This is a genomic window from Rhizobium sp. CAU 1783, from assembly GCF_054551725.1.
This window is the reverse complement of sequence record NZ_JBTOLM010000003.1, coordinates 394,833-450,346: the sequence shown is the minus strand read 5'-3', so window position 1 is coordinate 450,346 and position 55,514 is coordinate 394,833. Positions and strand designations below refer to the sequence as shown.

59 protein-coding genes and 4 tRNA genes (2 of these 63 cut by a window edge) are annotated in these 55,514 nt (G+C 62.7%); 24 read left to right on the top strand and 39 right to left on the bottom strand.

The window, feature by feature from the left end; translation table 11 throughout:
- The 9 genes from bamA to ACX93L_RS15945 form a co-directional block, all read right to left on the bottom strand.
- A protein-coding gene (bamA, locus tag ACX93L_RS15985) for an outer membrane protein assembly factor BamA (protein ID WP_459405734.1) crosses the window boundary here: on the bottom strand, positions 1-1,124 show its start. The gene continues 1,231 nt to the left of window position 1, outside the view; the window shows 1,124 of its 2,355 coding nt (coding positions 1-1,124); the start codon lies at positions 1,122-1,124; its stop codon lies beyond the left edge, outside the window.
- A 192-nt stretch (positions 1,125-1,316) separates the two neighbouring features.
- A complete protein-coding gene (gene rseP / locus ACX93L_RS15980) occupies positions 1,317-2,450 on the bottom strand; it encodes an RIP metalloprotease RseP (protein WP_459405733.1) in 1,134 nt (377 codons plus the stop codon).
- A gap of 32 nt (positions 2,451-2,482) precedes the next feature.
- Complete coding sequence (locus ACX93L_RS15975; RefSeq protein ID WP_459405732.1) at positions 2,483-3,316, bottom strand: phosphatidate cytidylyltransferase; 834 nt, start codon at positions 3,314-3,316, stop codon at positions 2,483-2,485.
- A 9-nt stretch (positions 3,317-3,325) separates the two neighbouring features.
- Positions 3,326-4,072: an isoprenyl transferase gene (locus tag ACX93L_RS15970; RefSeq protein WP_459405731.1), complete on the bottom strand. Its 747-nt coding sequence runs from the start codon at positions 4,070-4,072 to the stop codon at positions 3,326-3,328.
- A 49-nt stretch (positions 4,073-4,121) separates the two neighbouring features.
- Positions 4,122-4,682: a ribosome recycling factor gene (gene frr, locus ACX93L_RS15965; RefSeq protein WP_459405730.1), complete on the bottom strand. Its 561-nt coding sequence runs from the start codon at positions 4,680-4,682 to the stop codon at positions 4,122-4,124.
- A 52-nt stretch (positions 4,683-4,734) separates the two neighbouring features.
- Positions 4,735-5,457, bottom strand: coding sequence for a UMP kinase (gene pyrH, locus ACX93L_RS15960; protein WP_169588349.1), 723 nt, complete (start codon positions 5,455-5,457; stop codon positions 4,735-4,737).
- Between the two features lie 103 nt (positions 5,458-5,560).
- Positions 5,561-6,487, bottom strand: a complete 927-nt coding sequence (tsf, locus tag ACX93L_RS15955; RefSeq protein ID WP_459405729.1) for a translation elongation factor Ts — start codon at positions 6,485-6,487, stop codon at positions 5,561-5,563.
- A gap of 272 nt (positions 6,488-6,759) precedes the next feature.
- The gene (rpsB, locus tag ACX93L_RS15950; RefSeq protein WP_169588353.1) at positions 6,760-7,527 is read right to left on the bottom strand and encodes a 30S ribosomal protein S2; all 768 of its coding nucleotides are present in this window, start codon (positions 7,525-7,527) and stop codon (positions 6,760-6,762) included.
- A 202-nt stretch (positions 7,528-7,729) separates the two neighbouring features.
- Complete coding sequence (locus ACX93L_RS15945) at positions 7,730-8,554, bottom strand: cell envelope integrity EipB family protein (RefSeq protein WP_459405728.1); 825 nt, start codon at positions 8,552-8,554, stop codon at positions 7,730-7,732.
- Between the two features lie 119 nt (positions 8,555-8,673).
- Between ACX93L_RS15945 and ACX93L_RS15940 the strand changes: the two genes are divergently transcribed.
- From ACX93L_RS15940 to ACX93L_RS15920, 5 genes are all read left to right on the top strand, one after another.
- Entirely contained in the window at positions 8,674-9,144 is a 471-nt protein-coding gene (locus tag ACX93L_RS15940; protein WP_459405727.1) for a RidA family protein, read from the top strand.
- Positions 9,141-9,869 carry a glycerophosphodiester phosphodiesterase gene (locus tag ACX93L_RS15935; protein WP_459405726.1) on the top strand — a complete coding sequence of 243 codons (729 nt, stop codon included), beginning with the start codon at positions 9,141-9,143 and terminating at the stop codon, positions 9,867-9,869. Before ACX93L_RS15940 ends, ACX93L_RS15935 begins: the two co-directional genes overlap by 4 nt.
- 10 nt (positions 9,870-9,879) lie before the next feature.
- Complete coding sequence (locus ACX93L_RS15930) at positions 9,880-11,076, top strand: GNAT family N-acetyltransferase (protein WP_459405725.1); 1,197 nt, start codon at positions 9,880-9,882, stop codon at positions 11,074-11,076.
- 59 nt (positions 11,077-11,135) lie between these two features.
- Positions 11,136-11,561: an HIT family protein gene (locus tag ACX93L_RS15925; protein ID WP_459405724.1), complete on the top strand. Its 426-nt coding sequence runs from the start codon at positions 11,136-11,138 to the stop codon at positions 11,559-11,561.
- Between the two features lie 103 nt (positions 11,562-11,664).
- A complete protein-coding gene (locus ACX93L_RS15920; RefSeq protein ID WP_459405723.1) occupies positions 11,665-12,894 on the top strand; it encodes an MFS transporter in 1,230 nt (409 codons plus the stop codon).
- A 7-nt stretch (positions 12,895-12,901) separates the two neighbouring features.
- Here the strand turns inward: ACX93L_RS15920 and ACX93L_RS15915 are convergent, their stop codons facing one another.
- The 9 genes from ACX93L_RS15915 to cysE all read right to left on the bottom strand — a co-directional run bounded on the left by ACX93L_RS15915 (position 12,902) and on the right by cysE (position 20,501).
- On the bottom strand, positions 12,902-13,756 hold the full coding sequence (locus ACX93L_RS15915; RefSeq protein ID WP_459405722.1) for an urea carboxylase-associated family protein: 855 nt from the start codon (positions 13,754-13,756) through the stop codon (positions 12,902-12,904).
- Positions 13,757-13,865: 109 nt separating this feature from the next.
- Entirely contained in the window at positions 13,866-14,195 is a 330-nt protein-coding gene (locus ACX93L_RS15910; protein WP_459405834.1) for an AzlD domain-containing protein, read from the bottom strand.
- A gap of 2 nt (positions 14,196-14,197) precedes the next feature.
- On the bottom strand, positions 14,198-14,956 hold the full coding sequence (locus tag ACX93L_RS15905; protein WP_459405721.1) for an AzlC family ABC transporter permease: 759 nt from the start codon (positions 14,954-14,956) through the stop codon (positions 14,198-14,200).
- A gap of 125 nt (positions 14,957-15,081) precedes the next feature.
- Positions 15,082-15,504: a nuclear transport factor 2 family protein gene (locus ACX93L_RS15900; protein WP_459405720.1), complete on the bottom strand. Its 423-nt coding sequence runs from the start codon at positions 15,502-15,504 to the stop codon at positions 15,082-15,084.
- Between the two features lie 186 nt (positions 15,505-15,690).
- Positions 15,691-18,174 (bottom strand): ATP-dependent Clp protease ATP-binding subunit ClpA, encoded by a 2,484-nt coding sequence (gene clpA / locus ACX93L_RS15895; protein WP_459405719.1) that lies wholly within the window; start codon positions 18,172-18,174, stop codon positions 15,691-15,693.
- Positions 18,175-18,183: 9 nt separating this feature from the next.
- A complete protein-coding gene (clpS, locus tag ACX93L_RS15890) occupies positions 18,184-18,531 on the bottom strand; it encodes an ATP-dependent Clp protease adapter ClpS (RefSeq protein ID WP_169588375.1) in 348 nt (115 codons plus the stop codon).
- Positions 18,532-18,784: 253 nt separating this feature from the next.
- Complete coding sequence (locus ACX93L_RS15885) at positions 18,785-19,129, bottom strand: phasin family protein (RefSeq protein ID WP_459405718.1); 345 nt, start codon at positions 19,127-19,129, stop codon at positions 18,785-18,787.
- A 195-nt stretch (positions 19,130-19,324) separates the two neighbouring features.
- Positions 19,325-19,528 (bottom strand): DUF3126 family protein, encoded by a 204-nt coding sequence (locus tag ACX93L_RS15880; RefSeq protein ID WP_459405717.1) that lies wholly within the window; start codon positions 19,526-19,528, stop codon positions 19,325-19,327.
- Positions 19,529-19,679: 151 nt separating this feature from the next.
- Complete coding sequence (gene cysE / locus ACX93L_RS15875) at positions 19,680-20,501, bottom strand: serine O-acetyltransferase (protein ID WP_459405716.1); 822 nt, start codon at positions 20,499-20,501, stop codon at positions 19,680-19,682.
- Between the two features lie 74 nt (positions 20,502-20,575).
- On the opposite strand from cysE, the gene ACX93L_RS15870 reads away from it, so the two are divergent.
- Positions 20,576-21,379: an enoyl-CoA hydratase-related protein gene (locus ACX93L_RS15870; RefSeq protein ID WP_459405715.1), complete on the top strand. Its 804-nt coding sequence runs from the start codon at positions 20,576-20,578 to the stop codon at positions 21,377-21,379.
- Between the two features lie 18 nt (positions 21,380-21,397).
- Here the strand turns inward: ACX93L_RS15870 and ACX93L_RS15865 are convergent, their stop codons facing one another.
- On the bottom strand, positions 21,398-22,183 hold the full coding sequence (locus ACX93L_RS15865) for an alpha/beta fold hydrolase (RefSeq protein ID WP_459405714.1): 786 nt from the start codon (positions 22,181-22,183) through the stop codon (positions 21,398-21,400).
- Between the two features lie 165 nt (positions 22,184-22,348).
- On the opposite strand from ACX93L_RS15865, the gene ACX93L_RS15860 reads away from it, so the two are divergent.
- Complete coding sequence (locus ACX93L_RS15860) at positions 22,349-22,594, top strand: zinc-finger domain-containing protein (protein ID WP_459405713.1); 246 nt, start codon at positions 22,349-22,351, stop codon at positions 22,592-22,594.
- Positions 22,595-22,616: 22 nt separating this feature from the next.
- Complete coding sequence (locus ACX93L_RS15855) at positions 22,617-23,783, top strand: FAD-dependent monooxygenase (protein WP_459405712.1); 1,167 nt, start codon at positions 22,617-22,619, stop codon at positions 23,781-23,783.
- Between the two features lie 20 nt (positions 23,784-23,803).
- On the opposite strand, the gene ACX93L_RS15850 is transcribed toward ACX93L_RS15855, so the two are convergent.
- Positions 23,804-24,994, bottom strand: a complete 1,191-nt coding sequence (locus ACX93L_RS15850; protein WP_459405711.1) for a cystathionine beta-lyase — start codon at positions 24,992-24,994, stop codon at positions 23,804-23,806.
- Between the two features lie 357 nt (positions 24,995-25,351).
- On the opposite strand from ACX93L_RS15850, the gene ACX93L_RS15845 reads away from it, so the two are divergent.
- The 4 genes from ACX93L_RS15845 (at position 25,352) to ACX93L_RS15830 (ending at position 29,618) form a co-directional block, all read left to right on the top strand.
- Complete coding sequence (locus ACX93L_RS15845; protein WP_459405710.1) at positions 25,352-26,380, top strand: amino acid ABC transporter substrate-binding protein; 1,029 nt, start codon at positions 25,352-25,354, stop codon at positions 26,378-26,380.
- Positions 26,381-26,480: 100 nt separating this feature from the next.
- Positions 26,481-27,674 (top strand): amino acid ABC transporter permease, encoded by a 1,194-nt coding sequence (locus ACX93L_RS15840; RefSeq protein WP_459405709.1) that lies wholly within the window; start codon positions 26,481-26,483, stop codon positions 27,672-27,674.
- A 1-nt stretch (position 27,675) separates the two neighbouring features.
- A complete protein-coding gene (locus ACX93L_RS15835) occupies positions 27,676-28,830 on the top strand; it encodes an amino acid ABC transporter permease (protein WP_459405708.1) in 1,155 nt (384 codons plus the stop codon).
- A gap of 14 nt (positions 28,831-28,844) precedes the next feature.
- On the top strand, positions 28,845-29,618 hold the full coding sequence (locus tag ACX93L_RS15830; RefSeq protein ID WP_169588397.1) for an amino acid ABC transporter ATP-binding protein: 774 nt from the start codon (positions 28,845-28,847) through the stop codon (positions 29,616-29,618).
- A gap of 104 nt (positions 29,619-29,722) precedes the next feature.
- On the opposite strand, the gene ACX93L_RS15825 is transcribed toward ACX93L_RS15830, so the two are convergent.
- From ACX93L_RS15825 to ACX93L_RS15785, 9 genes are all read right to left on the bottom strand, one after another.
- Positions 29,723-30,037 (bottom strand): hypothetical protein, encoded by a 315-nt coding sequence (locus ACX93L_RS15825; protein WP_459405707.1) that lies wholly within the window; start codon positions 30,035-30,037, stop codon positions 29,723-29,725.
- A gap of 223 nt (positions 30,038-30,260) precedes the next feature.
- Positions 30,261-31,004 (bottom strand): hypothetical protein, encoded by a 744-nt coding sequence (locus tag ACX93L_RS15820; RefSeq protein WP_459405706.1) that lies wholly within the window; start codon positions 31,002-31,004, stop codon positions 30,261-30,263.
- Between the two features lie 366 nt (positions 31,005-31,370).
- Positions 31,371-32,126 carry a thermonuclease family protein gene (locus tag ACX93L_RS15815; protein ID WP_459405705.1) on the bottom strand — a complete coding sequence of 252 codons (756 nt, stop codon included), beginning with the start codon at positions 32,124-32,126 and terminating at the stop codon, positions 31,371-31,373.
- Positions 32,127-32,292: 166 nt separating this feature from the next.
- Positions 32,293-32,369: transfer RNA gene (locus tag ACX93L_RS15810), tRNA-Arg, on the bottom strand.
- Between the two features lie 63 nt (positions 32,370-32,432).
- Complete coding sequence (locus ACX93L_RS15805; protein ID WP_459405704.1) at positions 32,433-32,738, bottom strand: ETC complex I subunit; 306 nt, start codon at positions 32,736-32,738, stop codon at positions 32,433-32,435.
- A 241-nt stretch (positions 32,739-32,979) separates the two neighbouring features.
- A complete protein-coding gene (locus ACX93L_RS15800; protein WP_459405703.1) occupies positions 32,980-33,339 on the bottom strand; it encodes a hypothetical protein in 360 nt (119 codons plus the stop codon).
- 129 nt (positions 33,340-33,468) lie between these two features.
- Positions 33,469-33,545 (bottom strand) — tRNA-Pro (locus ACX93L_RS15795).
- Positions 33,546-33,634: 89 nt separating this feature from the next.
- The gene (locus tag ACX93L_RS15790; RefSeq protein ID WP_459405702.1) at positions 33,635-34,081 is read right to left on the bottom strand and encodes a DUF192 domain-containing protein; all 447 of its coding nucleotides are present in this window, start codon (positions 34,079-34,081) and stop codon (positions 33,635-33,637) included.
- A 40-nt stretch (positions 34,082-34,121) separates the two neighbouring features.
- Entirely contained in the window at positions 34,122-34,700 is a 579-nt protein-coding gene (locus ACX93L_RS15785; protein ID WP_459405701.1) for a cold-shock protein, read from the bottom strand.
- Positions 34,701-34,884: 184 nt separating this feature from the next.
- Here ACX93L_RS15785 and gloA point away from each other — a divergent pair, with 184 nt between their 5' ends.
- From gloA to ACX93L_RS15765, 4 genes are all read left to right on the top strand, one after another.
- On the top strand, positions 34,885-35,325 hold the full coding sequence (gloA, locus tag ACX93L_RS15780; protein WP_459405700.1) for a lactoylglutathione lyase: 441 nt from the start codon (positions 34,885-34,887) through the stop codon (positions 35,323-35,325).
- 162 nt (positions 35,326-35,487) lie between these two features.
- Positions 35,488-36,297, top strand: a complete 810-nt coding sequence (locus ACX93L_RS15775; protein WP_459405699.1) for a hypothetical protein — start codon at positions 35,488-35,490, stop codon at positions 36,295-36,297.
- A 246-nt stretch (positions 36,298-36,543) separates the two neighbouring features.
- Positions 36,544-36,618 (top strand) — tRNA-Glu (locus tag ACX93L_RS15770).
- A 215-nt stretch (positions 36,619-36,833) separates the two neighbouring features.
- Positions 36,834-36,908, top strand: a tRNA-Glu gene (locus ACX93L_RS15765).
- A gap of 39 nt (positions 36,909-36,947) precedes the next feature.
- On the opposite strand, the gene recJ is transcribed toward ACX93L_RS15765, so the two are convergent.
- From recJ to ACX93L_RS15745, 4 genes are all read right to left on the bottom strand, one after another.
- A complete protein-coding gene (recJ, locus tag ACX93L_RS15760; RefSeq protein WP_459405698.1) occupies positions 36,948-38,750 on the bottom strand; it encodes a single-stranded-DNA-specific exonuclease RecJ in 1,803 nt (600 codons plus the stop codon).
- A gap of 128 nt (positions 38,751-38,878) precedes the next feature.
- A complete protein-coding gene (locus ACX93L_RS15755; RefSeq protein ID WP_459405697.1) occupies positions 38,879-40,198 on the bottom strand; it encodes a homoserine dehydrogenase in 1,320 nt (439 codons plus the stop codon).
- A 61-nt stretch (positions 40,199-40,259) separates the two neighbouring features.
- Positions 40,260-41,477 carry an LL-diaminopimelate aminotransferase gene (locus ACX93L_RS15750; protein ID WP_169588423.1) on the bottom strand — a complete coding sequence of 406 codons (1,218 nt, stop codon included), beginning with the start codon at positions 41,475-41,477 and terminating at the stop codon, positions 40,260-40,262.
- Between the two features lie 228 nt (positions 41,478-41,705).
- Positions 41,706-42,116, bottom strand: coding sequence for an SHOCT domain-containing protein (locus tag ACX93L_RS15745; protein WP_459405696.1), 411 nt, complete (start codon positions 42,114-42,116; stop codon positions 41,706-41,708).
- 117 nt (positions 42,117-42,233) lie between these two features.
- On the opposite strand from ACX93L_RS15745, the gene ACX93L_RS15740 reads away from it, so the two are divergent.
- Positions 42,234-44,129: a PHA/PHB synthase family protein gene (locus tag ACX93L_RS15740; protein ID WP_459405695.1), complete on the top strand. Its 1,896-nt coding sequence runs from the start codon at positions 42,234-42,236 to the stop codon at positions 44,127-44,129.
- Between the two features lie 38 nt (positions 44,130-44,167).
- Here ACX93L_RS15740 and ACX93L_RS15735 read toward each other — a convergent pair whose 3' ends face one another.
- On the bottom strand, positions 44,168-44,971 hold the full coding sequence (locus ACX93L_RS15735) for an SDR family oxidoreductase (protein ID WP_459405694.1): 804 nt from the start codon (positions 44,969-44,971) through the stop codon (positions 44,168-44,170).
- A complete protein-coding gene (locus ACX93L_RS15730; protein WP_459405693.1) occupies positions 44,968-45,297 on the bottom strand; it encodes a nuclear transport factor 2 family protein in 330 nt (109 codons plus the stop codon). The genes ACX93L_RS15735 and ACX93L_RS15730 overlap by 4 nt, the downstream gene beginning before the upstream one ends.
- A 75-nt stretch (positions 45,298-45,372) precedes the next feature.
- Here ACX93L_RS15730 and ACX93L_RS15725 point away from each other — a divergent pair, with 75 nt between their 5' ends.
- The 5 genes from ACX93L_RS15725 (at position 45,373) to sthA (ending at position 49,771) form a co-directional block, all read left to right on the top strand.
- On the top strand, positions 45,373-45,789 hold the full coding sequence (locus ACX93L_RS15725) for a winged helix-turn-helix transcriptional regulator (RefSeq protein WP_459405692.1): 417 nt from the start codon (positions 45,373-45,375) through the stop codon (positions 45,787-45,789).
- Positions 45,786-46,505: a DNA/RNA nuclease SfsA gene (gene sfsA, locus ACX93L_RS15720; protein ID WP_459405691.1), complete on the top strand. Its 720-nt coding sequence runs from the start codon at positions 45,786-45,788 to the stop codon at positions 46,503-46,505. Before ACX93L_RS15725 ends, sfsA begins: the two co-directional genes overlap by 4 nt.
- Before the next feature lie 40 nt (positions 46,506-46,545).
- The gene (map, locus tag ACX93L_RS15715; protein ID WP_169588429.1) at positions 46,546-47,382 is read left to right on the top strand and encodes a type I methionyl aminopeptidase; all 837 of its coding nucleotides are present in this window, start codon (positions 46,546-46,548) and stop codon (positions 47,380-47,382) included.
- Between the two features lie 3 nt (positions 47,383-47,385).
- Positions 47,386-48,240 carry a RadC family protein gene (radC, locus tag ACX93L_RS15710; protein WP_459405690.1) on the top strand — a complete coding sequence of 285 codons (855 nt, stop codon included), beginning with the start codon at positions 47,386-47,388 and terminating at the stop codon, positions 48,238-48,240.
- A gap of 127 nt (positions 48,241-48,367) precedes the next feature.
- A complete protein-coding gene (gene sthA / locus ACX93L_RS15705; RefSeq protein WP_459405689.1) occupies positions 48,368-49,771 on the top strand; it encodes a Si-specific NAD(P)(+) transhydrogenase in 1,404 nt (467 codons plus the stop codon).
- A 4-nt stretch (positions 49,772-49,775) separates the two neighbouring features.
- Here sthA and ACX93L_RS15700 read toward each other — a convergent pair whose 3' ends face one another.
- The 3 genes from ACX93L_RS15700 to ACX93L_RS15690 are packed head-to-tail and all read right to left on the bottom strand — an operon-like array spanning position 49,776 to position 52,853.
- The gene (locus ACX93L_RS15700; RefSeq protein WP_459405688.1) at positions 49,776-50,939 is read right to left on the bottom strand and encodes a Gfo/Idh/MocA family protein; all 1,164 of its coding nucleotides are present in this window, start codon (positions 50,937-50,939) and stop codon (positions 49,776-49,778) included.
- Between the two features lie 16 nt (positions 50,940-50,955).
- Entirely contained in the window at positions 50,956-51,879 is a 924-nt protein-coding gene (locus ACX93L_RS15695; RefSeq protein WP_459405687.1) for a TIM barrel protein, read from the bottom strand.
- A gap of 59 nt (positions 51,880-51,938) precedes the next feature.
- Positions 51,939-52,853, bottom strand: coding sequence for a sugar phosphate isomerase/epimerase family protein (locus ACX93L_RS15690; protein WP_459405686.1), 915 nt, complete (start codon positions 52,851-52,853; stop codon positions 51,939-51,941).
- A 202-nt stretch (positions 52,854-53,055) separates the two neighbouring features.
- Here ACX93L_RS15690 and ACX93L_RS15685 point away from each other — a divergent pair, with 202 nt between their 5' ends.
- Positions 53,056-54,060, top strand: a complete 1,005-nt coding sequence (locus ACX93L_RS15685; protein WP_459405685.1) for a LacI family DNA-binding transcriptional regulator — start codon at positions 53,056-53,058, stop codon at positions 54,058-54,060.
- Between the two features lie 42 nt (positions 54,061-54,102).
- Here the strand turns inward: ACX93L_RS15685 and ACX93L_RS15680 are convergent, their stop codons facing one another.
- Positions 54,103-55,023 (bottom strand): LysR substrate-binding domain-containing protein, encoded by a 921-nt coding sequence (locus tag ACX93L_RS15680; RefSeq protein ID WP_459405684.1) that lies wholly within the window; start codon positions 55,021-55,023, stop codon positions 54,103-54,105.
- 134 nt (positions 55,024-55,157) lie between these two features.
- On the opposite strand from ACX93L_RS15680, the gene ACX93L_RS15675 reads away from it, so the two are divergent.
- A protein-coding gene (locus ACX93L_RS15675) for a TauD/TfdA family dioxygenase (RefSeq protein ID WP_459405683.1) crosses the window boundary here: on the top strand, positions 55,158-55,514 show its beginning. The gene runs 780 nt beyond the window's last position; 357 of the gene's 1,137 nt are visible here — the first part of the coding sequence; the start codon lies at positions 55,158-55,160; its stop codon lies beyond the right edge, outside the window.

Sequence of the window (55,514 nt, the reverse complement as noted above, 5' to 3'; positions counted from 1 at the left end):
TCGCGGGTACGGGTGTTGCCACGGATCTCGATGCGCTCGACATAGGCGCGCTCGCCCTGGTCGACCAGGTAGGTCACGCCGATCGTGTTGTTTTCGAAGTTGCGGTCGCCGCGCGGAACGACGCGGGCGAAGGGATAGCCACCCGACGAAACGCGGCGGGAAATCGCTTCCATCGACTTCTGCACGTCACGAGCGCTGTAGGTATTTCCGGTACGGGATTCGAGCAGGCGCTCAAGCTCCTTGCCATCGATACCTTCGACGGTCGATTCAACGGAAACCGCGCCGAACTTGTAGCGCTCGCCTTCGTCAACCGTGATGTTGATCGTGTATTCATTGCCGGCGTCGTTCATCGCCACATCCGAAGAGACGATGCGGAAGTCGGCGTAGCCGTGATTGTAGTAGAACTGGCGCAGCGCTTCTTCGTCAGCGCGCAGCTTGTCCTCGTTGTAGACGTCCTTGCGAGTCAGGAACGACAGCATGTTCGAACGCTTCGTCTGGATGACGGCGGCCAGACGGCTGTCGCTGTAGGCATTGTTGCCGACGAAATTGATCTGGTCGATCTTCGTGCGCTCGCCTTCGTTGATGACGAAAGCGAGGTTGACGCGACCCTCGGCGACCGGAACGACCTGCGTCGTGACCTCGATGTCACTGCGACCGATGGCAGCATAGGCTTCCTTGATGCGCTCGATATCGGCTGCAACAAGGCTTTCGCTATACGGACCCATGGCCTGGGTCTGGACGGCGCCGACGAGCTTGTCGTCCTTTATCTTGCGGTTGCCGTTGAAGACAACCTGGTTCACGAGCTGGTTTTCCGAAACGCTGACGACCAGCGTGCCGCCCGAAACGGAGATACGGACATCCGAGAAGAAGCCGGTCGCGTAGAGACGCTTGACCGATTCATCGATGTCGGCATTGGAGAAGCTCTGGCCGGGCTTGATGGTGATGTTGGAGCGAACCGCCTCAACACCCACACGCTGGGCACCGCGAACGTCGATGCGTTGGATCACAGCAGCTTCGGCGACTGCGGCCGATGCGAGAACAGCAACGCCTGCGCCCGAAGAAACAACACCAGCAGACAGCGCGACCGCCGACACCGCGTTCAAAAATCTTGAACCAGCCTTCATGTGTATTCTCAACCTTCTTCCATTGCCCCGCAGTCGTCCCCGACTCCGACCCGTGTGTGGTTTTAACGGGTTTTACCCTACAAGCAAGGGCGGACGTTAATTTCTATTTACTTCATTTGCAGGAGTGGCCCAATCGCCACTATGAGTTTGAAACATCGTAAACAAATCCTTCCCGGGTTATCAACCCGGGGCTCAACCTATTAACCGGCTGATGTCGTTCCAAGTCGCGAACACCATCAGCGAAAGGATCATGGCGAGCCCGATCCGAAAAGCGATCTCCTGCGCGGTCTGCCCGACCGGCTTCCCACGCACTGCCTCAAGCGCGTAGAGGACCAGATGGCCGCCGTCAAGGACCGGAACTGGCATCAAATTGAGAAGCCCCAGGGAAACGGAGAGAACGGCCGCAAGATTGAGGAGCGCCACAACGCCGAGCGTCGCCATTTGGCCTGAGGCCTGCACCACGCGGACGGGTCCGCCCAGCTGGTCGGCATTCATCCGGCCGGCCACCATGTTCGACAGATAGTCAAAGGTCCCGGTGACGATATGCCAGGTCTGGCGTGCTCCCTCGCCCACGGCCTGGAGCGGCGTCAGCTCGACGATGCGGAAATTGCCGCTCTGCTGGTTGGTCACGATGCCGATCTGGCCAACTTCCATCTCGTTGCCAAAACGGTCGGTGGTCACGACACGGCGCGGCACCATGTCGAGGCCGACCTCGCTGCCGTCGCGACGCACGGTGACAACGACCGGTATTTCCGGCCGCATGCTGATGTAACGCACCACGTCATCGAAGGTCTCGACCCGCGAGCCATCGAGCGCGACGAGCACGTCACCCGCCCGAACGCCGGCGATTTCCGCGGCACTTCCGGCTTTGACCTCTGCGACGACCGGATCGGCAACCGGCTTGCCCTGCGTGCCGAACAGCACGGCGAAGATGACGATGGCGAGCAGGAAGTTGGCGATCGGTCCGGCTGCCACGGTGACGGCGCGCTTCCACAGCTTGGCGCCGGCGAGCGTCTGCGCCCGTTCAGCCAGCGACAGCTCGGCAAGCTCATTGCCGTCGGCCAGGCTCGAGGCATCAGCATCGCCGAAGAAGCGAACATAGCCACCGAGCGGGATCGCCGAAATCTTCCAGCGCGTGCCATGGGCATCGGTGAAGCCGATCAACTCGGGGCCGAATCCGACGGAAAAGGCAAGCACGCGGATCCCCGAAAGCCGGCCGGCGAGATAGTGGCCGAGCTCATGCACGAAAACGAGCAGCGAAAGCACCACCACGTAGGGCAGGATATAGCCGGCCAGAAATCCGAAGAAGGCGGTCACGTTATCCATCGTCCGATCCTATAGAGGGGCGCCAAGCGGTCCTAGAAACCGAAAAGGAAGGCGCCGAGAGAGTCGACAGCCCCCATGCCGACAGCGGAGAAACCTACCGCAAGAAAGAATGCGGCGAAACAGGCAAATACCAGGGCATCGACACGGTCCATCACCCCGCCGTGGCCGGGGATCAGATGGCTGGAATCCTTGACGCCGAAACGGCGCTTGATGAAGGATTCGAACAGGTCACCGATCTGGCCCGCGACCGAAAGGAAGAAGGCGACGAACGGCACCCAGAGATCGACCGTCTGAAAATAGCACAGCGACACGCCGACACCGCCCAGCACACCGGCGATCGTCCCGCCGATCGCTCCGGACCAGGTCTTGCCGGGCGAGATGCGCGGTGCGAGCTTCGGCCCGCCGATCGCGCGGCCGACGAAATAAGCGAGGATGTCCGTCGCCCAAACGACTGCGAAGACGAACAGCATGGCGGCAAAGCCAAGCTGATCCTCGCCCCGGATGGCAGCGAGAGAAATGGCGCTGAGGCCCGAATAGAAGATGCCGCTCGGCTGCCACCAGCTCCAGCGCCCGGCAAGCGCCGGGAGTACCGCCGTCAGCACCAGACCGGCGAAGAGCGGAACCGTCATGTCCGGCGAACCGAACAGCAGGTTGGCGACGATCGCCACCATCGAGACCCACCCGAAGGCATGACCGCGGATGCTCTTTTCGGCCAGCCGCGTCATCGTCGACCACTCGTAATAGACGAGCAGGCCGATGCCGCCGGCAAGGATGCGGAAGGCCATGCCACCGAGCCAGGTCGCCGCCAGGACGACGGCGACCATGACGATGGCGGAATAAATACGAAGCGTGAGTTCCCGGCTCATAATCCCGCCTTAAGCGCCGTTCGCCGCGGCCTTGGCGGACGACAGTCCGCCAAATCGCCGGTCTCGCGCACGGAAGCGCGCGAGGGCCGCAAAGAAGACGTCACGACTGAAATCCGGCCACAGGTCCGGCACGAACATCAGTTCGGAATAGGCTGCCTGCCAGAGCAGGAAATTGGACAACCGCTCCTCCCCGCTGGTGCGGATGATCAGGTCCGGGTCCGGCATGCCAGCCGTGTCGAGGCGGTCGTTCAGTCTCTGGGCATCGATGTCGGACGGCTGCAGACGGCCGGCCGCGACATCGGCGGCGAGGCTCGCCGCCGCGCGGGCGATTTCGTCCCGCGCACCGTAGTTGAAGGCGATGACAACCGTCAGCGACGTATTGTTGCGGGTGGTCTCCTCCGCTTCCTCCAGAAGGCAGCGGATGTCGTCGCGCAGGCTCGCGCGATCGCCGATGATGCGGATGCGCACATTCTCGCGGTGCAATTCCGCGAGGTCCCGGCGGATGAAGGACTTGAGCAGACCGAAGAGATCGTTGATCTCGGCTTCCGGACGCCGCCAGTTTTCCGAGGAAAAGGCGAACAGCGTCAGATAGCCGATGCCGGCCTCCGCGGCAGCACGCACCGTTTCGCGCACCGCCTCGACGCCCTTGCGGTGACCGAAGGTTCGCGGCAGGCCTCGCGCATTCGCCCAGCGACCATTGCCATCCATGATGATCGCAACATGCTCGGGTACGGCGCGGTTTTCAGCTGTCGACATATTCGGTCCGGTTCAAAGCGTCATCGGCGGGCAAAACGAAACGCGCGTCCTATACCTGCATGATTTCCTTTTCCTTCTCGACGAGCAAGCGGTCGACATCGGAAATCGTGTCATCGGTCATCTTTTGCACCTTGTCGGACGTCGCGCGACTGATGTCCTGACCGATTACGCCGTCCTTCTCGGCCTTTTTAAGGCCGTCCATGCCGTCGCGGCGAACGTGGCGAATCGCGACCTTTGCCTTCTCCGCATATTCGTGGGCAATCTTGACCAGCGACTTGCGGCGTTCTTCGTTCAACTCGGGAAGCGGGATGCGCAGGTTCTGCCCGTCGATGATCGGGTTGAGGCCGAGATTGGCCTCGCGAATGGCGCGGTCGACGGCATTGACCATCGACTTGTCCCAGACGGAAATACCGAGCATGCGGGGCTCGGGCACCGTGACGTTGGCGACCTGGTTCAGCGGCATGCGCGAACCATAGGCCTCGACCGTCACCGGGTCGAGAATGTTGGCCGATGCACGACCGGTGCGCAGCGACGCGATGTCGTGCTTGAACGCGTTGATCGCGCCGTCCATGCGGCGCTTGAGATCGTTGAGGTCGATACCTTCGCTCATGATGAACTCCCTTTGATCCGGACTGGCGGCGGAATGTCTAGGCCGCTTGTCCTCAATTGTCACTGACGATGGTCATGCGGCCACCGCCTGAAAGAATTTCGCAGAACCCGCCCTTCTCGTGGATCGAGAAGACGATGATCGGAATGGAATTTTCGCGCGCCAGTGCGACCGCGGCGACGTCCATGACGGCCAGGCCCTTTTCCAGAACCTCGCCATGGGTCAGGCGGTCGAAGCGGGTCGCGGTCGGATCCTTTTTCGGATCGGCCGAATAGATACCGTCGACCTGCGTACCCTTGAAGATTGCCTCGGCGCCGATTTCGGCTGCGCGGAGTGCGGCGGCGGAATCGGTGGTGAAGAACGGATTTCCGGTGCCGCCCGCGAAGATCACGACGCGGCCCTGCCCGAGATGATGCAGGGTGGCGCGCTGCGAGAAGCTCTCGCAGATTTCCGGCATGGCGATCGCCGACAGGACGACCGTGTCGATATCGAGCTTGCGCAGCGAAGTGGCGAGCGCCAGAGCGTTGATGACGGTGGCCAGCATGCCCATGTGGTCGCCGGTGACGCGGTCGCCGCCCTTCGAGGCGACAGCCACGCCGCGAAAGATGTTGCCACCGCCGACAACCACGCCGACTTCGACGCCCATCGCCCGCGCTTCGGCGATGTCGGAGGCAATCCGGTCGGCGACGGCGACGTCGATGCCGAAGCCCTGGCTGCCCATCAGGGCTTCGCCGGAGGCTTTGAGAAGGACGCGCTTGTAGATGGGCTTGGAAGTCATGCTTTTTCCTCGGGATATGTCTGAAGCCGGATACACGAAGGGCATCGCGTTGTCACGCGATGCCCCGATTTTTCCCTAACAAGTCCGTGGACTGGAAAGGCGATCAGCCCTTGGCGGCAGCAGCGACTTCGGCAGCGAAATCGCTCTCTTCCTTCTCGATGCCTTCGCCGAGCAGGAGGCGTGCCATGCCGGTGACTTCGATCGGTGCGCCGGCTTCCTTTTCGGCAGCCTTGACGGCGTCGCCGACGGTCTGGTCCGGGTTGATGACGAAGGCCTGGCTCAGCAGGGCGACTTCTTCGAAGAACTTGCGCATGCGGCCTTCGACCATCTTTTCGATGATGGCGTCCGGCTTGCCGGAAGCGCGCGACTGCTCGATGAAGACGTTGCGTTCGCGCTCGGCGACGGCTGCGTCGACTTCTTCGGCGCGGATGGCGAGCGGGTTGGTCGCTGCGATGTGCATGGCGACCTGGCGGCCGATTGCAGAGAGTACGTCCTTGTTGCCGGTCGACTTCAGCGCGACGAGAACGCCGAGCTTGCCGAGGCCGTCAGCAACACCGTTGTGGATGTAGGTCGCGACAACGCCGTCCTCGACCGACAGCAGCGCTGCGCGGCGGAGGGTCATGTTTTCGCCGATGTGGGCGATTGCGTCCTTGATGGTGTCGGAAACCGGCTTGCCGGAAGCCGGATAGGTGGCGGCAGCGATGGCATCGACCGAGCCGTCGGTGGTGAGGGCAACCGAAGCAACGCCGCGGACGAGTTCCTGGAAGGCGTCGTTACGGGCAACGAAGTCGGTTTCCGAGTTGACTTCGACGACGACAGCCTTGGTGCCGGCGCTGGCAATGCCGATCAGGCCTTCGGCGGCGGTACGGCCCGACTTCTTGTCGGCCTTGGCGATGCCCTTGGCACGCAGCCAGTCGATCGCGGCTTCGATGTCACCGTTGTTCTCGGTGAGCGCCTTCTTGCAATCCATCATGCCTGCGCCGGACTTCTCGCGCAGTTCCTTAACCAGTGCTGCAGTGATTTCAGCCATTGTGTGCCTCTTGTCGGTTCAATCGGTGCGCCAGCCTGATGCAACTGAGTGCGGCCTGCGCCCTGTTTTGGGGGACGAAATGTACCCGGAAATGTGACAGCGTGATGAAGCAGTGCCATCACGGAAATGGTCGGCCCGCTTTGCAGTTTGCCGCGCGGATGCGCAGGCAGATCTTCAAAGGGGCAAGGCCGCCAGAAAGCGCGTGGCTTCCGGGCGGCCGATCCCAATCGGGAAACACCGGCAGGATCGCTAGATCCCGCCGGGAGGCGCCATCAGGCGCCGGCTTCTTCTTCGAGAGCCGGCTCGATCGGAGCTTCGGCGGAAGCGCCGAGGTCACGACCGGAAGCACCCTGCTGGCGAGCGATGCCGTCGATGGCAGCGCGAGCGATCAGGTCGCAATAGAGCGAAATTGCGCGCGAAGCGTCGTCGTTACCCGGGATCGGGTAGTCGATGAGGTCCGGATCGCAGTTCGAGTCGATGATGGCGACGACCGGGATGCCGAGGCGCTTGGCTTCGTCGATCGCGATCTTTTCCTTGTTGGTGTCGATGATGAACATCAGGTCCGGGGTGCCGCCCATGTCACGGATACCGCCGAGAGCCTTGTCCAGCTTTTCGCGTTCGCGCTCGAGGTTCAGGCGTTCCTTCTTCGAATAGCCCTGGGCTTCCGAGTTCAGGATCTCGTCGAGCTTGCGCAGGCGAGCGATCGAGTTCGAGATGGTCTTCCAGTTGGTCATCATGCCGCCGAGCCAGCGGGAGTTGACGTAGTACTGGGCCGAACGCTTGGCCGAATCAGCGATCAGTTCAGACGCCTGACGCTTGGTGCCGACGAACAGAACGCGGCCACCACGTGCGACGGTGTCGGACACGACCTGAAGGGCGCGCGACAGCATCGGAACGGTCTGGGCCAGGTCGATGATGTGGATGTTGTTACGATCGCCGAAGATGTACGGCTTCATCTTCGGGTTCCAGCGGTGAGTCTGGTGGCCGAAGTGGACGCCTGCTTCGAGGAGCTGGCGCATAGAGAAATCGGGCAATGCCATGCCTTGTTATCCTTTCCGGTTGAACCCCCGCGAGACAAACAGCACCTCTTTCGAGGATGCCACCGGCGGAACCGGCCGGATTTCTCCCGGTCGATCCCAAGCCTCGCGTGTGGAATGGTGCTGGCCTTATAGCGACTTCCTGAGGAAATCAAGGGCATTTGCCGGAAAAGGGCGATTTCTCGCCCCTGCCCACCCGATGGCGTTACCGGCAGTCGCCGGTGCCGAGCACTTCGAGCTTCGTCAGCTTGCCGCTCAGGACGAAGTCGCCGTAGTCGAGCGTCAGGTCGCGGGTGATGCCGTTCTCGTAGAGCTTGAACGACTGCGTGTAGATCGGCAGTAGGTCGCCGGCGGCCTTTTCGTCATAATAGGCGATCGAAACCGGCCAGTAGGACGCGCCGGCCATCGCGCCGGCGGACTTGTCCTCGGCATCGGTGCCGGTCGACTTGCGCGACGGCCCGACGAAGGTGGTTGTCAGATAGCTCTTGTCGCCATCTTCAGACCCGTCGAAGATACGCGCCTCGAAGAACTTCTTGCCCTTGCGGGCATTCTCGATCACCTCGAGCATGTGTTCCGCCGGGAAGCGGCTGTCGGCGATCTCGACGGCACGCGGCGCCGGGGCCTCGATCTCGACCTTGACCTTGCCGTTTTCGTCAGCCGCAGCCCCGCTCACGTCCTTGTCCATCTGGTCGTCGGTGAACGACTTGGTCTCGAAGCGGAACTTGCCGCTCGCAAGATCTTCGAAGGTCATGCTCTGCTGGTCTGTGACGCGGATCTGCTCGCCGGTGTCGATGCGGGTGACGAAGCGGAAATTCGTCGTATAGCCCGCACATTGCGAACCGTTGAACTCGTAGACCATGCGGCCGCGCATGCCCTCGATGCCGGACCGTTCCGATGCCTGTTTCAACTGGATGTCGTAGACCGCACGGTGCGGCACCAGGCCCCCGGCCGCCGCGGCGTTGGCGATCGCTGCGGTCGTCAGGGACGCCCCGGCTGCGAAAACGACCACGGCCAGACTGGAACGAAACATCGACATTCTCCTGTTGCACGGAACCGCGATGTTATAAGAACAGATCCGGCAAAAGCGAGACAAGCTTTTCGCCGACACGAGATTCTCTCAACTATTTTTTGCAGACCTGGGAAACACACATGTCCGATACGATCGACAGCCGCCTGCAGGCGATGGGAATCACCCTGCCCGAGGCCGCCGCCCCCGCCGCCAACTATGTCCCCTATGTCATCAGTGGCAACCTGCTCTATCTCTCGGGCCAACTGCCGATCGAAGGCGGCAAGGTCGCCGTCACTGGGCTGGTTGGCAGCGACGTCCAGCTCGCTGACGCCCAGCGCGCCGCCGAACTCTGCGCCATCAACATTCTCGCGCAGGCCAGGTCCGCCCTCGCCGGCGACCTTTCGCGGATCGTGCGCGTCATCAAGCTCAACGGCTTCGTCGCCTCGGCACCGGGTTTCGTCGAACAGCACCTCGTCATCAACGGCGCTTCGAACCTGATAGCCGGCGTGCTCGGCGAGGCCGGCAAGCATGCGCGCGCCGCCGTCGGCATGGCGGCCCTGCCGCTCAACGCTGCGGTGGAGATCGACGCGATCCTGGAGATCGCCCTGTGAGCGATGCCAGCTGGATCAAGGATCTGCCGGTCGCCCATCGCGGCTATCACGACATGAACAAGACGGTCTGGGAAAACACCCTCTCGGCCTTCCAGCGCGCGATCGACGCGGGTTTCGCCATCGAATGCGACATCCAGCTTTCGGCCGACAGCGTGCCGATGGTGTTCCATGATCATGACCTGCAGCGTCTCTGCGGCATCGCAGGAGAGGTTCGGGAGCGCACCGCGGCCGAACTCGGCCTGCTTTCGATCGGCGGCACGGCCGACAAGATCCCGACGCTCAAGAAGATGCTCGCCCTGGTGAAGGGACAGGTTCCGCTGGTGATCGAGCTGAAGGGCATCGACGCGGAGCAGGACGACGGTCTGGCAGAAGCCGTCCTTGAAGTCCTGGAAGGCTATCAGGGCAAGGTGGCGCTGATGAGTTTCGACTTCTGGCTGCTGCGGAACCTGAAGCAGCTCGGTTGCCCCTATCCGGTCGGACTGACCGCCGAGGGCGTCAAGCCGGAGCAGTTCTTCGCCCATGACGAAGCCATGCAGCTCGGCCTGGACTTCATCTCCTATTGCGTGCCGCATCTGCCCAACAGCTTCGTCTCGGCACAGCAGGCACGCGGCATTCCGGTGATTACCTGGACGGTCAGGGATGAAACCATGCGCGCGCATACCTATAATTATGCGGACCAGATGACCTTCGAGGGCTTCGACCCCCGCGAGGTCGCCATCGCCTGATTGGAGCCGCATGCCCGGAGATGTGACGATCCGGATCGAAAGATCCTTTTCCGCAATTGATCCCGGGCTGTGGGCAAAGCTCGGCGGCGCCACGCGCGGCGCTGCCGGCTACAACCCGTTCTCATCGTATGCCTTCCTGTCCGCGCTCGAGGAATCGGGATCCGCCACTGCGGAGACCGGCTGGCTCGGCCATCATCTCCTCCTGGAAGACGGTGCGGGACAATTGCTCGGCGCGGTTCCCTGCTATCTCAAGAGCCACAGCCGCGGCGAATACGTCTTCGACCAGGGCTGGGCGGATGCTTTCGAGCGGGCCGGCGGGCGATATTACCCGAAGCTGCAGAGCGCCTTTCCGTTCACGCCGGCGACCGGTCCGCGGCTGATGGTGGCCGCCGGTAGTAATTCCTCCGAGGCCCGGCCGCTGCTCGCCGCAGGACTGCGTCAGGTGGCCGACGAACTCGGTGTTTCCTCGGCGCACGCCACCTTCGTTCCGGAGGACGAATTGCGGGCCTTCACCGCCTCCGGCTACCTGCACCGTACCGACCAGCAGTTCCATTTCATCAACTCGGGATATGCCGACCACGAGGCCTTCCTCGAAACGCTCGCCTCGCGCAAGCGCAAGGCGCTGAGGAAGGAGCGGCGCGCTGCACTCGAAAACGGCATCACGATCGACTGGTTGACGGGTTCCGACCTGACCGAGGACGTCTGGGACCAGTTCTTCGCATTCTACATGGACACCGGCAGCAGGAAATGGGGAAAGCCCTATCTCACCCGGTCCTTCTACTCGCTGATCGGCGAGCGCATGGCGGATGATATCCTGCTGGTCATGGCGAAACGCGATGGCCGCTACATAGCCGGCGCCATCAACTTCATCGGCGCCGACGCGCTCTACGGGCGCCACTGGGGATGCATCGAAGACCATCCGTTCCTGCATTTCGAGGTCTGCTACCATCAGGCGATCGACTTCGCGCTGTTGAGAGGACTTGCGCGCGTCGAGGCCGGCGCACAGGGCGAACATAAGCTGGCGCGCGGCTACCTGCCCGTCACCACCCACTCGGCCCACTATATCGCCCATCCCGGCCTCCGGCGGGCCGTCGCCGACTATCTGGAGCACGAGCGTCGCGAGGTTGAACAGATCGGGGACTACCTCGCCGAGCACAGCCCGTTCCGCAAAGGCGAGCGGCAGGACCTCGGCGAAAGCGACGATTAGCGCGCTTGCTCCCCGCGATACCCATGCCTTAACTACGGTTCAAACCGAGGAGATTCCCGATGACCAGCCCCGCCTATGATCCGAACAACATCTTCGCCAAGATCCTGAAGGGCGAGATCCCTTCGGTGAAGCTCTACGAAGATGACGACACACTCGCCTTCATGGACGTGATGCCACAGGCCACCGGTCATCTTCTGGTCATCCCGAAAGTCGGCTCACGCAATCTTCTCGACGCGGATCCGGCTGTGCTCGCCAAGGTGATCCCGGTGGTGCAGAAGCTCGCCGTCGCCGCAAAGGAGGCCTTCGAGGCGGACGGCGTGTTCGTCGCCCAGTTCAACGAAGCGGCAGCCGGACAGACCGTATTCCACCTGCATTTCCACGTCATTCCTCGCCACGAGGGCGTACCCCTGAAGCCGCATTCCGGAAAGATGGAAGACATCGAGGTGCTGAAGGCCAACGCGGAAAAGATCAAGGCCGCGCTCTGAGGCGAAACCAAGCCGACGATTTACAGGCAGCGCAGGTTCACGCATACTGATTGCATATTGCAATCGGCTCTCCGAGGAGCGGCCTAAGGCTCATGCGGGAGGAATGCGGGTGAACAGGCACTTTGGCTGGGTCGTCGTCGCGGCCGGGGCTCTCATAACATGCGTGGCGATGGGCGCGATGTTCGCCCTACCCGTCTATCTCCAGCCGATCGCCGCGGATACGGGCTGGAGCCGGGCCGGCATTTCGGCCAGCATGACGGCCGGGTTCGTCACAATGGGCGTCGCCGGTTTTGGCTGGGGCACGCTCAGCGACCGGATCGGTGCGATCCCCGTCCTGATCGTCGCGTCCGTCCTGCTCTGTTCCGGTCTTGTCATTGCCAGCCAAGCGACATCGCTCGGCGTCTTCCAGTTTGCCTACGGCGGCTTGGTCGGGGCCTCCGGCGGTGCTTTCTTCCCGCCGATCATGGCGGTGACCGTGGGATGGTTCGACAAGCACCGCAGCCTGGCCGTCTCGCTCGTCACCGTCGGGGTCGGCGTAGCCCCCATGGTGGCAACGCCCTTCGCCAGCTATCTCACTGAACTCCATGGCTGGCGCACAGCCATGCTATCGATCTCGATCGGCGCCCTTGTGCTGATGCTGCCGGCCTCGCTGCTCGTTCGTCGCGCACCTGCGTCTACGGCAGCGGAGACAGGAGAGACCGCCGGGGCCGAGCTGTCATCGTCCTCGACGGGAACGCGCTTCGGCGTGCTGCGTACGCCGCAATTCGCCGTGCTGGCGGGAACCTTCTTCCTCTGCTGTGCCGCCCATTCGGGGCCGATCTTCCACACGGTGAGCTACGCCGTCATCTGCGGCGCGACCCCGCTTGCGGCCGCGAGCATCTACAGCGTCGAGGGCGTGGCGGGGCTTTTCGGCCGCCTGCTCTTCGGCGTCGCCGCCGACAGGCTCGGCGTCCGGCTGGTCCTCGTCGCAGGCCTCCTGCTGCAGGCCGTCGGCATCTACACCTATGTCCATGTCCGGGAACTGACCGACTTCTACATGCTGGCCATGGCGCTCGGCATGGCCTATGGCGGTGTCATGCCTCTCTATGCCGTGCTCGCGCGTGACTATTTCGGCCCGCATGTCATGGGCACCGTGCTCGGCGCGGCGACGATGACCTCGTGCATCGGCATGGCCTTCGGTCCGGTCGGTGGCGGCTGGCTCTACGACACCTATGGCAGCTACCACTGGCTCTACATCGCCTCCGCGGCGGTCGGCCTAGCCGCCGCCGCCATGGCGCTTGCCTTCCCGCCTGCCGGCGGCAGAGAAGCTTCGCCGGCCGTGTCACCTGCCTGAGCGGTCGCTAGGCCGGGTTCACATAGGCATTCCGTTCCGGGAAAGGCCAGTCCTTCAGCGTGTCCATGTCCGGCCGGAAAATCTCCACCTTCAACGGATGGCAGACCGCGACGTCGCTCGAGTGCTTGGCGCTGCAATCACCGCCCGGGCATGCCGACAGGCCGCCGAGCAGGTCGATCTCGGCGAAGAACTCGATGAAGTCGCCGGGGCGCACCGGGCTCGCCTTCATGAAATACTGATGGGTGTCGGCAGTGAAGCCCGTGCACATGAAGACGTTCAGCACGTCATGGACGAAGGGCTCGGCCTCGGAGAAGCTCATGCCCTTCGCGCCGGCCAGCGCACGGGTCAGGTTGGAATGGCAGCAATGGTGATAGTCGCCACCTGACAGGAGACGGTTGGTGTAGGGATCGCAGCGCGTGCCGATGACGTCGTGGACGCTTCCACCGTATTCGTCGAAACCGTACCAGCCCAACGTGTCATGGGTGATTGTCGCCATAGGCCGCAAATTGGGAAAGGTGCTCCACAGCCGATTGCCGGTCGTCACATGCGTTGCGTGCAGCGCCCGGGTCTTACCGGAATAGAAGCGCTCGGTGAGGTCGTTGGCGTTCCACAGGTTCAGATCGCCGACCTGCGGACCGTCGACGCTCAGGATACGGAAGAAATGTCCCTTCGGCACCGAGAAAGTGGCGCCTTCGCGCGGAGGAACGATCACCTCGTCGACCTTGACGAGCGTCTCGCGAGCGCGAGCAAGCAGATCCATGTCCGGCACCGGCAGGGTTTCCACCGGATAGCAGACCACGGGTTTGACGGCTCGGCGTTCGGCGGCGTCGGTCGGGGCTGTGACAGTTTCTCTGGATGACATGGCGGGTTCCTGTGGTCGTGTGGGGTTCAATAAGCAGGTCGGTTGTAAGCGAGAGGCCGCTAGGCGGCGCACGCGGGTTCCGGCTTCAAGACTGTCACGACAGCCGCGCTCACAGCAAGGCCAGACCGAGCGACAGAAGGGCAAGCGATACGACGACACCGACGGTGACGCGCTGACCCGTGGCGAGGAAGGCCGCAAAGCCGAGGCCGGCGGCTGCGAGCCTCAGCCAGAGCGGGGACGCCTCGAGGCTTCCGGTCGGAAAGACGATCAGCTTGGCGGTAACAGCCATCACCAGGGCGGTGGCGACCGCCCTCACCCAGTTCAGCGCCTCGGATCCCTCGACAAGGCGGTTGCCAGCAATCACGCCGAGCCAGCGCCAGAGGTCCGTGGCGAGCCAGCCGGCAAACAGGATCACGAGATAGGGGCCGTAGTCCGTCATGCTCACAGCTCAGCCTCCGATACGGGGACCGATGTCGGCGCAGTCCGGCCACGCACGAAAAAGCGGTCGATCAGATAGGCAAGCGTTCCACCGCCGAGCCCGACGATCAGGATGTCGAAGCCAGGGGTGATCAAAGCCAGCAATGGCCCACCGACCGTGCCGATGACGAAGGCGATCCGGACCACGGAATGGCGGGCCGACGCCCAGATCGAGCCGACGAAATAGACCGGCGTCAGGAAGAAGAGGATACCGGCAACCGCCGGAGGAATGGTCGCGACGAGCCCGTAGCTCAAGCCCACGAGGATCGTGTTGACGGTCACCAACGTCACTCCGAAGCCAAAGAAATAGGCGACGCGGGCCTCGCGCGGCACGGTCTTCAGGTTGCCCATGGCGAAGACCCAGGCGGTGATCGCGACGAAATGGGAAAGGATCAGGAGCAGCCAGGTCGGAGTGCGGGACCCACGCAATTCCGGCACCAGCGAGGCGACCATCGGCATCATTCGGATCGAGGAAAGCGTGACGGCGAGGAACATCGCCAGCACATTGGCGCCGCTCGTCATCATGCCGATGAGGATCATCTTGGCCGGCAGCGCCCAGATCAGCGCCGTCATGAAAATCGCCTCGTTGCGGCTGATGCCCGATTCCAGCGCGAAGGCGCTGAAGCCGACGAAGGATGTCATGAGAATCAAGGCCGGCAAGGTGAAGATGCCCCGGGCGCCCTGGAAAAACCAATGGAGCGTGGCGGTTTCATCGGTATTCATGGGCTCTCGGGCATCCGGCATGAAATGAGGGTGGCGCGGCGGCGACCATCCGTCGACATTCGAACACGACGTATACAGCCAATCCCCGGGCCAAGACAAAGGCTTTCGCCTGGCATCCCCGTCAATCAGCGCATGCCGTCCGGACCGCCGCTGACGGCGATCATCAACCAATTGGCTCCGCGCCGCTTGTAGACCTCGGTCCAGCGTCCGGCGATCGTCTTTGCCCCCTCGCCGTCTGCCTCCACCTCCGCCTCGTAGCCGTAGTGGACGACGCCGACTTCATGATCGAAGATCCGGACGGTCAGCGGCCGCAGCCGGTAGCGCAGGACGCGCGGCGTGTCGGGGCCGACGGAGGCGACGGCCGACTCGTAGTCGTGCGGGCTCTCGAGCCCCGTGACCCAGCCGGTGTAATCACGATGCAGTAGTCGTCGCACCGGGCCGGTCTCGCGGCGACGGGCGATCTCCCAGAGGTCCGACACGTGTTCCCAAAGTGTGCGTTGCTCATCGTCGAAGCGCGCGACGGCCTGATCCTTCGTCTCGGTATCCATTTGCCGGCCCCATCAACCCCTTTCGATCCTTCGACCCTAACGCCGGGTCGCGCGGCGGCGCAACCGTCCAGATCAAATGGGACGACCAATCACGGCATCGTCATCGGGCAAATAAAAACCCCTCGCAGCCGAGCCACGAGGGGTATCCATGAAAACGAAAGCCAAGGCCGCGGAACGGCCCAGGACCTACTTCTTCTTCGGCACCTTCGGAACGGAACTGCGCTTGGCAGGCGCCTTCTCGGCGACCGCTCCACCTTTGGCCTCAACTGCTGCATCCTTGGCCTTGGACTTGGCCTTGCGCGGTTTTTCCGGGGCATCCGCCTCGGCGGCCACAAGCTCGGCCTCGGGCTTCGGCTTGACGGGGGCCACGTCCGAAAGCGCCTCGAGATCGAGGACTTCCGCACCGCTGTCGTCATTCTTGACGCCGACCTTGACGACGCCACCCTTCTTCAGCTTGCCGAAGAGGATCTCGTTGGCGAGCGGCTTCTTGATGTGCTCCTGGATGACGCGAGACAGCGGACGAGCCCCCATCTTTTCATCATAACCACGCGTCGCGAGCCAGGCGATTGCCGGTTCCGACAGGTCGAAGGTGACGTTACGCTCGGAGAGCTGGGCTTCGAGCTGCATGACGAACTTCTGCACGACCTGATGGATGACTTCCGTCGGCAGCGGGGCAAACGGAATGGTCGCATCCAGACGGTTGCGGAACTCCGGCGTGAACAGGCGGTTCAGCGCCTCCTCGTCCTCGCCGGTCCGCTTGGACGAGCCGAAGCCGATCGCCGACTTCGCCATTTCGGAAGCGCCCGCATTGGTCGTCATGATGAGGATGACGTTGCGGAAGTCGATCTTCTTGCCGTTGTGGTCCGTCAGCGAACCGTGGTCCATGACCTGCAACAGGATGTTGTAGATGTCCGGATGGGCTTTCTCGATCTCGTCGAGCAGGACAACCGAATGCGGATGCTGGTCGACGCCGTCGGTCAAGAGACCGCCCTGGTCGAAGCCGACATAGCCGGGAGGTGCACCGAGCAGGCGCGACACCGTGTGCCGCTCCATGTATTCCGACATGTCGAAGCGCAGCAGTTCGACGCCAAGCGAGGCGGCGAGCTGTTTGGCGACTTCGGTCTTGCCGACGCCGGTCGGACCGGAGAAGACATAGCAGCCGATCGGCTTGTTCGGTTCGCGCAGGCCGGCACGGGCCAGCTTGATCGACGTCGACAGCGCCTCAATGGCCGTGTCCTGGCCGTAGACGACCGAGCGCAGTTCCTTTTCGAGATTGGCGAGCACCATCTCGTCGTCCTTGGACACCGTCTTCGGCGGAATACGGGCCATGGTGGCGATGGTCGCCTCGATCTCGCGCTCGGTGATGAGCTTGCGGCGCTTGGAGGCCGGCAACAGCATCTGTGCCGCGCCGGTCTCGTCGATCACGTCGATCGCCTTGTCCGGCAGCTTGCGGTCGGAGATGTAGCGTGCCGAAAGCTCGACGGCCGATTTGATCGCCTCGTTCGAATATTTCAGCTTATGATAGTCTTCGAAATAGGGCTTCAGACCCTTCATGATCTCGATGGCATCCTCGATCGACGGCTCGTTGACGTCAATCTTCTGGAAGCGACGCACGAGCGCACGGTCCTTTTCGAAGAACTGCCGGTATTCTTTGTAGGTGGTCGAGCCGATGCAGCGGATCGCACCGGAGGACAGCGCCGGCTTCAGAAGGTTCGATGCATCCATCGCACCACCAGAGGTCGCACCTGCGCCGATGACGGTGTGGATTTCGTCGATGAAGAGAACGGCGCCCGGGAAATCCTCGAGTTCCTTGACGACCTGCTTCAGGCGCTCCTCGAAGTCGCCGCGGTAACGGGTGCCGGCGAGCAGCGTACCCATGTCGAGCGAGAAGATGGTCGCGTCCTTGAGTGCGTCCGGAACCTTGCCCTCGACGATGCGCTTGGCAAGACCCTCGGCGATCGCCGTCTTGCCGACGCCGGGATCGCCGACATAGAGCGGGTTGTTCTTGGAACGGCGGCACAGAACCTGGATGGTGCGGTTGACCTCGCTGTGGCGACCGATCAAGGGATCGATCTTGCCGCCCTTGGCCTTCTCGTTGAGGTTCACGCAATAGGCCTTGAGGGCCTCCTGCTTGGTCTTGGCGGCACCCTCGTCCTGCTCACGGGCCTGCTTGGCCTCGCCGTCACCGCCCTCTTCCGCTCCGCGCGTGGGCCGGGTCTGGGAGGTTCCGGGACGCTTGCCGATGCCATGGGAGATGTAGTTCACGGCGTCATAGCGCGTCATCTCCTGTTCCTGCAGGAAGAAGGCCGCATGACTTTCGCGTTCAGCGAAGATGGCGACCAGGACATTGGCCCCCGTCACCTCCTCGCGACCCGAGGACTGGACATGAATGACGGCGCGCTGGATCACGCGCTGGAATCCGGACGTGGGCTTGGAATCCTCGTCGTATCCGGTCACCAGGTTGGCGAGCTCGTTGTCGACGTAATCGATGACCGTCTTACGCAGCGCCTCGAGATTGACGTTGCAGGCGCCCATCACCGCGGCGGCGTCGGCGTCATCGATCAGGGCAAGCAGCAGATGCTCGAGCGTGGCATATTCATGATGCCGCTCGTTGGCGTAGGTCAGTGCCTGATGCAGCGCCTTTTCGAGGCTGGGAGAAAATGTTGGCACGTCAGATCCTCACTTTTTTTCCATGACGCATTGAAGCGGATGCTCATGCTGCCGGGCAAAATCCATCACCTGGCTCACCTTGGTCTCGGCGACTTCGTAGGTGAAGACGCCACATTCCCCCACGCCATGATTATGCACATGCAACATGATGCGGGTGGCTGCTTCCCTGTCCTTCTGGAAGAAACGCTCCAGGATATGGATCACGAACTCCATCGGGGTGTAGTCGTCGTTCAGAAGCAGGACGCGATACAGATTGGGCTTCTTGGTCTTGGGCTTGGTACGCGTGATCACCGAGGTGCCACGATTGGCGTTGTCCCCGTCCCGCTGGGCTTGCATGACAACCGGCTTGGCGATCATTTCAGTTCATTCTCCAATTGTCCGGCCGATCTGCCGAAGACGCAACGCGACGGACAAACACTCAGCTCAGTAAGGTAGTTCATAATTCGGTGATTTTAAGCCCCCCCTCGCACTGCGCAAACAGAATTGCGCAGCCGCGAGACGAAGCACCCTGAAAAATGACTTAACAGGCTATACAAGGTCCGAGAAATGGCAAGACCGGCCGCGGAAACCGCGGCCGGTCTTCAAAGGTTCCAACAATGAGGACGCGATATCAGGCGGCGGTCGACAGACCGGTGGCCTTGGCAATCGGCGCCTCGTAGGGCTTGTAGGCGGTCTTCGCCAGGTCGGCATACATTTCGCCAAGCTTGGTCGCTTCAGCGACGAAGCTCTCGTAGGAAGACTTCACGTAGCTGGACTGCAACTCGAAGGCGGTTTCGATGCTCTTGGCACCGGAAAGGGCTTCCACGAAGGATGCGGCGTCCTGGAACGACTTCTTGGAATATTCCGACGCCTCGGTGGCGATCGCCTGGAAACCCTTTGCAACTTCGGAATAGTTCTTCAGTGCCGCGTCCATGGCTTCCTTGCCCTTCTTGTTGGCCTCGTCGAAATTGATCATGCCATCACTCCTTCCTGCTCCGGTTCTTTTAGTGCCCACGTACATAGCAGATGCACAAAATCGGTCAAGTGTTTTGTGCGACGCACTATCTTCCATAGGTTGCATTCGTAACCGTAAAAAAGGCCGACCGAACGCCGGCCGGCCCTGCCTTCCTTGAAAAGGAAAACATATATCAGACGCGATACAACTCTCGGATTAGAGGTCGACGTCGAGAATGGCCATGGAGAAGTTATAGGACAGATCGCCGTCCTCGTCGTCGCGGAAAACCACGCCCAAAAACTCGTCGCCGACATAAACCTCGGCGGAGTCATCCTTACGCGGGCGAGCCTTCACGACCATCGCCGGATTGAACATCCGCTTGAAATAGGCGTCGAGTTTCTTGATTTCTTCGGGCTTCACGATCCAGTCTCCATCGGCGATTCAAATTCGGGCCGCTTGTCGCACGGGCTGTCCGCCGGTGTAAAGACGCAAAGACCATTCTTTGCCGGACGGGCACTCAACCTTCGAAAGTGGCAAGAGGCCGGGGCAAGCCCGGCCTGCCCGCCGGCGGTCAGTCGGCGGCGAGCATCTGGTCCATGGAGCGCGCCGGCTCGGCGCAGCCTGCTTCGCCGACCACGCGCGCCGGAACGCCTGCCACTGTAGACCCCTTGGGCACCGGCTTCAGCACGACGGAACCGGCCGCAATGCGCGAGCAGCAGCCGACCTCGATATTGCCGAGCACCTTGGCACCGGCACCGATCAGCACGCCGTCGCCGATCTTCGGATGGCGGTCCGCGCCTTCCTTGCCGGTACCGCCCAGCGTCACGCCGTGCAGGATCGAGACATTATCGCCGATGCGGGCCGTCTCGCCGACGACGAGGCCGGTCGCATGATCGAGGAAGATGCCCTTGCCGATCCGGGCAGCCGGATTGATGTCGGTCTGGAAGACGCTCGACGCACGGCTTTGGAGATAGAGCGCGAAGTCCTTGCGGCCGCGGTTGAGCAGCCAATGGGCCAGACGGTGAGTCTGGATAGCATGGAAGCCCTTGAAGTAAAGCACCGGCTCTATGAAACGGGTGCAGGCCGGGTCGCGGTCGTAGACGGCCTGGATGTCGACACGCAGGATGGTGCCCCATTCCGGCCAGTCGCGCAGCATCTCGTCGAAGGTCTGACGCAGCAGGACCGCCTGGAGATCCGGATGATCAAGGCGCTCACAAATGCGGTGGATCACGCAATCCTCAAGCGAACGGTGGTTCAGCACCGTCGAATAGAGGAAAGCGGCGAGCAGCGGATCATGATCGGCTGCGGTCCGCGCTTCACTGCGCAGACTGTCCCAGATCGGATCCATCGACGGCATACGCTCCCTCTTGAGGATTTCGCTCTTTACGACCATTGCCGGTCTCCTCGTTGGCTGTTCGATGGCATTATATAATGCATCCCCGATTCAAACTAAATGGGCTCCCCTTAATGAAACGCACCCACGATTTCGCGGCCGGAAAAATCCGTACCGTCTCGCAGAACGGTACCGGCCTCCTCGTCATCGCCAACACCGAGCGCAAGAATGCCATCACCGCCGCAATGTGGCGGGCGATACCGCAGGCGATCCATTGGCTGTGCGGCGAAGGTGGTGCCCGGGTGATCGTCCTGAAGGGCGACGGCGAAACCGATTTCAGCGCAGGCGCCGATATTTCCGAATTCCCGACCGTGCGCAAGGACACCGCAACCGCCCGCCTCTACGAAGCCGACAACAGCAAGGCGTTTTCTGCGATCCGCAACGCGTCCGTGCCGGTGATCGCGGCGATCCGCGGCATCTGTTACGGAGGCGGCTTCGGGCTTGCGGCGGCAGCTGACCTCAGAATCGCGGCCAAGGGCGCCGCCTTCGCCGTCCCTGCAGCAAGGCTCGGCCTCGCCTACCCCGCCGATGCGGTCCAGGATTTCGTCCAGTCACTTGGCACGCAGATGGCGCGCAAGGCGCTCTTCACCGGGGCGCCGATGACGCCGGGCCAACTGCTATCCTGCGGCTTCCTGCTCGACGTGACGCCGCCCGAGACGCTTGAGATCGAGGTCATGGAGTTGGCGGAGGTGATCGCCGGCAACGCGCCGCTGTCGGTCCGGGCCTCCAAGATCGCGATCCGCGCCGCGACACAGCAGGACGACGACCTGCTTCGCGAAGCGGAAGTGTTCGGCGCGGCAACCTTCGACAGCGCCGATTATGCCGAAGGACGCACCGCCTTCGCGGAGAAACGCAGGCCGGTCTTCACGGGACGCTAAACCTTAGCCTGCTTGCCGCTATTCGGCGGCAAGCCTGCGGTAGAAATCGAGGACCGCCTTCTTGAAGACCCGGTCACCGACGGCCAGCATGTGATCGCGCTTGGGAATGTCGATCGCGGTGGCTTCCGGCATGAGTGCCGCCAGTTCCTGGGCCGATCCGGCGATATCGTCCTTGGTGCCAACCGCGATCAGCGTCGGGATGTCGACCTTGGCGATGTCGGCGCGATCGACCAGGACGCGCGAGGTCCTGATGCAGGCGGCGAGCGCGAAGCGGTCGGAATGCGTCTGTTCGGCGAAGGCGCGGAACATGCGGCCCCGCGCGTGGGTGACATCGTCGATCGAAGGCGCCAGCAGCGCATCGGCGATCGGGTCCCAGTCGCCGACGCCATCGCAAAGGCCGATGCCAAGCCCGCCGAAGACGAGCGACCGGACCCGGTGACCATGTTCGATGGCCAGGAAAGCCGCATTTCGGGCCCCCATCGAATAGCCCATGACATGCGCCTGCTCGATACCGAGATGGGTCAGCAAGGCTGCGGCATCCGCCGCCATCAGCGAGGGATAGTAGGCTTCCGGATCATGTGGGCGGTCACTTGCACCGTGACCGCGATTGTCGAGCGCAATGACGCGGTAACCGGCGTCACCGAGCGTCCTCAGCCATCCGGGATACACCCAGTTGACGCAAGCCGTCGAGGCGAATCCGTGGATCATCAGAACCGGATCGCCGGCAGGATCACCCTCGTCGAAATAGGCGATCTGCAAGCCGTCGTGAATGAATTGCGAGAATGGCGGTGCGTCGAGATTCATCGGATTGTCCTGTCGGGATCGAATTGCGGCTACAGTATTCAAAGCAAGGTACCGATCAAAGCCGCAGATCATGATTTTCTGTGGGCGGGCCGGGTGTTTGGCTCTACACTTTCTTTCCGAACGGCGATATGGTCCGCCGCGTTGAATGGCATAGCGGAGAACAACATGGCCGGGCACAGCATTCCCCATTTCCAGAACGACGGCGGTCACCGGGTGATCGAAATCGGCGTGAAGGAATTCATGTGCACAGGCGCATCCGTTCCCTTCGACCATCCGCACATCTTCATCGACATGGGACATGACAACGAGAAGGTCTGCTCCTACTGCTCGACGCTCTTCCGCTACAATCCGTCGCTCAAGGCCGAGCAGACCAATCCGCCCGGCTGCGTCTTTCACGTGAAGGCGGCGTAAGCGGCGCCTGATCGGACACGTCATGTCGATCAAGACCGCCGCCATCATCGGAGCCGGGGTGGCGGGGTTGACGACCGCGCTGTCACTCGCCCGCCACGGAATCCACTCCAAGATCTTCGAACAGGCGCCGCAGCTCGGCGAAGTCGGTGCGGGCCTGCAGATTTCGCCGAACGCCTCGCGCATTCTCGCCGAACTCGGGGTCCTGGACGAACTCGAGAAACACTGGCTTGAGCCGAATGAAATCCGGCTGGTATCCGGCGTGACGCTGAAGATGCTCGCGAGCGTTCCGACCGGACATTTCGCGCGCCGCCGCTGGGGTGCCCCCTATGGCGTACTGCACCGCGCGACCCTCCAGCAGGCATTGCTCACAAAGGTCCTGCAGACCCCTCTCTGCCGGCTGCACCTCGGCTGCCGGATCGACGATCCGAATCCGGAGACCATCGAGAACATCACCGGCTCGAAACCGCATGTGATCATCGCTGCCGACGGCGCCTGGTCTTCCGCGCGAAAGCTGGTCGAAGATGGCCCGATCGTCACGTTTTCAGGCAACATCGCCTGGCGCTTCACCGTCCCTGCTGCTGGGGCGCCGGGCTTCCTCGATCCGGCCAATGTGACGGCCTATCTCGGGCCGGACACCCATCTGGTCGCCTATCCGCTCAAGGAAGTCGACGGCTTCAATATCGTCGCGATCGCCGCTGGCATGGATCCTGGAGAGACATGGGCGACCGAGGGGAGCGGCGCACAGCGTGCCATGCTTCTGCGCCAGTTCTCCAGATGGAATACGGAAATCACGGCACTCCTCGCCTCGATCGAGAAGGCGACGTTCTGGCCGCTTTACCAGGCTTCGTCCGGACGCTGGCAGAATGGGCGGGAAACGGTCCTGATCGGCGATGCCGCGCACGCGATGATGCCGTTTTCGGCTCAAGGCGCGGTCATGGCGATCGAGGATGCTTTCGAGCTCGGGGGGGCGATTGCAGCCCCCCTTCCCCTGGCCGAGGCGCTCGCCGGGTTCGAGGCCACGCGCCAGAAACGGGCGGCCCGGGTGCGTGATCGCGGCGCCTTCAACAAGTTCGCCTACCACGCCAAGGGACCGATCCGCATCGGTCGCGACATCGTCCTGAAACTGCGCTCGCCGGAGAGCCTGGCCGCTGACTTCGACTGGCTCTACGGCTACCACGCCCGCGGCTAGCAAAAGCTTTGGCGCCGGGGTCAGACCTCGGACGCCGCCTTGAAGCCACGCTCGAGGTCCGCGATGATGTCCTCGACATTTTCCAGACCGATCTGCAGACGCAGCACGGGCCCCTCTGACGGAGCCTTGCGGATCGTTCGGTCCTGAAGATTGACCATCACGGCGAGGCTTTCGTAGCCGCCCCAGGAATAGCCGAGCCCGAAGAGCCTCAGGCTGTCGAGGAATGCGCGTGCCTTCGGCTTGAACTGGTCCGGCTCATCGACCGCGAGCACGAAGGAAAAGATCCCGCTCGCGCCCTTGAAATCGCGCTTCCAAAGCTCGTGGCCCGGGAAGCTCGGCAGCGCCGGATGCAGAACCCGGGCGACATCGTCCCGGCCCTCGAGCCAGCGTGCAACGGCAAGCGCACTCTTCTGGTGGTGTTCGAGACGAATTCCCATCGTGCGCAAGCCGCGCAGGATCTGGTAGGCGTCGTCCGACGAGACACACATGCCGAGATTGGTATTGGCCTCCTCCAGCGTCTTCCAGTGTGCCGCGTTGGCGGACACCGTGCCCATGAGCAAATCCGAATGGCCAGACGGATATTTGGTGGCCGCATGGATCGTCACGTCGACACCGAAATCGAGCGCCTTGAAGTAGAGCGGCGTCGCCCAGGTATTGTCCATGGTGACCACGCAACCATGCCCGTGGGCCGCCTCGGCGATCGCACGGATATCCTGCATCTCGAAGGTGTTCGATCCCGGCGCCTCGGTATGGACAAGACGGGTGTTCGGCTTGATGAGAGCCGCGATCCCGGCCCCGATCTCGGGATCGTAGTAATCGACCTCGACGCCGAGGCGCTTCAGGATCGTGTCGCAGAAACGGCGGCACGGGAAATAGACGGAATCGACGATCAGGGCGTGATCGCCCGCCGACAGGAAAGCCAGGAACGGCACGGTGATGGCCGCGAGCCCAGACGGCACCAGGATCGTTCCGGCCGATCCTTCGAGTTCGTTGATCGCCTCGCACAGCGCGTCGGTGGTCGGCGTGCCATGCGTGCCGTAGGTGTATTTCTGCTGGCCGCTCTCCATCGTGTGGACATCCGGGAAGAGCACCGTGGAGGCACGCACGACGGGTGGATTGACGAAACCGTGGAAGCTCGACGGGTCGTGCCCGATATGGCAAAGCCGCGTATCCGTGCCGGCGCCGACCAGCATGTCCTTCCTGTCTGTCATGATCCCTGAAGCCTTTTTCAATGCGAGATGAGGGCGTGATTTTTGAAGGGCGCACGGCCCATGGTCAAGCCTCGATTTGTCACCGTGGCAATGGCCGGAGCGACGATCCAAAGCGCTTGCGGACGACCTATTTCTTAGCCAAAAACGCCTCCAAAGCACTGATTTATGCCTGTTTTTCAAGCTGAATTAGCAAATTGCCACTTTTCCTCGCATTTTGAGTCATCAACACTTGACCATCGAACCATTTAAGACTGTGATAGTCGGGCTCGCACCGGGAGGGCAGCGGGCCGGCCAGCATCGCCGACCTTCATGGCGCGTCGCGGCCGAAACAAAAGACAACGGAAAAGGTTGGGAAAAATGAAAAAGAATCTTCTGTCGGCCGCAATCGGCGCTGCTGTCCTGGGATTGGGCGCATCGGCCGCTTATGCCGGCACGCTTGATGACGTCAAGGCAAAGGGTTTCGTGCAGTGCGGCGTGAACGGTTCGAATCTCGCCGGCTTCGGCGCTCAGGATTCCTCCGGCAACTGGACCGGTCTCGACGTCGATCTCTGCAAGGCCGTCGCAGCCGCCGTGTTCGGCGATGCCACCAAGGTGAAATACACTCCCCTTTCGGCAAAGGACCGTTTTCCGGCCCTGCAGTCCGGTGAAGTGGACATGCTCGCCCGTAACACGACCTGGAGCGCCAGCCGCGACAGCCAGCTCGGTTTCGACTTCCGCGCCGTCAACTACTATGACGGCCAGGGCTTCATGGTCACCAAGGCGCTCAACGTGAAATCGGCTCTCGAGCTTTCGGGTGCTGCCGTCTGCGTGCAGTCCGGCACGACGACCGAACTGAACCTTGCCGACTATTTCAAGGCGAACGGCATGGAATACAAGCCGGTCGTCTTCGAAAAGCAGGAAGAAGTCGATGCCGCCTACCAGGCCGGCCGTTGCGACGTCTACACCACCGACCAGTCGGGCCTCTATTCGATCCGCCTGTCGCTCGCCAACCCGGACGATCACGTGATCCTGCCGGAAATCATCTCCAAGGAGCCGCTCGGCCCGGCCGTTCGCCAGAACGACTCCAAGTGGTTCGACGTCGTCTCCTTTGCCCACTATGCGATGGTCACGGCTGAAGACTTCGGCATCACCCAGGCCAACCTGGACGAAATGCTGAAGTCCGAGAACCCGGACATCAAGCGCTTCCTGGGCGAAGAAAAGGACCAGACCATCGGCAAGGACCTCGGCCTTGACGAAAAGTGGGCCTACAACATCATCAAGGCCGTCGGCAACTACGGCGAATCCTTCGAGCGCAACGTCGGTACCGGCAGCCCGCTGAAGATCCAGCGCGGCCTGAACGCTCTGTGGTCGAAGGGCGGCCTGCAGTACGCACCGCCGATCCGCTAATCGGATTGACGCATACCGGGAAGGCGCAATGCGCCTTCCCGCCCAAAGCAATAAAAAGATACGCAGCCACGACGAGGGCTGAAGTACAGGGGACAGATATATGGCAGTTGCAACCGCAGGCGGGGGCGGAACCGACCGTCCTGCCACGTCATTGCTCTATAATCCGGCGCTGCGCCAGTTCGTCTACCAGGCCCTCACGGTCGTCGGCATTGTCTGGCTGTTCTGGTTTGCCGGCTCCAATGCCGCACAGAACCTTGCCAAGGCCAACATGACGGCCGGCTTCGACTTCCTGAACAGCCGCGCCGGTTTCGACATCGCCCAGACGCCGATCGCCTATACGAGCGATTCCAGCTATCTGCGCGCCCTCACCCTGGGACTCGTCAACACGCTCATCGTCGCGGTCACGGGCATCATCACGGCCACCATCGTCGGTATCATCGTCGGTATTGGCAGGCTGTCCCACAACTGGCTGATCTCGCGGATCTCGACCGTCTATGTCGAGGTGTTCCGCAACATTCCGCCGCTGCTCGTCATCTTCTTCTGGTACAAGGGCGTTCTTTCGCTCCTGCCGGACGTCAAGAAGTCGCTGGAGCTGCCGCTGTCGGTGTTCGTGAGCAATCGGGGCATCTACATGCCGGCGCCGATCTTCGGCGAAGGCATGTCTGTCGTGCTCGCGGCCTTCGCAATCGGCGTCATCGGTGCGATCATCTATGCCCGATGGGCGGCGAAGCAGCAGCTTGCCACCGGCAAGCGCCCGCCCGTGCTGGCCGTGAACATCGGCCTGATCGTCGGGCTTCCGGTTCTCGCCTTCATCCTGATGGGCATGCCCGTCACCTTCGACGTTCCCGAACTCGGCAAGTTCAACATGCGCGGCGGCACGGTCATCGGACCGGAATTCCTGTCGCTCTACATGGCGCTCTCCTTCTACACCGCCGCCTTCATCGCCGAAATCGTGCGCGCCGGCATCCGGGGCGTCTCCAAGGGGCAGACGGAAGCCGCCCATGCGCTCGGCATTCGCCCGGGCCTGACGACGCGGCTGATCGTCCTTCCCCAGGCGCTGCGCATCATCATTCCGCCGTTGACCTCGCAATATCTGAACCTGACGAAGAACTCGTCTCTGGCAGTCGCGATCGGCTATGCGGATCTCGTGGCCGTCGGGGGCACCATCCTCAACCAGTCCGGCCACTCGATCGAAATCATCGCGATCTGGATGCTGATCTACGTGTCGATCAGCCTCGCGACATCACTGTTCATGAACTGGTTCAACGCCAAGATGGCACTGGTGGAGCGTTGATATGAGCGATCAAGTCTACTTCCTCCGCCGCCAGTTCCTGGCGCCCGAACCGCCCCCAGCCTCCGACAAGTCGGCCGGCGCATGGATCCGAAAGAACCTTTTCGCCTCACCGCTCGACAGCCTGATGACGATCGTGTTCGGCGGCGCCATCATCTGGTTCGTGCTGTCGGTGTTTGACTGGCTGTTCATCTCGGCAGTCTGGAGCGGCGACGGCCGCGCCTTCTGCGCGACGGCGGTCCAGGGCGGCAACCAGCCGGACGGCTGGAGCGGCGCGTGCTGGGCCTATGTCGGCGACTGGTTCACCCAGTTCATGGTCGGCTCCTATCCGCGCGACCAGCTCTGGCGACCGATCACCGTCGCAGTGCTGTTCGTCTTGCTGCTGGTGCCGTTCCTGATACCCAAGGCGCCGCGCAAGGGGCTCAACGCCTTGCTGCTGCTCGTCGCGCTGCCGATCCTCGCCTATATCCTGCTGCTCGGCGGTCATTTCGGCCTCAGCCACGTCGAGACCTCGATGTGGGGCGGTCTGATGGTGACGCTGATCCTCTCATTCATCGGGATCGTGGTGTCACTGCCCTTCGGCATCCTGCTGGCCCTCGGCCGGCGCTCGCAGATGCCGATCGTGCGGGCTGCCTCCATCGGCTTCATCGAACTCGTCCGCGGCGTGCCGCTGATCACCGTGCTCTTCATGGCGAGCGTGCTGCTGCCGCTGTTCCTGCCGCCGGGCGACAACATCGACAAGTTCCTGCGCGCGCTGATCGGCGTCTCGATCTTCGCGTCTGCCTACATGGCCGAAGTCATTCGCGGCGGCCTCCAGGCCATTCCGAAGGGGCAGTACGAGGGGGCGGATTCGCTCGGCCTGAGCTTCGGGCAGAAGATGGTCTTCATCATCATGCCTCAGGCCATCAAGCTTGTGATCCCGGGCATCGTGAACACCTTCATCGGCATGTTCAAGGACACCTCGCTCGTCTCGATCATCAACATGTACGACCTGCTCGGCATCGTGAAGGCCAGCTTCGGCGACGCCAAGTGGATCACGCCCGTCACCCCGTTGACGGGGCTTATCTTCGCAGGTTTCATCTTCTGGATCTTCTGCTTCGGCATGTCGCGCTATTCCGCCTTCATCGAGCGGCATCTCGACACCGGACACAAACGCTAAACAGGACCACTCTCATGGCTGACGCTCCCCTCAAGACGCTCTCCGTTTCGGAAACGGAAGTCGCTGTCGAAATCATCAACATGAACAAGTGGTACGGTGATTTCCACGTTCTGCGCGACATCAACCTCAAGGTCATGCGCGGCGAGCGCATCGTCATTGCCGGCCCCTCCGGTTCGGGCAAATCGACGATGATCCGCTGCATCAACCGCCTGGAAGAACACCAGACCGGTCAGATCATCGTCGACGGGACGGAACTCACCAACGACCTCAAGAAGATCGATGAAGTGCGCCGCGAAGTCGGCATGGTGTTCCAGCACTTCAACCTCTTCCCGCATCTGACGATCCTGGAAAACTGCACGCTGGCGCCGATCTGGGTGCGCAAGATGCCGAAGAAGAAGGCCGAGGAAATCGCCATGCACTTCCTCGCCCGGGTCAAGATCCCGGAACAGGCCCACAAGTATCCGGGCCAGCTCTCCGGCGGCCAGCAGCAGCGCGTGGCGATCGCCCGTTCGCTGTGCATGAACCCGAAGATCATGCTGTTCGACGAGCCGACCTCGGCACTCGACCCGGAAATGATCAAGGAGGTTCTCGATACCATGGTCGGGCTCGCCGAAGAAGGCATGACCATGCTCTGCGTGACCCATGAAATGGGCTTTGCCCGTCAGGTCGCCAACCGGGTGATCTTCATGGACCAGGGCCAGATCGTCGAGCAGAACTCGCCGGCCGAATTCTTCGACAATCCGCAGCACGAGCGCACCAAGCTCTTCCTCAGCCAGATCCTCCACTAGGAAGCGCAACAGCCCGGTACTCCGGGCGGGACGCATCGTCACTGAAACGAAAAATGGCGGCCCCGGGCCGCCATTCTGATTCTTGCATCTTGGAGACACACCGGTCAGCGAAGCCCGTTCTTGCGGAGAGCGAGCGTGGTGTTCTTCTTGAGGTCAGCGGCAAGCTTGCGGGCTTTGGCTGGGGCAATACCCCCGGCAACCGACGCCTGCTCGAAGGCGGCGAGATGGGCATCGCAATTCTTCAAGCCGGCAGGAAGCTTGCCGCCCTTGGCGAGAGCGACGCGGCAGACCTGATAATCATACGAAGTCTTGGCCACGAGCTCCTGAGGCGTGAATTTCTGGGCGCCGGTCGTCTGGCAGCCACTGGCGAGGGCCGCAATGAGAAGCACGGCGGGTACAGTTTTCGAGAAGTTCATCATCCGACACATATCCGTAAGGCTGGAACATTAATTGGGATCATGCAAAGCAACGGGATTCGACGTCAGCGAGAGCCAGCTCGAATTGCCTGCATTGCCGGCTGCATTCGGGGGGCAGACAACCGCACATGGTGCGGCGACTCAAATTCGACCGACCGTCTTGTGCGGCGTCAGATCCCACCGTGGGGGGACTACCGCGTTACGTCGTTAGTCCTAACGCGACGCCCTATTGTCCGGGGGAAGGAACAGGACCGTTGCCAAGTCCGCCTCCAAGTCCGCCTCCAAGTCCGCCGACAGCACCGCCTCCAAGGCCGCCGCCAAAGGAACCGGTAACATTCGATACAGCCTGGCTAATCCTGCCGGAGAGAAGGCTCGAGGTCTGGGTGGTGGTCTGCTGGACGACCTGCGGCGCCGCAACGCTTTTCGGAGGTGAATTGACAAGCGAGCTGACAACGGCCGAGACTGTCGGCAGGCTCGTCACCTGACCGGCAACCTTCGACGGAGGAGCGGAAATCGTCACGGTCTGCTGGACGACCTGCGGGACGTTGGGCTGGGTCGGAGAAGTCGGATTGGCGGCAGCCGTCGGTCCGGACGGAGCAGACGGACTCGCAGAATCGCCGGAGCGATCGTTACGCGTCGACTGCCGATCATCGTTGCCGGTGGAGCCGCCATTGCCGCTTCCGTTCGAACCGTCGCTCGGCTGACCGGAATCAGGCGTTGACGAGCCGCCATCGGACGGGGTGCCACCGCCATTGTCCGGCGGAGTGCCACCGCCATTATCCGGCGGGGTGCCGCCGCCATTGTCTGGCGGGGTGCCACCGTTCCCAGGCGGGGTGCCGCCGGGGCCACCGAACCCGCCGCCATTGTCTTCAGGATCGACGTCTTCCGCCATCACCGGCGCATGAATGACTGTTGCAAAAATCACCGTGCTCGCAAGGAGCGCCGACATCAGATAAAGTCTTTTCATCATTGAATTTCTCCCTTCAAAACAGGAAAACAAATATTGTTCTTGGGCGTCGAGCTTATTTTCCCACTACATTCAGAGAGGACACTAATTTCTACACGTTAAAATATTCGAAATGAATATTAGTATTCGGTTATAAACTATAGGGAAAATATATACACTATACATTTCGAATACTCGGATCACGCTGTCGACAATTACGATCCGCGCAGCATCACTGCCCGATGTAATCCACCCATTCGCCGACAGATAGCTTCAACATGGATGATATGGGGGCGCCATACGCTTCCTGTGCGAGGAGGCGACCTGCACGACATTGTTCATCCGGAATGCCGGAGCGGATAGCTTTCCCAGGGGAGGCACAATCGTGCCTCAGGGACACCAGGACTTCTGCTGACCAAAACGCGGCTGCGCGAGGCCTTCGGAGACGAGTATGGCTCCGAGAGACCGGCCGTCTCGCGTCACGACACGCATCGCGGGACCACTTTCGGGGACATTCTGCCCCTTCAACTCGGAAAATTCGAAACGCCCGGCATTGAGCAACTGCCGCAGCCGGACCTTGGCGGCAAAGCCGCGGTCCCGCTCCTGCTGGCACTTCGCCCCTTCGGTCGCAGGCGCGACCACATCGGCGAGCGCGATGCGCCCCTTGCGGAACCAGAAGCTGTCGCCATCCACGACGCAGTTGTCGAGACCCGAGGTACCGCAGAAATAGAAGGTCGCGGAAAAGCCCTTGCCGTCGGCGGAGGGATCGCCCGGCCGTCCCGACGGCACCGGCACGGTGGCTGGCGCCTTGACCGCCTCGGCACCGATTTCGGCGGGCGGCGTCGGACCTTCCGCCGTTTTTGAAGCCGGCTTGGCCGCCGGCTTTGTCGCGGTGTTCGACGCCGCCTCGGTTTTGGCGCGCGACGCCGACGTCGGGGGCTTTTCAGCCGTCGGATGCCTGGCCGGGTCTGGCAGATAGGTGGCAATGAGACGCGGCAGATCGGCGCGATTGTCGTAGATGGCAATCGCCACGGCGACGGCCACAAGCGCTAGCAGCCAAAAGCCGAAGCCGCCGCCGGCCGCGCCCTTGCGCCGGGAGCTGGTGCGCTTGCGCGGCTTGCCCTTGGATGTAGCGGTGCGTGCCATCAAATTTGTCCTTTCGGAGACCGGAACCCGGCAGGATTTCCCCAGGGGCCGAAGCGACGACGCCCGTTGCGCGCGCGAATCGCACACCACCGACCCTCTTGCCGAGCGATAGCCGATTTGCCCGGCCGAAAGCCAGCGGGTGATGATACGTGGCGGAAGGAAGAAGTGGCGACCCCTGCAGGATTCGAACCTGCGACCACCTGCTTAGAAGGCAGGTGCTCTATCCAGCTGAGCTAAGGGGCCTTGCCTGCCCGGGCACTGGAGCGCGGGCAAGAGCACATGCAATGGGCGCGGCCGGACAGCCGGTCAGTGCGTCCAAGGCTGCAGGCGATTGAACTTGAAATTGTCGGTGTAGGAAACGGCCTGCCGCTTTGCTTCCTTGGGTTGGAGCACGCGGTATTCGATGCCTTCGCGCTGGGCATAGGCTTCGGCCTGTTCCTGCGTTTCGAAGGTCAGCTTGACCTGCTGGCGGGTGTCGGCCGAGGTCGTGTACCCCATCACCGGATCGATCTTACGGGCGATTGCCTGGTCGAATTCCAGAACCCAGAGATGCGTCTTGGCCTTGCCGGACTGCATTGCGGTCTTTGCGGGGCGGTAGATCTTGGCAGACATGTCGCATCCAACTCCGAAGGAAACGGCGCCGGGACCCCTCCCCGCACCGCGTGATCACCTCGCCTGCCGCAACCTCGCGCCACGTCAGGCCTAGTTTCGTCGTAGCGACGATTGAAGGGATTTTCAAGCGGAAGATGGGGCGGTTGCCGACAGGGACGGACCGCACCCAACTTGGACGATCAAGCGTTGCGCTGATGCGCGGTCGCGTCGATATGACGTACGGTCACGGACGCCGGGACGGCTACTCGACACATTCGGTCTTGGCGTTGGTCTCGGCCTCCGCGGCCGCCGTCTTTTCGCCCTGCTGCTGAGCCGCAACGTCCTGATTCGACGTGGCGAGGTTCGGATCGCTGGACAGCGGCAAAGTGCGGCCGTCCTTGGCAAGCGCCTCACCCTCCCCGGCGGTCGTCGTCGTGCCGCCGGGTGTTTCGGTCCGGTTTTCTGCCGTGGCGCCGGCCTCGAGCGGCGCGTGACTGCCGTCCTTGGCGAGCCCGGCAGACGTGCCGCCATTGATTGAACCTGTAACATCCGGGCACGCAGCCCAGGCAGGCGCCGAAAGGGCGAGGCAAACTGCTGTTGTCAGCGGAAAAAGTACCTTCATCGTCTATCCTCCCATTGATCTATGGAAACGACACGCACGCTCTGATTGTTCCGAAGATGTTCGGAACACTAAAATGACAGAAGAAGCGGAAAGAAGGATGAGAAACCGCCTGCCGCGGCAGCATTGCCGTGGTCGGAGTGGAGAGATTCGAACTCCCGACCCTCTGGTCCCAAACCAGATGCGCTACCAGACTGCGCTACACTCCGTACCGGCGATGTGAGCCGCAATACACGGTTCGACCCCGGCCCGCAACAGCAAAAAGCCAAAGTGGCATCGTCGCGACGGCGACGCGGGATTATTGGGAAGAGGACTTCGGCGGGACGATCTCGACCGTCGCGCCCTCCGTGATGCCGAGCGCCGCGGCCCGTCCACCGCGGATTTCCAGCACATAGTGAACCGGTCCGCCGGAGGAGATGATCGTTTCTGAAAAAGGCGTGGTGCGATGGGCGATCCGGCTGACGCGGCGGTCCTCGCCGATGAACAGCATGTCGAGCGACAGCGGCGTGTCCTTCATCCACATCATCACGTCGCGGGTTACACCGAAATCGAAGAGCATGCCCTGGTCTTCACCAAGGTCCTCGCGGAACATCAGGCCATGTTCGCGCTGTTCCGGGGTCGTCGCCCACTCGACATCAAGGATACGCTCGGCGCCCTCGACGGTGTGGATCGTCAGCGGACCTCTGTCGAAATGCGGCCCTTCCGCGCTCGCGGGAACCGCCAGCGCGAACAAAAAAAGCGCCACGAAAGCGCTTTTCAGGATGCGAATGCTCGACGCCACGATCTTAGTGCGCCCGGACGGCGGGGTTCGGATTGTCCGGATGGATCTCGGCGGCCATCAGGCCCTTTTCGCCGGGTCCGAAGCGGACAAGCACGGTCTGGCCGGGACGAAGTTCGGTGAGGCCGAAGCGGCGGAGCGTCTCCATGTGCACGAAGATGTCCTCCGTCCCCTCGCCGCGCGTCAGGAAGCCAAAACCCTTGGTGCGGTTGAACCACTTGACCAAGGCACGCTCCAGACCGCTCGTCGCGGTGACCTGGACGTGGGTGCGAACCGGCGGCAGCTGCGAGGGATGGATGGCCGTCGACTGGTCCATGGAAAGGATGCGGAAGGCTTGGTAGCCCCGGTCACGCTTCTGGATCAGGGCGACGATGCGGGTGCCCTCGAGGATGGTCTGGTAACCGTCGCGGCGCAGGCAGGTCACGTGCAGGAGAACATCCTGCATTCCGTTGTCGGGTACGATGAAGCCGAAGCCCTTGGCGACATCGAACCACTTCACGACACCGGTGATCTCGATCAGATCGACGGCCTCGCCGGACAGCTCCTCGAAACCAGCGAGCTCTTTCGATGAAATCCTGTCCGCCATTTCCCAAAGCCCCTCGAAACGCGTCACATTGCAGAGTTAACTGATTCTTGAAGAAGAGATTAACATTCGAGCAATGGCGCTGTGCAAGTCCTAGTTTCACATATTCCCAGATGCTTTTTGGGCTATGATCCTTGCTCGAAGCTGTTGCCCGCTCCATATCCTGCGGACCATCCGGAGAACCTTCATGCGCTATCTACACACCATGGTCCGCGTCAAAGACCTCGACGCCTCCTTGAATTTTTATTGTACCGTTTTTGGACTGACAGAGATACGGCGAATGGAAAACGAGAGGGGTCGTTTCACCCTCGTCTTTCTTGCGGCCCGCGACGACCTCGGCAAGGCTCAAGCGGAGCTCGCGCCGTGCCTTGAGCTCACCTACAACTGGGACACGGAAGACTATACCGGCGGCCGCAACTTCGGACACCTCGCCTATGAGGTCGACGATATCTACGCCACCTGCCAGAGGCTGATGGACAACGGCGTGACGATCAACCGCCCGCCCCGCGACGGCCACATGGCCTTCGTGCGTTCCCCGGACGGGATCTCGATCGAGATCCTGCAGAAGGGCGAGAGCCTGGCACCGGCCGAGCCCTGGGCTTCCATGCCGAATACCGGTGCCTGGTAAGACGCCACACTTCACGCCTCGCGCAAGATTGGTCGCTTACGACAAACACATCGATGGCACGCCGGGATATGGCGCGCCGAAACCGGAACGGCCGCCTGTCCGCCGACAGGACTTAAGCGGTGTTCGCGATGTGGATGCGGGGTTCGACCAGTGTTGCGCAAGATGAAGACAGTGACCGGCGGCACGCTTGGCCGTGCCGCCCTGTCCGCCACGGCGGCGCTGATGCTCGCCTCGTGCCAGACGACGGCCCAGGAGGCCGCCCAGGGCGATGCGGCGGCCGATACAGCGGTCGCGGCCGCTCCCCCGGCCAAGGCCGGAAAAACCGGCCAGAAGACGGGTGCCGGTTACTCCGACCCCTTCGTCGTCAGCATGGCCGGCCAGAAGACCGCGCAGCCAGCTACAGCACCTGCCGGAGACGGCGCGATCGCCGCCTATGCGCCTGCACCGGCTTCCACGCAGACGGCGAATGCGGCCGATCTCGGCGAATTGACAATGCAGCCGACGGCCGTCAATGCGAGCCGCAACAGTCTCTTTTCCCAGGCGCCGGCGGCGTCCGAACCGGTGGCAGCAGATGCGCCTCAGCCGACCGACATGGCAATGGCCGACGGGGCAAAGGCTAACGAGGCGATGACTGATGGGGCTGGAACCGCTTCTTCGAGCATCGTGCCGTCGGACCTGCCGAGCCGGCAGATCAACCCGATGAGCAAAAGCTTGTTCAGCGCGGACCTTCGCCAGGCGGAACCGCCGGTCATGGAGACGGCAAGCGCGCCGGCCGCGAGCGCCGAGGAAGTGCCGGTCTATGAGCAGCCGGGTGCCGCGACCGCGGATGTGGCCGAAGCACCGTCCGAAGAGGCTGTAGCCTACGCCGCCGAGCCTGCGCCTGAAGCCGTGCCGACACCGAATCAGAGCACCGCCAAGAAGCGCAAGTGGCTGCCCACGCTCTCGGAAATTTTCGGCAAGAAGAAGAACTAGCCTTTCGCCTCCTGACGCGGCAATTGGCGGATCCGGCGTTCATCTGCCGGAATGCCGGCTTTCCAGCCTTCTCAGGGTTTCTGCTGCCCACCGCTCTCAAACCATGTCGGCAAGGCACTGGATTCATTGCCGGAAATCGTGAGCGTCCGATTTTCCCGACCGACTTTCATTTTTTTGCAAAAAACAGAAATTGGCGCTTGCGGGAATAAAATCACCTGACTATAAGGGCGCCACAACGAAGCGCAGGCGCCCTTCGTCTATCGGTTAGGACACCAGATTTTCATTCTGGGAAGAGGGGTTCGACTCCCCTAGGGCGTGCCACTTCTTCTCTTTTCTCCAAGAAAATTCCAGATCTTTGATTACGGCTGCGGCCGCTCGGTCGCGGACTTTTTCCGCGCGCTTTCGACGCCGTAACCGGGTGGATCCGCCGGTTTTCCACAGGTCGGATTTTTTTGGAAATTGGGATGAAAAAACAGCAAGATTCCGCTTGCGGGTTTCGGCGACCCTGACTATAAGGGCGCCACAACGAAGCGCAGGCGCCCTTCGTCTATCGGTTAGGACACCAGATTTTCATTCTGGGAAGAGGGGTTCGACTCCCCTAGGGCGTGCCACTTCACCTTACGTTATTTCCCATCCAAAATTGCATCTGCTCAGAACGCCTTAGCGGCGTCGAGAACGCGCATCTGCACGCGACGTGTGCCCTGCCAGTGGTCGGCGCTCAGCGTCCCCGCCACATGGATCTGCGACCCACGTCCGTTCAACAGGAAATCACCGAGCGCGGTCTCGGCGGCACGGAATGCAATGCCTTCCAGCCTGCTGCCGTCAGCGGCCTCGAGCGTGATCTTCACATGGGTGGTGCCGACCGGGCGGGCATCGCGCAGGCGATGCGCCGGGATGGCGAAGATCGGCTGGGCGTGACCGGAGCCATAAGGGCCGGCCGATTCGAGCTGGTCGATCAGGGCAATAGTCGCCCCGGAGGCACCGAGCGCACCATCGATCTTCAGCACCTGATTGGCGGTGAGCGCGCTCACCTGGGTCGCGGACGCCTCGTCGAAGAAGCTGCGCAACCGTCCGAGGTTGGCGCGTTCGACGGTGAGGCCGGCTGCCATGGCGTGGCCGCCACCCTTGACCAACAGGCCGGCATCGACTGCCGCCCTGACGATCCGGCCGATGTCGAAGCCGTTGATCGAGCGGCCGGAGCCTGTGCCCTTGCCGTTCGGATCGAAGGCTATGGCAAAGGCCGGACGCTTGAACTTTTCCTTCAGCCGCGCGGCCAGCAGGCCGACGATGCCGGGATGCCAGTTGTCACGCGCAGTGACGATGACGGAGGCGCCCTCGCCCGACCCGTATTCGGCAAGCGCCTCGGCTTCCGCTTCGGCCAGCATCGCGGCCTCCATCGCCTGGCGCTCCCGGTTGAGCTCGTCGAGCTTCACGGCAATCTGGCCGGCCTCCTCGACATCGTCCAGCGTCAGAAGGCGGCTGCCGAGCGCCGCATCGCCTATCCGCCCCCCGGCATTGATACGCGGGCCGACCAGAAAACCGAAATGATAGGGCGTGACCGGCCCGCCGATCCCGGCCACCCGCAACAGGGCCGCGAGCCCGGCATTGTTCTGGTGGCGGGCGGCGATCAGGCCCTTCGTCACATAGGCCCGGTTCAACCCCTTGAGCGGCACCACGTCACAGACGGTGGCGAGTGCCACCAGGTCGAGCCAAGCGAGGAGATCGAGGGAGCGGGCCTGGGGATGGCCGGCATCACGCAGCTGGCGCAGCGTCGCCACGAGGACGAGGAAAACCACGCCCGCCGCGCACAGATGCCCCTGCCCCGAAAGATCGTCCTCGCGGTTCGGATTGACCAGCGCCAGACAGGGCGGCAACTCGTGGCCCATCTGGTGGTGGTCGATCACCACCACGTCGATGCCGCGTTCATGGGCCACGGCCAGCGCCTCATGGCTCGTCGAGCCGCAGTCGACGGTGACGATCAGCTGGGCGCCGCGATCGATTAGCTGGCCGATCGCCGCCGGGTTCGGGCCATAACCTTCGAAGATCCGGTCGGGAATATATATCTCCGCGTCGATGCCGAAATGATGCAGGAATCGCGACAGAAGCGCCGAGGAGGCCGCGCCGTCGACATCGTAGTCGCCGAAGATCGCCACGCGGGCGCGGGCGCGAATTGCAGCGGTGAGCCGGGCCGCGGCCGTCTCGCAATCGGTCAGCTTGGACGGGTCGGGCATCAGCGAGCGGATGGTGGGATCGAGGAATGAAGGTGCCTCGTCGACGCCAACGCCCCGACCGGCCAGCACCCTTGCCACAAGTTCCGGCAGGCCATGCAGCTGGGTGATCGCCAGTGCGCGGTTCTGGCCCGCCTGATCGAGACGGGACACCCAGCGTTGCCCGGTCACGGAGTGATCGACGCCGAGGAATGCGCGGGGAACGGGATCTACGGGTTCTTCCATGCCAAGCCTGTCCATTATGCCATGCGTTCCCTTCTACAGGTCCTTCGGCAAATGAACAGCCCCGCCACTGCGGCAGTCGGCGAGATGGGCAGGTGCCGGGGTCTACCGGACCCCGGCAAGCAATGCGATCAGGCCGCCTTCGGGCGCTCGATTCGGATGACCTGCGGCTCGCCGACCAGGTAACCTTCGTTCTTGATCGCGGCGACGGCCTTGCGCACCGCGTCTTCCATCGTCGCATGGGTGACGAGGATGATCGTCACGGGCGTGCCAGCCGGCGCGTGTTCCGAGCGCTGGACGATCGATTCGAGCGAGATGTTGTTTTCCGCCATGCGGGTGGCGATGCTGGCAAAGACCCCCGCACGGTCGACGACGCTAAGACGAATGAAGTAGCCGCCTTCGTGGCTCTGCATCTTCGCCTGGCGATAGGGCTCGAGCAGATGGGCCGGCCGGCCGAGGACCGGAACCTGCTGGGCGCCGGGGCGGCTCTTGGCGATATCGGTGATGTCGCCGAGCACGGCAGATGCGGTCGCATTGCCGCCGGCACCCGGACCGACCATCAGGAGTTCGCCGAGAATGTCGGATTCCAGCGCCACGGCATTCGTCACACCGTCGACCTGAGCGATCACCGAATCGAGCGGCACCATGGTCGGATGCACGCGCTGCTCGATGCCGGTTTCTGTCCGCTGGGCAACGCCGAGAAGCTTGATGCGGTAGCCGAGGTCACGGGCGGCATGAATGTCCTCGATCGAGATGTTGCTGATGCCTTCGAGATAGATGTCGTCGGCGGCAATCTCGGAGCCGAAGGCGAGAGTCGTCAGGATGGCGAGCTTATGCGCGGTGTCATTGCCCTCGATGTCGAAGGTCGGATCGGCTTCGGCATAGCCGAGGCGCTGGGCTTCCTTCAGGCAGGCCTCGAACGACAGGCCCTCCTTCTCCATCCGGGTCAGGATGTAGTTGCAGGTGCCGTTCATGATGCCGTAGACGCGGCTGAAGCTGTTGCCCGTCAGGCTTTCGCGCACGGCCTTGATGACCGGAATGCCGCCGGCGACGGCCGCTTCATAGTTGAGCAGCAGGCCCTTTTCCTCGGCGAGCTTCGCCAGCTCGACGCCGTGGCGGGCGAGCAGCGCCTTGTTGGCTGTCACCACGTGCAGGCCGCGCGAAAGCGCTGCGCGAACCGACGCGTCGGCCGTCCCTTCCGCGCCGCCGACCAGCTCGACGAAGACGTCGATGTCGGCCTTTTCGGCCATCTCGACCGGGTCGTCGAACCAGGCGATGGCCGAGAGATCGACGCCGCGATCCTTGTTGCGGCTGCGGGCCGAAACGGCCGTGATCTGGATGGCACGGCCGCAGGAGACGGCGAGCTCGTTGCTGCGCTGCTGGAGGATGCGGACCAGCGAGGCACCGACGGTGCCGAGACCCGCAATGCCAATCTTAAGGGCATCAGCCATAAAACAATCCTGACATTTCAAAACATGGGGAATGGCGGCCACGAACGGGCCGCCGGGAGTTTCACCGGTGCGCGTTCAGCGGAATGACGTTGTGCATCGTCTCGTCCGCCGTCGACAGGAACTTCTTGATGTTGCGGGCGGCCTGGCGAATGCGGTGTTCGTTCTCGACCAGTGCGAGGCGGACATATTCGTCGCCCATCTCGCCGAAGCCGATACCCGGAGCGACCGCCACATCGGCCTTCTCGACCAGCAGCTTGGAGAATTCCAGCGAGCCCAGTGCGCGGAACTTTTCCGGGATCTTCGCCCACGCGAACATGGTGGCGGCCGGCGGCGGCACTTCGAAGCCGGCCTTGCCGAAGGTGTCGACCATCACGTCGCGGCGGCGCTTGTAGACGCTGCGAACCTCGGCGATGTCGGAGCCGTCACCGTTGAGCGCGTGGGTCGCGGCGACCTGGATCGGCGTGAAGGCGCCGTAGTCGAGGTAGGATTTCACGCGTGCGAGCGCCGCGATCAGGCGTTCGTTGCCGACCGCAAAGCCCATGCGCCAGCCCGGCATCGAGAAGGTCTTGGACATCGAGGTGAACTCGACGGCGACGTCCATCGCGCCAGGCACTTCCAGCACCGACGGCGGCGGCGTGTCATCAAAGTAGATTTCCGAATAGGCAAGGTCGGAGAGCACGATCAGGTCATGCTTCTTCGCAAAGGCGATCACGTCCTTGTAGAAATCGAGGCTCGCCACCTTGGCCGTCGGGTTCGACGGATAGTTGATGATGAGCGCCAGCGGCTTCGGGATCGAGTGGCGAACGGCGCGCTCGAGCGGCGGGAAAAACGTCTCGTCCGGCTCGACCGGGATCGAACGGATGACACCGCCGGTCATCAGGAAGCCGAAGGCATGGATCGGATAGGTCGGGTTCGGGCAGAGAATCACGTCGCCGGGCGCCGTGATCGCCTGCGCCATGTTGGCGAAGCCCTCCTTGGAGCCGAGCGTGGCGACGACCTGGGTGTCGGGATTGAGCTTCACGTTGAAGCGGCGGGCATAATAGGCCGCCTGCGCGCGGCGCAGACCCGGAATGCCCTTCGACGACGAATAGCGGTGGGTGCGCGGATCCTGGACGACTTCGCAGAGCTTGTCGACGATGGCCTGCGGGGTCGGAAGGTCGGGGTTGCCCATGCCGAGGTCGATGATGTCGGCGCCACCGGCTCGCGCGCTCGCCTTCAAACGATTGACCTGTTCGAAAACGTAAGGCGGCAGACGCCGGACTTTGTGAAACTCTTCCATCTTCAACCCCTGGAACCGCGCGGTCCGCACCGCGTCAGGCGGGTTCGTTTGCCTGGTGAATGCCCGCCCCGCAACGAACCGCAAAACCGGGACCGGCCAAGTGTAGCTTATTCGGCATCGTCGCGGCAAATCATGGCGCAAACATGCCCGCGGGGCAAAGCGGCACCGAAGCGGGAACCGCCTGCCCTAAAGAGTTGCTTTGCGTAAAAAGCCGAACAAAGGCAAGCGCTATTTAGCGATTTGTGCCTGGGTTTCGGCACCGTGCTCGGCAGCCAGCTTGCGCAGCGCAAGCAGGCGTTTCTGGTACTCGGCCTCCGAGATCGTCCCAGCCTTGCGCGCGGCGCCGAGCGCCGTCAGTCTGGACTGGAGGTCTGTGGCCTCCTCGTTGGTCATCTGGACGTTCGCCGCCGTCAGCGGCCCCGAGAAGCTCGGATAGCCGTCCGGCGATGTCGCAGGCGTCACCGTCTGGGCCGGCGCATCCGGATCGGCGACGGTCACCTCGAGGTTCGGAGCCTGGCTTGCGGGCTTTGCGGCCTCGTCAGAGCGCGTTGTGCAGCCGGCAGCGGCGAGCAAAAGACCGAATGCGGCAAGGCCCACCGTGCGGCGCATTGATCCAGAAGCCCAAGTATAAGCGATCATTGTCGAATCCAGACGCCGGCCACGCGGCACGGCATGCAAAAGGCCTTTGTTTCGTCACACGGTCAATGTCAGACTGTGCTTTCGTATCTATGGAACTTGTAGTCGTTTTCAGGCAGGATGCGCAATTACAAAAGACGCCGAGAGAACGATCCTGGGGAGGACGGTTTGACGAGCAAGCAGGAAGAGGCAGGTCACGGCGGCGCACGAGCCTCGGCATTCGATCCGAAGCTGATTGAGCCCTATGTCGTCAAGGATCCCGAAACGCTCGCAGTGAACGTCGCAAAAGCTGTCGAAAACCTCGGCAAGGCCGCGTCCGTCTGGCTGGCGCCGCGCGAGCGCGGTGAAATCGTCGACCCCTTGTCCGAGCCGATGACCGAACTGGTCAAGACCATGTCCAAGGTCGCTGAATACTGGATGTCCGATCCGAAGCGGACGCTGGAGGCCCAGACCCACCTGATGGCCGGCATGTTCGGCATGTGGACGAAGACACTGTCGCGGTTTTCCGCCGACGGGACCGAGGAGCCGAAAATCGAGCCGCTGAAGGACAAGCGCTTCGCCGACGAGGACTGGCAGCGCAATCCCTTCTTCGACTTCCTGCGGCAGGCTTATGTCATTCTGTCGGAATGGGCGGAGAAGATGGTGACGCAGGCCGAGGGGCTCGACGAGCACACACGCCACAAGGCCGAGTTCTATGTCCGGCAGATCACGGCGGCGCTATCCCCCACGAACTTCGTCATCACCAATCCGCAGCTTTATCGCGAGACCGTCGCCAGCCATGGCGCCAATCTGGTCAAGGGCATGAAGATGCTCGCCGAGGACATTGCCGCCGGCGGCGGCGACCTCAGGATCCGCCAGACCGACACCAGCAAGTTCAAGGTCGGCGAGAACATGGCGGTAACGCCGGGCAAGGTGATCGCGCAAAGCGACGTCTGCGAGGTGATCCAGTACGAGGCGGCGACCGGAACCGTGCTCAAGCGGCCGCTTTTGATCTGCCCGCCATGGATCAACAAGTTCTACATCCTCGACCTCAACCCGCAGAAGAGCTTCATCAAGTGGTGCGTCGAGCAGGGACACACGGTTTTCGTGATCTCCTGGGTCAATCCGGACGAGCGCCATGCTGACAAGGATTGGGAATCCTATATCCGCGAGGGCATCGATTTTGCCCTCGACACCGTGGAAAAGGCGACAGGCGAGAAGCAGGTGAACGCGATCGGCTACTGCGTCGGCGGCACGCTGCTCGCCGCGGCACTGGCGCTGCATGCGAAGGAGAAGAACAAGCGGATCGCCAGCGCGACCTTCTTCACCACGCAGGTCGACTTCACCCATGCCGGGGACCTCAAGGTGTTCGTCGATGAAGGGCAGATCGGAAGCATCGAAGATCGCATGAAGTCCTCGGGCTATCTGGACGGGTCGAAGATGGCGGCAGCCTTCAACATGCTGCGCGCCTCGGAACTGATCTGGCCCTATTTCGTCAACAACTACCTGAAGGGCCAGGATCCAATGCCCTTCGACCTCCTCTACTGGAATTCCGATTCGACGCGGATGGCGGCGGCCAACCACTCGTTCTATTTGCGCAACTGCTACCTCAACAACAATCTGAGCCAGGGCAAGATGGAAATTGCCGGCAAGACGCTGTCGCTCAAGGACGTCAAGATCCCGATCTACAACCTCGCCACCCGCGAGGACCACATCGCGCCGGCCAAATCGGTCTTCATCGGCAGCGCCCTGTTCGGAGGCCCGGTCGAATACGTTCTGTCCGGATCGGGTCACATCGCCGGCGTCGTCAATCCACCCGACAAGCTCAAGTACCAGTACTGGACCAACGGCCCCGTCGCCGGTACCTACGAGGACTGGGCGGCGACCGCCAAGGAGACACCGGGCTCCTGGTGGCCGCACTGGCAGGCTTGGGTGGAAAAACTCGACAGCAAGCGGGTGCCGGCGCGCAAGCCGGGCGGCGGAGCGCTGAACGCCATTTCCGACGCACCGGGCGCCTATGTTCTCGCGCGGGTGTGAAGGCACTGCCCCTCAGGACCGACGGGCAGTGCGGTATTTCAGACGGTGGGGATCGTGCCTCCGTCGATGACATATTCGGCGCCGTGGATCGAGGCAGCCCTATCCGATGCCAGAAAGGCGACGAGTTCCGCGACCTCCTCCGGATAGGTCGGGCGGCCGATCGGAATGCCTCCGAGCGCGTCCATGATCCCCTGACGAGCCGTTGCCTCGTCCGTTCCGCCACTGGCTGCCAAGCGCTCGACCATACGCTCGGCCGCATCAGTCATGATCCATCCGGGTGAAACCGTATTGACCCGCAGGCCGGCCGGACCAAGCTCTTTCGACAGTGACTTGCTGTAACTGGCAAGCGCTGCCTTGGCCGCCGCGTAGGCGATCGTGGATTCATGCAACGGCAACCGACGCTGGATCGAAGCGACGTGAAGAATGACGCCGTGCCCGCGTTCGATCATCCCGGGCACAAGAAGCCTGTCGAGACGCACGGCGGACAACAGGTTGAGCGCAAGCTCCTGTTGCCAGAAGCCCTCCGTCGCGGCGCGGAAACCGCCGCCCGGCGTCGCGGACCCGCCAAGGCAGTGAACGAGGACATCCACGCCGCCGAGACGGGAGAGCACGGCATCCGCAAGCGTGCCGATGCCCTCCTCCGTCGTCAGGTCTGCCGCCACGAAGAGGCGGCCCTCCTCAAGCTCGTGCGGCGCGGACCGGGCCACCGCCAGGGTCTTTGCACCGGCAGCGGCAAATCGGGCCGCGACCGCCGCACCCGCCCCCTTGGTGCCGCCCGTCACCACGACGCGGCGGCCGGCAAATTCCGTCGAATCGACCCGGAAGCGCTGGTGCACCGTCATGCGCCGATCTCCAGCCGGGCAATGCTGCCGCCGGTGAGCGTAAAGCGATACCGCAAGGTGATCGGGCTTCCCGGAAAGGTACCGGAGACCTCGGCATGCACGACGACCGTGTCGCCCTCGACGGCAAAGTCGCGGACGACGGACCTGTCGTTGTATCTGGCCCGCGTCTCCTCCATCCAGCTGCGGATGGCGTGCCGGCCTTCGTGGGCACGGTTTTCGTCGCTCACCACCGCGTCCTCGGCAAAGCCGGACAACGCGGCGGTGAAGTCACCGGCATTCTTTGCGGCGAAATAGGTTTCGACCGCTTCTGGATATTTTCCAGTCATGATTTCTCTCTCTTCCTGATTGGGTTGAGAGCCCGCGCGCTTGCTCGGAAAACAAGATGGCGATACGCTGCGCAAATGACAAGAACAGACAAAAACGTAAGGTACTCACCTAAAAGTAAGGATCGGTACCCGACCCCCAGTGCCGGAGCCGCGGGGGTAGAAAATGTCCTACGCATGCTGGAGGGACGCTGGAAGCTGGTGATCCTCTTCCACCTGTTCGGCGGCAAAGTGCTGCGCTTCTCCGAACTGGAGCGCCAGACTCCGGGGATCTCGCAAAAGATGCTGATCCAGCAGCTGCGCCAGTTGGAATTGGACGGCATCGTTCGCCGCATCGTCTATCCTCAGGTACCGCCGCGTGTGGAATACTGCCTCACGGACTGGGGGCAGACCTTATGTCCGGCTCTCGATGCGTTGCTCACCTGGGCGGAAAACAAGCCGGACGCGCCGGACAATCCTCCCCCGCAGACCGAACCGACCAGCCCTTTCAGATGATTTTCGACACTCCCCTTGTGCCTGCCCGGCTCGTTCGTCGCTACAAACGCTTCCTGTTCGACGCAGTGCTCGAAGACGGCCGCGAGATCACGGGCTTTTGCCCCAATACCGGCTCGATGCTGGGGCTGACGGAGCCGGGCTCGCGGATATGGCTGTCCGAACATGACAGCCCTAGCCGCAAGCATATCCATGCCTTCGAGCTCATCGAAACGGCGGGCACTGTGGTCGGGGTCCATGCCGCACTCGCCAACAGGCTGGCGGAAGAAGCCATTCGGGCCGGTCTCGTAGCGGATCTCGCCGACTACCCGACGATCGCCCGTGAGCAACGTTATGGCACCCGGTCTCGGATCGACTTCCTGTTGAGCGGCCCCGACCGACCGGCGGCTTATGTCGAGGTGAAGAACGTCCACTTCACCCGGAAGACCGGACTAGCGGAGTTCCCGGACACGGCCACCGCCCGCGGCGCCCGGCATCTTACCGAACTCGTCGAGGTGGTTCGCGCGGGCCAGAGGGCGGTCATGCTCTATCTGGTTCAGCGGGAGGATTGCGAGGCCTTGCGCATCTGCGGCGATCTCGACCCCGTCTATGCGCGAGGCTTTATCGCGGCAATTTCAGCCGGCGTCGAGGCCTATGCGGTCAAATGCAGGGTCACGCCCGCGGAAATTGTGCCGCTCGGGCCGATCGCAATGGACGAACCCGGCCTCGCTGCTTTATGAACGGGGAAACACAGCAGTTCAATCGACCGAAAGCGGACGAATGGTAACCTATATCGACGCGGCTTCCGCCCCGCTCAAGAATACCGGTGCAATCAGGCTCTATGGGCCCGAGGACTTCGCAGGCATGCGCAAGGCCTGCCAACTGACGGCACGCTGTCTCGATGAACTGGTGCCGATGGTGAAGCCCGGCGTCACCACCGATGCCATCGACCGCTTCGTCTTCGAGTTCGGCATGGACAATGGCGCGCTGCCAGCCACGCTGAACTATCGCGGCTATACCAAGTCGGTCTGCACCTCGATCAACCACGTTGTCTGCCACGGAATCCCGAATGACAAGCCGCTGCGTGACGGCGATATCGTCAACATCGACGTGACCTATGTCCTCGACGGCTGGCACGGCGATTCGAGCCGTATGTATCCGGTCGGCGAAATCAAGCGCGCGGCCGAACGGTTGCTCGAAGTCACCTATGAATGCCTGCTGCGCGGGATTGCCGCCGTGAAGCCCGGCGCCCGCACCGGCGCGATCGGCGAAGCGATCCAGACCTATGCCGAAGCCGAGCGTTGCTCCGTGGTGCGCGATTTCTGCGGTCACGGCGTCGGCAAGCTGTTTCATGACAGCCCGAACATCCTGCATTACGGCCGCGCCAGCGAGGGGCCGGAACTGAAGGAAGGCATGATCTTCACCATCGAGCCGATGATCAATCTCGGCAAGCCGCATGTGAAGGTCCTCGCCGACGGCTGGACCGCGGTAACCCGCGACCGTTCGCTGACCGCGCAGTACGAACACGCCGTCGGCGTGACGGCGACGGGCTGCGAGATCTTCACCCTCTCGCCCGGCGGGTTCGACCGGCCCGGCCTGCCACCGCTCAAAGGCTGACCCATGGCAAAGCCTCCTTCTCCCGGCCCTCACGACAACGAAGACGCTCCCGCCTTCGACCTGTCGGGGCCGGGAGAAGGAGAAGTAGCCACGTTCGACGACGAGCGCGGCTTCTTCGCCGAGCAGGCGAACAAAACCGCTGCACTGAAGAAACGGGCGGCGATCGGCGATACGGCCGAAACGCCCGAGACCCACTACCACGGCCATCGCGACCGCCTGCGCAGCCGCTTTCGGGACAGCGGCGACAGCGCGCTCGCCGACTACGAGATCCTCGAACTCCTCCTCTTCCGCCTGATCCCACGCCGCGACACGAAGCCGATTGCCAAGGCGCTGATCGCCCGTTTCGGCACGCTGGCAGGCGTGATCGGCGCCAACCCGGCGCTGCTTCAGGAAGTGAAGGGCGTCGGAGAAAACGTCGCGCTCGACCTGAAGCTGGTCGCCAGCGTCGCCCAGCGCATGCTGAAGAGCGAAATCCGCGGCAAGCAGGTGCTGTCGTCCTGGTCCTCGGTGATCGACTATTGCCACACCGCCATGGCCTACGAATCGACTGAACAATTCCGCATCCTGTTCCTCGACAAGCGCAATGCCCTGATCGCCGACGAGGTTCAGGGCCGCGGCACGGTGGACCACACGCCGGTCTATCCGCGAGAGGTGGTGAAGCGGGCGCTGGAACTGTCGGCCACCGCCATCATCCTGGTCCACAATCACCCCTCCGGCGACCCGACACCGTCGCGGGCCGACATCGACATGACCAAGATGATCGTCGACACGGCGAAGCCCCTCGGCATCACCGTGCATGACCACATCATCATCGGTCGGGACGGTCATGCGAGTCTCAGAGGCCTCAGGCTGATCTGACGTGTCGCTTCTGCCCATGTCGCAATGCGGAATCGATAACGAAACGGTTAGGATGGACTGCTAATCTAGCCCCCGGGACATCTTGCAGCGTGTGCGGTTCTCGCGCGCGTCATTCGGGGACATCGGCATGAACCAATATGATTTCGTCGTCGTCGGCAGCGGACCGGCAGGCCGTCGTGCTGCCATCCAGGCCGCCAAGCTCGGCAAGAAGGTGCTGGTGATCGAAAAGGGCACGCGCGTCGGCGGCGTGTCGGTGCATACCGGAACCATCCCCTCCAAGACGCTTCGCGAAACGGCGCTCAACCTGACCGGATGGCGCGAGCGCGGCTTTTACGGCCGAAGCTATCGCGTCAAGCAGGAGATCAATGCCGACGACCTGCGCCGCCGGCTGCTGATCACGCTGGACCACGAGGTGGACGTCCTGGAGCACCAGTTCGCCCGCAATCGCGTGTCCCAACTGCGGGGTGCCGCGCGGTTCATCGATCCGCATACGCTGGAGGTCGAGAAGGACGACGGCGAGCTGATCCGGGTCCATGCCAACGCGGTCCTGCTGGCTGTGGGCACCAAGCCCTACCGCCCTGCTCATATTCCCTTCGATGGCGAAGCTATCCTGGACAGCGACGAGATCCTCGAAATCAAGGAGGTTCCGCGCTCGATGGTGGTCATCGGCGCCGGCGTCATCGGCATCGAATATGCAACGATCTTCTCCGCGCTTGACACTGCGGTCACCGTCGTCGAGCCGCGCGACACCATGCTCGACTTCCTCGACAAGGAGATCGTCGAGGATTTCGCCTACCAGCTGCGCGACCGCAACATGAAGCTGGTCTTCGGCCAGACTGTCGAAAAGGTCGAAAAGGAGCCGACGGGCAAGTGTCGCGTGACGCTGCAGAACGGCCGTTCCATAGTGGCGGAGATGGTGCTGTTCGCCGCCGGACGGGTCGGCGCCACCGATAGCCTCAATCTCGAGGCCTGCGGGCTGGAGGCCGACAATCGCGGCCGCCTCAAGGTCAATCCGGACACCTTCCAGACCGCTGTTTCGAATATCTACGCCGCCGGCGACGTGGTCGGCTTCCCTTCCCTTGCCTCGACCTCGATGGAACAAGGCCGCATCGCCGCCCGTCACGCGGTCGGTGCACCCGCTCACGAGCCGCCGCAATACTTCCCCTACGGCATCTATGCCGTTCCCGAGATCTCGACCTGCGGTCTCACCGAGGAAGAAGTCCAACAGCGCGGCATTCCCTATGAATGCGGCGTCGCCCATTTCCGCGAGACTTCGCGCGGCCATATCATGGGGCTCGACAGCGGTCTCCTGAAGATGATCTTCTCGCTGAAGACCCGGCGCCTGCTCGGCGTCCACATCGTCGGCGAAGGGGCGACCGAGCTTGTCCACATCGGACAGGCCGTGCTGAACCTCAAGGGCACCGTCGAATATTTCGTCGAGAATACCTTCAACTACCCGACGCTCGCCGAGGCCTACAAGATCGCAGGCCTCGACGCGTGGAACCGCATGGGTGAACTGAAGAAGGAATAACCGCCTAGTGGTAGTCCACCCATACGGCACCGGCATCAGCTGACCGGACGCAGTTTTCGACCCAGCGAACGCCTTCGAGACCGGCATCGATACCCGGAAACGTCAACTTATCCATACCCTCGGGCGCAAGACCGCGCCTGCCGTTTATGGCGTATGCAAAACGCCGGTAGAGGTTCGCCCAGGCCTCGAACAGGCCTTCCGGGTGGCCGCCACCGATTCTGTCGTCGATCCTAGCCTCGGGATAGAGATAATCCATGCCGCGCTCGAGAATGCGCACCGGCTCACCCTGGATCTCATAGGAAAGCTGGTTCGGCCGCTCGTCCCACCATTCGATGCTGGCCTTCTCGCCGACGATGCGCAGCTTCTGGCCGTGCATCGAGCCGGCATTGACGGCGCTCGACCAGACTGTCCCGACTGCACCGTTGTCGTATTCCATCAGGGTGACGGCATTGTCTTCGAGCGGGGCGCGGCTCCTGACGAAGCTCTGGCGCGTGCACAAGAGCCGCTTGATCTTGAGGTGCGGAAGGATCACCTTGGAGAGATAAAGCGGGTGCGTGCCAATGTCGCCCAGCACATAGCTCGGCCCGGCGAACTTCGGATCGACCCGCCATTTCGTCGAGGGGTTCTGTTCCTCCACCGGAGCGGAATGAAAGCCGTGGGCAAATTGAAGGTTGACGATTCGGATCTCGCCGAGATCGCCGTTTCGCACCATGACCCGAGCCTGCTCGATCATCTGGTGGCCGGCATAGCCATAGGTCACGCCGACGATCCGGCCGCGCTCCTCGGAGAGGCGCTTGAGCTCCTCCGCCTCGGCCACCGTGAAGCAGAGCGGCTTTTCGCAGACGACGTGCAGATCGTGCTCCAGGGCTGCCTTGCAGATGGCGAAATGGGTGTTGTTCGGCGTGGCGATCGAGACCGCCTGAATGCCGTCAGGGCGTTTTGCCTCCGCCGCGAACATGGAAAGATAATCCGGATAACCGCGTTCCGCGTCGAGCCCCAGATCGACGGCGAAGGCCCGGCCCCGCTCAGGATCGATGTCGAAAGCGCCTGCCACCAGACGGAACACATCGTCGCGCAGGGCGGCCGAGCGGTGGATGGAGCCGATCTGGCTGCCTCGGCCGCCGCCGACCATGCCCCAGCGGATCGCGCTGCTTTTCGTGTTTGTCATTGTATTTCCTCCCCTGTCAGAAACCCACGGAACGCAGGTAGTCGCGGCTTGCCTTGACGTCCGCGAGGCTGCCGGCGACGCTTCTCGGATCACGCTCCTGCTCCACCGTGATGAAGCCGTGATAGCCGATCGCCGCGAGCGTCCGACGGATTGCGGGATAGTCGATGACGCCGCGGCCAATAGGACACATGACACCTTCGGCGCAGGCCTCGAAGAAGCGGATCTCCTTCGCCATCACCCGGTCGAAGACCGCCTTGTCGATATCCTTGAAATGCACGTAGTCTAGCCTGTCGGCATAACGTTCCAACACCTCGATCGGGTCCATACCCGCATACCAGCAGTGTCCGGTGTCGATGCAGAGACCGGCGACCTCATTCGGCACGTCTCGGGCGATCTTGTGGATCTCGTCGACGAATTCGATATAGCCGCCAGCATGGGGATGGATGACGGCGCGCACGCCGAACTCGTCACCGGCGCAGGTGGCGATCGCCATGATGTTGTCGACCATGCCGGCCCAGGCTTCGTCCGACAGGCGCGGCGCGCAATCGGAATGACCGGCAGCAAAGTCGCGCTCGTCATGGCCCCAGTCCATGACCGTGAGATAGGGCGTGGCAAAGCGCTGCCCCGGCACCCGCTCGGGCTGAGGCAGCTGCGTCGTCACCGCGCAGATCTCGCGCGTCTGTCTCACCAGGTTGTCGCGATTGGCCGGCGAGACCAGATCGTCGAAGATGGTGCCGGCTACGATGAAGAGACCGCGGTCGGACAGCGCCTTCGCGACCAGGGCGCTGTCCAGCGGCACATAGCCATAAGGTCCAAGTTCGAGCCCGCCATAACCGGCGGCTGCGGCCTCGTCGAAGACGCGTTCCCAGGCGGGAAGGTTCGGATTGCGGACGTCGTCCACGCCCCAGCAGCAGGGGGCGGTCGTGATCGTGATGCTCACGGTTCGGGTTCCTGTTCCAATGATGACGAGCGTTGATGTCGGCTGCGGCGTGCGGGCGCTCACGCGCCCTTTGCGCCCCAGTATTTGTCGACATATTTCTGGATCTCGGCGCGCATGAAGCGACCCGACTGGTCGGCCTTGTCCTCCCAGCCGAAGACGCAGGCCGTCACGATGCCGTCGAAGCCGACCGCGGCGAGCGACGAGAAGAACACATCCCAGTCGATCTCGCCCTGGTACATGTTCATGTGCTGGTGGATCGTCACCTTGGCGCCCGGCGGATTGATGATATAGCGCAGGCCGGAGGACGCCCTGTGGTTATAGGTATCGGCCACGTGCACATGGGCGATCAGCGGGCCGGCATCGCGGATCATCTTCGCCATGTCGTCGCCGAAGTAAAAGGTATGCGGCGCGCAATAGAGGAACCTGACGTTGTTCGAGCCGATGGTCTTCAGCATGTCGATCGCCGGATGCAGCGTCTCGCACCAATCTTCCGGATGCGGCTCCATGTTGAGGGTGACACCCTCCTTTTCGAAGACCGGGACCAGTTCCTCCATCGAGCGCCACCAGGCCGCCTCGCTGTGTTCATGGTTGTGCATGCCGCCACAGCAGCTGGAACGGTGGCCACGATCCGGCGACGGGCCGCGGCCGAATTCGGAATTCATCGTGTCGCAGCCCATTTCGGCAGAGATCCGGATCGCCTCCTTCCAGTAGCGCACGGCAGCCTGTCGCTCGTCCTCATGCGGGCTTGCCCAGCGATACATCGGCAGGATCGAGGCGAGCTGCACGCCATGGTCCTTCAAGACCTTCTTGAATTCGGCGATGCGCTCCTTGTGGGCGCGCGGCCTCACCCACCAGGGAAGGAAATCGTCGCGCGGCGAGAGCTCGATGTATTCGTAACCGAGGTCGGCGGCCTTCCGGCAAAGGTCATTGAGGCCGAGATGGCGGTGCATGTGGGGGTCGAGTGCGATCTTCATCCGTGTTCCTCCGTCATCCGCCCTGCCCGTTGCGGCAGCGGATCCATTCCTTGGCTCGGTCGATTGTCGGGCTTCGGTTCTCCTCCCGAATTGCTGTCAGGCTAATCCGCCCTTGCCATCATCGGCCAATCCTACGTTGATCAAATTTGATCATTGACCGGACAGACCGGCAGTGCTCCTCTCGCAGAGGCAGGAGGATGGGATGGCAAGGATCACGTTGAAGGACGTCTCGGAGGCGGCAGCGGTCGGCACAGCGACGGTGGAGCGGGTGCTCAACGGACGTGGCGGCGTCCGCCCCGCGACGGCGGAAAAGGTGCTGCTCGCGGCCAAGCGCCTCGGCTATCGTCATGCCCTGCCCGACGCGCATCGCGGGATCGTGCGGATCGAGGTGATCCTGGTCCGGCCGGAGACCAGTTTCTATTCACGCCTCAATCAGGCTTTCGAGCGGATCGCAGCGTTGCTCGACAAGAGCATCACGGTACACCGGACGTTTGCCCGCGAAAACGACCCCGCTGAATTCGCCCATCACATCGCCCATCCGAAGGCGCATCGCTCGGCGCTGATCGTCGTGGCGCCCGACCATCCCGACGTGGTGCAGAGCATCCGGGCGGCCGCCGATCTCGGCATTCCGGTGGTGCAGATCATGACGCGGCCGGCGCCGGAACTGCCCTATGTCGGCATCGATAACTATGCGGCCGGCCGAACCGCCGGGCTGTTCATGGCGCGGATGCTGCCCGGAATGGCAGGGTCCTTCGTCGCCCTGTGCCACAGCGGCGCCTACGAGAATCATCGGGAACGGGTGCGCGGTTTCTCCGACTATCTCGCAGCGCACAAGGACCATCGGCAGAACTTCACCGAGGTGATGTTCGACTTCGACGACGAGATGAAGACGATGGAACTGCTGAGCCGGGCACTCGAGCGGGATCCGGAGATCATCGGCGTCTATACCGCCGGCGGCGACAACCGTGCCGTCGCTTCGGTCCTGCGCCAGGCCGGACGCAGACCGGTCTTCTGGGTGGGACACGAATTGACCGAACAGACCCGCAGCGCCCTTGCCGACGGGACCATGTCGATCGTCATCGACCAGGCGCCGGAGGTCCAAGCGCGCCGTTCAATCGATCTGACGCTGAGGCAACTCGGCCTGATCGAGGTGGAGATTGCAGCCGAACCGGTCCGCTTCCTGACCGTGACCGCGGAGAACCTGTAACACGCCGGCCCTGCACGTTGGCGCGGCACAACGCTTTCGCGCTCAGTCAGTCGGCGACGTCGTCGGCACCCCGGAGGCCCGCGTCTGGCCGATGATCCAGTCGATCAGCACATGGCGCGCCGACTTTGCCTCGCGGCGCTCGGGAATGACCAAATAGAAGGCTTCCTTCGGGCGGAGCGGCGCCCCGCAGATCGCGACGAGCCGTCCTTCCCGAACGAGATCGCCGGTGTTGGATTCCCAGCCCAGCATCACCCCCTGGCCCGACAGCGCGGCCTGGGTGGCCTGAACATAGTTGGTGAAGTAGCGCCCCAGCACGCGATTTTCCGGCAACCCGTTCAGATCGAGATAGTCCTTCCACGTCAGCCAGCTCCTGTCGTCGCTGCGGACATGGAGCAGCGTCGCGGACTGCAATCCACCCTCGCCCTCGAGCTGCGCGGCGAGCTTCGGGCTGCAGACCGGAACGACCTTTTCGTCGAACAGCTTCACCACCTCCCCGTCTGTCCACTCGCCTCGTCCGTAGCGGATCAGCAGATCGACACCCGAGAGGATCTCGGGCCCGCCGATCGTCGTCATCACGTTCACCGCGATGTCGGGATGGGCATTGTAGAAATCGGCAAGCCGCGGCATCAGCCAGTAGGTCGCGGTGCCGACGGTGCAGGCGATCGTCACAGAGCTCTCGATCCCGTTCTGCAGCGCGCGGATCTGCGCGACGGCCTCGGCGATCCGCCCCAGTCCCTCGGAGACACCGGCCTGCAGGATCCGGCCGGCCTCGGTCAGCGTCGCCGGCCGGCTGGTTCGATCAAGCAGCTTCAGGCCGACAAAATCCTCGAGCGAGCGTAGGGCCTGACTGACCGCCGGCTGGGTCACATTGAGGTGGTTAGCCGCCTTCTGCACACTGCCGGTGCGCAGTACCGCCTCGAAGACAGTCAGCAGGCGCAGGGGCGGCAGGATACGTTCGGCCATTTCATAACTCTCAGCTTATACTAACCAAAGGCTTTTCGATCTTTGAAATAACAAACGTCAGCTCTATCGTTCAAAAATCGGCCTCGCAGCCAGCATATGCCGAAACAGAACATAAGATCAAAGAGGGTAATCACATGGACACCGGCGTCCTCAATTCATCACGCGTCACCCTGCAGGAAAAGGGCCTGGAGGTCGAGCTGCCCGATCGCGGGGCGACCTATTTCAACTACTACTGGCTGCGCGACAACTGCCCGACCTCGTTCGACAGCGCGACCCGCGAGAGACAGTTCGACATCTTCCACCTGTCCCAGCCGCCCCGGCCGGCCAATGCGACTGTCGAGGGCGACAAACTGGTGGTTTCCTGGGCCAACGAAAACCACGTTTCGCAGTATCCGCTCACCATGCTGGCAAACTATGCGGACGGGACACACCGCCCGGATCCCGCCGACCTGCCGCGCAAGGCCTGGTTCAGCGACCATTACCCGAGCATT

Bases quoted from the DNA above. Each gene is read 5' to 3' on its own strand.
- rseP (WP_459405733.1), bottom strand. From the start codon at position 2,450: ATGGATAACGTGACCGCCTTCTTCGGATTTCTGGCCGGCTATATCCTG.
- ACX93L_RS15975 (WP_459405732.1), bottom strand. From the start codon at position 3,316: ATGAGCCGGGAACTCACGCTTCGTATTTATTCCGCCATCGTCATGGTC.
- ACX93L_RS15970 (WP_459405731.1), bottom strand. From the start codon at position 4,072: ATGTCGACAGCTGAAAACCGCGCCGTACCCGAGCATGTTGCGATCATC.
- frr (WP_459405730.1), bottom strand. From the start codon at position 4,682: ATGAGCGAAGGTATCGACCTCAACGATCTCAAGCGCCGCATGGACGGC.
- pyrH (WP_169588349.1), bottom strand. From the start codon at position 5,457: ATGACTTCCAAGCCCATCTACAAGCGCGTCCTTCTCAAAGCCTCCGGC.
- tsf (WP_459405729.1), bottom strand. From the start codon at position 6,487: ATGGCTGAAATCACTGCAGCACTGGTTAAGGAACTGCGCGAGAAGTCC.
- rpsB (WP_169588353.1), bottom strand. From the start codon at position 7,527: ATGGCATTGCCCGATTTCTCTATGCGCCAGCTCCTCGAAGCAGGCGTC.
- ACX93L_RS15945 (WP_459405728.1), bottom strand. From the start codon at position 8,554: ATGTTTCGTTCCAGTCTGGCCGTGGTCGTTTTCGCAGCCGGGGCGTCC.
- ACX93L_RS15940 (WP_459405727.1), top strand. From the start codon at position 8,674: ATGTCCGATACGATCGACAGCCGCCTGCAGGCGATGGGAATCACCCTG.
- ACX93L_RS15930 (WP_459405725.1), top strand. From the start codon at position 9,880: ATGCCCGGAGATGTGACGATCCGGATCGAAAGATCCTTTTCCGCAATT.
- ACX93L_RS15925 (WP_459405724.1), top strand. From the start codon at position 11,136: ATGACCAGCCCCGCCTATGATCCGAACAACATCTTCGCCAAGATCCTG.
- ACX93L_RS15920 (WP_459405723.1), top strand. From the start codon at position 11,665: ATGCGGGTGAACAGGCACTTTGGCTGGGTCGTCGTCGCGGCCGGGGCT.
- ACX93L_RS15915 (WP_459405722.1), bottom strand. From the start codon at position 13,756: ATGTCATCCAGAGAAACTGTCACAGCCCCGACCGACGCCGCCGAACGC.
- ACX93L_RS15910 (WP_459405834.1), bottom strand. From the start codon at position 14,195: ATGACGGACTACGGCCCCTATCTCGTGATCCTGTTTGCCGGCTGGCTC.
- ACX93L_RS15905 (WP_459405721.1), bottom strand. From the start codon at position 14,956: ATGAATACCGATGAAACCGCCACGCTCCATTGGTTTTTCCAGGGCGCC.
- ACX93L_RS15900 (WP_459405720.1), bottom strand. From the start codon at position 15,504: ATGGATACCGAGACGAAGGATCAGGCCGTCGCGCGCTTCGACGATGAG.
- clpS (WP_169588375.1), bottom strand. From the start codon at position 18,531: ATGATCGCCAAGCCGGTTGTCATGCAAGCCCAGCGGGACGGGGACAAC.
- ACX93L_RS15885 (WP_459405718.1), bottom strand. From the start codon at position 19,129: ATGATCAATTTCGACGAGGCCAACAAGAAGGGCAAGGAAGCCATGGAC.
- cysE (WP_459405716.1), bottom strand. From the start codon at position 20,501: ATGGTCGTAAAGAGCGAAATCCTCAAGAGGGAGCGTATGCCGTCGATG.
- ACX93L_RS15870 (WP_459405715.1), top strand. From the start codon at position 20,576: ATGAAACGCACCCACGATTTCGCGGCCGGAAAAATCCGTACCGTCTCG.
- ACX93L_RS15865 (WP_459405714.1), bottom strand. From the start codon at position 22,183: ATGAATCTCGACGCACCGCCATTCTCGCAATTCATTCACGACGGCTTG.
- ACX93L_RS15860 (WP_459405713.1), top strand. From the start codon at position 22,349: ATGGCCGGGCACAGCATTCCCCATTTCCAGAACGACGGCGGTCACCGG.
- ACX93L_RS15855 (WP_459405712.1), top strand. From the start codon at position 22,617: ATGTCGATCAAGACCGCCGCCATCATCGGAGCCGGGGTGGCGGGGTTG.
- ACX93L_RS15850 (WP_459405711.1), bottom strand. From the start codon at position 24,994: ATGACAGACAGGAAGGACATGCTGGTCGGCGCCGGCACGGATACGCGG.
- ACX93L_RS15845 (WP_459405710.1), top strand. From the start codon at position 25,352: ATGAAAAAGAATCTTCTGTCGGCCGCAATCGGCGCTGCTGTCCTGGGA.
- ACX93L_RS15840 (WP_459405709.1), top strand. From the start codon at position 26,481: ATGGCAGTTGCAACCGCAGGCGGGGGCGGAACCGACCGTCCTGCCACG.
- ACX93L_RS15835 (WP_459405708.1), top strand. From the start codon at position 27,676: ATGAGCGATCAAGTCTACTTCCTCCGCCGCCAGTTCCTGGCGCCCGAA.
- ACX93L_RS15830 (WP_169588397.1), top strand. From the start codon at position 28,845: ATGGCTGACGCTCCCCTCAAGACGCTCTCCGTTTCGGAAACGGAAGTC.
- ACX93L_RS15825 (WP_459405707.1), bottom strand. From the start codon at position 30,037: ATGATGAACTTCTCGAAAACTGTACCCGCCGTGCTTCTCATTGCGGCC.
- ACX93L_RS15820 (WP_459405706.1), bottom strand. From the start codon at position 31,004: ATGATGAAAAGACTTTATCTGATGTCGGCGCTCCTTGCGAGCACGGTG.
- ACX93L_RS15815 (WP_459405705.1), bottom strand. From the start codon at position 32,126: ATGGCACGCACCGCTACATCCAAGGGCAAGCCGCGCAAGCGCACCAGC.
- ACX93L_RS15805 (WP_459405704.1), bottom strand. From the start codon at position 32,738: ATGTCTGCCAAGATCTACCGCCCCGCAAAGACCGCAATGCAGTCCGGC.
- ACX93L_RS15800 (WP_459405703.1), bottom strand. From the start codon at position 33,339: ATGAAGGTACTTTTTCCGCTGACAACAGCAGTTTGCCTCGCCCTTTCG.
- ACX93L_RS15785 (WP_459405701.1), bottom strand. From the start codon at position 34,700: ATGGCGGACAGGATTTCATCGAAAGAGCTCGCTGGTTTCGAGGAGCTG.
- gloA (WP_459405700.1), top strand. From the start codon at position 34,885: ATGCGCTATCTACACACCATGGTCCGCGTCAAAGACCTCGACGCCTCC.
- ACX93L_RS15775 (WP_459405699.1), top strand. From the start codon at position 35,488: ATGAAGACAGTGACCGGCGGCACGCTTGGCCGTGCCGCCCTGTCCGCC.
- recJ (WP_459405698.1), bottom strand. From the start codon at position 38,750: ATGGAAGAACCCGTAGATCCCGTTCCCCGCGCATTCCTCGGCGTCGAT.
- ACX93L_RS15755 (WP_459405697.1), bottom strand. From the start codon at position 40,198: ATGGCTGATGCCCTTAAGATTGGCATTGCGGGTCTCGGCACCGTCGGT.
- ACX93L_RS15750 (WP_169588423.1), bottom strand. From the start codon at position 41,477: ATGGAAGAGTTTCACAAAGTCCGGCGTCTGCCGCCTTACGTTTTCGAA.
- ACX93L_RS15745 (WP_459405696.1), bottom strand. From the start codon at position 42,116: ATGATCGCTTATACTTGGGCTTCTGGATCAATGCGCCGCACGGTGGGC.
- ACX93L_RS15740 (WP_459405695.1), top strand. From the start codon at position 42,234: ATGCGCAATTACAAAAGACGCCGAGAGAACGATCCTGGGGAGGACGGT.
- ACX93L_RS15735 (WP_459405694.1), bottom strand. From the start codon at position 44,971: ATGACGGTGCACCAGCGCTTCCGGGTCGATTCGACGGAATTTGCCGGC.
- ACX93L_RS15730 (WP_459405693.1), bottom strand. From the start codon at position 45,297: ATGACTGGAAAATATCCAGAAGCGGTCGAAACCTATTTCGCCGCAAAG.
- ACX93L_RS15725 (WP_459405692.1), top strand. From the start codon at position 45,373: ATGACAAGAACAGACAAAAACGTAAGGTACTCACCTAAAAGTAAGGAT.
- sfsA (WP_459405691.1), top strand. From the start codon at position 45,786: ATGATTTTCGACACTCCCCTTGTGCCTGCCCGGCTCGTTCGTCGCTAC.
- map (WP_169588429.1), top strand. From the start codon at position 46,546: ATGGTAACCTATATCGACGCGGCTTCCGCCCCGCTCAAGAATACCGGT.
- radC (WP_459405690.1), top strand. From the start codon at position 47,386: ATGGCAAAGCCTCCTTCTCCCGGCCCTCACGACAACGAAGACGCTCCC.
- sthA (WP_459405689.1), top strand. From the start codon at position 48,368: ATGAACCAATATGATTTCGTCGTCGTCGGCAGCGGACCGGCAGGCCGT.
- ACX93L_RS15700 (WP_459405688.1), bottom strand. From the start codon at position 50,939: ATGACAAACACGAAAAGCAGCGCGATCCGCTGGGGCATGGTCGGCGGC.
- ACX93L_RS15690 (WP_459405686.1), bottom strand. From the start codon at position 52,853: ATGAAGATCGCACTCGACCCCCACATGCACCGCCATCTCGGCCTCAAT.
- ACX93L_RS15685 (WP_459405685.1), top strand. From the start codon at position 53,056: ATGGCAAGGATCACGTTGAAGGACGTCTCGGAGGCGGCAGCGGTCGGC.
- ACX93L_RS15680 (WP_459405684.1), bottom strand. From the start codon at position 55,023: ATGGCCGAACGTATCCTGCCGCCCCTGCGCCTGCTGACTGTCTTCGAG.